Origin of the sequence: Trichlorobacter sp. (genome assembly GCF_034008105.1) — a bacterium.
Taxonomy (GTDB): domain Bacteria; phylum Desulfobacterota; class Desulfuromonadia; order Geobacterales; family Pseudopelobacteraceae; genus Trichlorobacter.
In genome coordinates, this window is record NZ_JAVEPN010000001.1 from 171,411 (window position 1) to 228,204 (window position 56,794).

Below are 56,794 nucleotides of genomic sequence, written 5' to 3' on the forward strand. Positions count from 1 at the left end.
TTTCGCCGGTAGAACGACATCAAGCACGGTTGAAAGGGAGGGCCCGCCAGGGCGTTCCCTTTCGCCATTTCTGGAGGCTCTATGATCACCGTCGCAATTGTTGGTGCAAGCGGTTACACCGGGCTTGAGCTTATCAGGCTGCTGGACCGGCACCCGGAGGTTACGATCACCAGTGTTACCTCGGAGCAGAGTGCCGGCAGGCCGATCTCGGACCTGTTTCCGACCTTGCGGGGGCGCTGCGATCTGTTGCTTGAACCGCTTGATCCGGCAACCATCGCCGCCAAAGCTGAGCTGATCTTTACAGCCCTGCCGCACCAGGCCGCCATGGCAGTGGTGCCGGCCTTTCTGGAGGCCGGTCGGAAGGTAATCGATCTGTCGGCCGACTATCGGCTGCATGATCCAGCCGTGTATGGCGCCTGGTACGAAGCTCATAAGAATCCTGAATTGTTGCAGGCTGCCGTGTACGGCCTGCCCGAGCTGCGGCGTGAAACGATCAGGCCTGCCTGCCTGGTGGCCAACCCCGGCTGTTACCCCACCAGCATCATCCTGGGTCTAAAACCACTGCTGGACGCCGGTCTGATCGATCCGGCCACCATCATCGCCGATTCCGGATCAGGTGTCAGTGGCGCCGGACGGGCGGCCAAGGTGGATTCGCTGTACTGCGAGGTCAACGAGGGCTTCAAGGCCTACGGCGTGGGCGGCCTGCACCGGCATACGCCTGAGATCGAGCAGGAGCTGTCTGAGCTGGCCGGGCAACCGGTGACCATAACCTTTACCCCGCATCTGGTGCCGATGGACCGCGGTATCCTGTCCACCATCTACGCTACGCCCACACGGGCGGTCACCACTGATGAGCTGGTGGCCCTGTATGCTGCTGCTTATCGGGACGAGCCGTTCGTACGGCCCTTGTCCAAGGGACAGTTGCCCTGCACCGCCTTCGTGCGGGGCTCCAATTTCTGCGACATCGGTGTAACTGTTGACAGCAGAACCAACCGGGTGATTGTGGTCTCAGCCATTGACAACCTGGTCAAGGGAGCCTCCGGTCAGGCGGTCCAGAACATGAACCTGCTCTGTGGTTTTCCGGAGACACAGGGCCTGGAAGGGCTGGCCCTTTACCCTTGAGCCACCATCTCCCCACAACCCTTGAAGAAGCCCGTCGCCGCGGCTGGGATACGTTGGACATCATTCTGGTCAGCGGCGATGCCTATATCGACCACCCGGCCTTTGGCGTGCCGCTATTGGGCCGCTGGCTGGAGGTCCACGGCTTTCGGGTCGGGATCATCCCTCAGCCGGATTGGCGTTCCAAGGAAGCGTTCATGGCCTTGGGGCGGCCGCGTCTGTTTTTCGGTGTCTCTGCCGGGGCCATGGATTCGATGGTGGCCCACTATACTCCGCAAAAAAAACTGCGTCACGACGATGCCTATACGCCAGGCAATCGCCACGGTGGCCGCCCTAATCGGGCCAGCATCATCTATACCTCGCGCCTGAAAGAGGCCTACAAGGATGTGCCGGTAGTGCTGGGTGGTATTGAGACCTCGCTGCGGCGCCTGGCGCACTATGATTTCTGGGAAGACAAGCTGCGACGTTCGATCCTGCTGGATGCCAAGGCCGATCTGCTAATCTACGGCATGGGGGAACGGTCGCTGCTGGAGCTGGCCAAACGCTTGCAGAGCGGTGAATCGTTTAGCGACATCCGTGATCTGCGGGGAAGCTGCTTTGTCGGCCGTGAGGTATGCGAAGACTGCCTGTCGCTTCCGTCGTGGGAGCAGCTGGCAGCAGACAAGGCAACCTTTGCCGATGCTCACCGGCTTATGGAGCAGGAACAGAACCCCTACTGTGGCCAGCAGCTGGTGCAGGCATGCGGTGATCGTCAGGTGGTCTGTAACCCGCCGTCCCTGCCGCTCAGCCCGAAGGAGCTGGATGCCCTCTATGCCCTGCCCTTCAGTCGGGAACCCCATCCCCGTTACAAAGAACAGATTCCCGCCTTTGAGCAGATCAAGTGTTCCATTACCACCCACCGCGGCTGCTTTGGCGGCTGCTCCTTCTGCGCCATCACCATGCACCAGGGCAAGGTTATCCAGTCTCGCAGCGCAACATCGGTGCAGCAGGAGGTGGTGCGGCTGGTTGCCAAAGGTTGGTTCAAGGGGCAGATCAGCGATCTGGGCGGGCCGACAGCCAACATGTACGGGCTTGTCTGCAAGGCGCCGGACAGAGGCCATAATTGTCGTCGTCCCAGTTGTATCTACCCTGCTATCTGCCCGAACCTACAGTGCAGCGACGCACCGGCAGTAGGCATGCTGCGGAAGATACGCAGCATGCCGGGTGTGCGCCAAGTCGTGGTTTCCTCAGGAATCCGCTATGATCTGCTGGAGCGGCAGCCTGACTACTTCAGGGAGTTGGTGGCGCACCATGTGGGCGGCTTGTTGAAGGTGGCGCCGGAACATCTGGCGCTCAAGGTGACCGCACTGATGCGCAAGCCCGATGCTGCGGTGTTTGAGCGTTTTCTGGCCAGGTTCCGCGACGAAAGTAGCAAGGTGGGAAAGCGCCAGGGTGTGGTGCCGTACCTGATGGCAGGGCATCCCGGCTGCACGGTCGACACGATGGTCGAGCTGGCATTGGCGTTACGGCGTTTACGGCTGCAGGTTGAGCAGGTGCAGGAATTTACGCCGACACCAGGTACTGCAGCCAGTTGTATGTACTATACCGGAATTGATCCGGCAAACGGCAAGGCGGTCTATGTGCCGCGGGGGGACCGGGAGCGGAGAATTCAAAAAGGGCTGCTGTTGTTGCATCTGCCGGAAGAACAAGCACGGGTTCGCAAGGGACTGCAGGAGATGGGGCGGTCTGATCTGCTGGATCGGCTGGATCTTTCGCACACGCCTGGTGGGACAGTGAGGCAGCAACACAGAAAGTACCAGCATAAAAGAACGCCCCGCTGATTACTCAGCGGGGCGTGTGTGGTCTGCGGCCAACAAAGGACTACTTTGTCTTGAGGACGTTGGCTGCCTGCAGGCCTTTGGGGCCCTGTACGATGTCGAAGCTAACGGTCTCACCCTCAGCCAGAGATTTGAAGCCTTCGCTCTGGATAGCGGAGAAGTGTACGAATACGTCTTCGCCACCCTCCTGCTCGATGAAGCCGAACCCCTTGGTGTCATTGAACCACTTGACCTTGCCTTGAGCCATCTTTACTTCCTCCTTCGTGGGTTACCGGTCGTGCCGGATACTGTCGATGCCTAAGTTTCCGGAACCGGTGCAGGAGATTCGCCAAGGCAGGCTACATCCAGCGGGTGCTACGTGAGAGTGCTGCATACACGTCCGAAACTTATTGCTGCGTCCCTGTAGCATAGCCGTTTTCCACTGTCAAGCACTATTGATGCACAGCTTACTGCATTTTAACTTCGTTGCTTTTGGTCTGCAGCTTGTTGACCAGCGTAGGGTAGCCGTTGGCCGAGATGATCTTGTTGAACTGGGTGCGGTAGTTGGATACCAGGCTGACCCCTTCAATCACCACATCGTAGACCATCCATTTGCCACCGGACTCCTTCAGCAGACGGTAGTCAACGGTAAACTCATCCTGTTTCTGATTGATGATCTTGGATTTGACCTCAGCATAGTCGCCGTCGATCAGCTCTTTGGTGTAGACCACCTTTTCGTTGTTATAGGATTCGATCTTGCTGGCGTAGGAATTCTCCAGCAACGAGGCGAACAGGTCAACAAACTGCTTGCGTTCGGCAGGGGTGCGCTGGTTCCAATGTTTGCCCAGCGAACGCTTGGCCATTTCTTCGTGGTTAAAGATGGTGCTGAGCGACTTTTTGATGGCGCTGCGCCGCTTTTGCTCACTGGATGCCTTCTTCATCTCCTTGTCGGAGACGATCCTGATGATCTCGTCAACGGTCTGTTGGACGTTGGCAGTTATGCTGGCTGTAGCGGTGCCCGCCAGTAGCAGGCAGGCGAGGGTGATTACAAAAAGACGTTTGAGCATGGTTTCGGTACCTCCAGAAAGGCCTGGTTAGTAGGACGCAGCCGGCTGTTCGCCGATAGCGTATTCAAGGTTGGCCTTGGCTAGTTTGTAGTTGTAAATTGCCTGATAGTGGTCAGCCTTCATCTTGCCGTAGACTTCGACTGCCTCAAAGACATCCTTGGGATTGCCGATACCGAAATCGAAGTTGGCCAAGGCGGCTGCCCCCCATTTTTTGGCACTGGTAAAGGCGTCTTTGGTGATGGTAACCACCTTTTCGGCTTCCTTCATCTCCAGCCAGGCCTTGCGGATCTGCAGTGGAATAAATGTCTCGGCATAGCTGTTGGTACTTTGCAGGCGGTTCAGCTGCGCCTGCTCGGCCGCAACCTTGGCGCCGATAATGCCGAAGTCGAGGTGCCACTTCATCCCTAAGGCCAGACCACCGTAGGCGTGCTGAAAACGGTCTGAAATGTAGGGGTTGTCGATCCGGTCGCGCTTGTCGGCATAGGCCCACGAGAGTACGCCGGCCAGAAAGAGGTCAGGATAGTAGTTGGCCTTTGCGGCATCCACCAGGGCAGTACGGGCGGCCAGGCCTTCTTTTAGCTGCTTGAATTCGGGACGTTGCAGCCGGGCCCGTTCGATGAAGGTTTCGATGTCGGCGTCCGGATCGTTGTCCATGGTGAGACGCTCAGTGGCGACATCGATCTCGACGTTGGCACCCAACCCCATGCGGGCCTTGAGCGCTGCCAGGGCCAGCCGCTCACCCTTGAGTGCTTCCTCCATGAATTTGTTGACCGCTCCGGCATAGGCGTCGATCTTGTAGAGATCCATCTCGTCGCCGGAGGGGACCTCGTGTTCGATCAGTTCGCGGACCTTCTTCTTGCCGGCTGTCATGTAGTCCTGCAGTTCCGACAGGACGCCTTTCATCTCGCGGGCCAACAGAACACCGTAGTAGTACTTCTTGACCTCAAGCGCTACTTCATGGGCCTTTTGTTGTTTTTTCGCCTTGTCGACCTCGATGCCGTGGGCTGCGGCCTTCATGTTCTCGCTGATCTTGCCAAAGGTCCAGAGTGGTTGGGTGATCAAGAGATCAGCGCTGGTAAACCAGGTCAGGTCCTGCATACTAAAAGAGGCATCCGTATTGACGACCGGCGAGATATCCTCGCGCTTGGCGCCGGGGGCCGGGCCAAACAGGGCCATCACATCGACCTGCGGATAGCGGTATGATTTTGCTTCCTGCTGCTTGGAGAGCGTCAACTCAAGGTCGGCCTGGGCCTCACCGATCTCGGGGGCTGTCTTGAGTGCGGTGCGAATGCATTCGTCCAGTTCGAGTACCAGCAACGTCTTGGAAGGGCTGCCAGCGGACGAGAGAGAGGCGGTGGCCAGGCATAGTGACAGTGCAAATGTAGCCGTTTTCAGATACCGTTTCATCTGCTGCTCCTAGTCAACGTTGCCGTGGATAAATTTGCTGACCAGCTCTTCAATGTCGATGGCTGATTCTGTCTCGCGGATCTTGCTGCCGTCCTTCAGCAGCCGATCAGAACCACCGGGCTTAAGCATGATGAACTTGTCGCCAATAATACCACTGGTTCGCACCGAGGCGATCACGTCGTCAGGAATGCTGACACCATCTTTTATCTTGAGCGTGACCTCCGCCCGGTCGTTCGACTCCTTGGCCAGGGCGATCCGCTCAACGGCCCCCACCTCCACACCGGCCACCTCGATCCGTGCCCCCTGCTTCAGGCCGGAGACCGAGTCGAATTGGGCTGCGACCCGGTAGTAGTTGCCGCCCATCAGCTCCATCTTGCCGAGCTTGATCGACAGATAGCCCAGGCAAAGGATGCCGATCAGCATAAAGATACCGACGGTGAGTTCTAGTTTTGTACTGTTCATGAGTTAAGCCGCTCCACTGTTGATCGGGCCGTCAAGACTGCCGCTGATGAACTGGCGCACCACCGGATGGTCGGAATGCTGTATCTCGTCAGGTGTGCCGAACTGCAATATTTCTCCCCGGTACAGCATGGCTATCTGGTGTGCCACATCAAAGATATCAGGTATGTCGTGGGAGACAATCACCGCCGTAAAGCCGAACTTGGCCTGGGTCTCCTTGATCAGTTGATGGATCGAACGGCGAATGACCGGGTCCAGACCGGTGGTGGGCTCATCGAACAGGACGATCTGTGGCTCAAGCAGCAGTGCCCGCGCCAGGCCGACCCGTTTTTTCATGCCGCCCGAAAGTTCATCTGGAAATTTACGGTTGATCTCTTTGAGGCCTACCTCGCGCAGGGCCGTGTCCACCCGCGTGTTGATTTCATCGCGGCTCAAGCTGGTCTTTTCCTCAAGCGGGAAGGCCATGTTTTCGTAGACGGTCATCGAATCGAACAGGGCGGCGTTTTGAAACACCATGGCAAACTTTTCGCGCACCTGGTTGAGTTGTGAATGCCGCAAACCCAGGATGCTTGAACCATCTATCAACACATCTCCCTGGTCAGGGGTCAGCAGGCCGATCATATGTTTAAGCAATACACTTTTGCCCTCGCCGCTGGGGCCGATCACGGCAGTGATCTGGCCGGCGGGGATCCGCAGGTTGAGGCCGTTCAGAACAACCTGGCTGCCAAAGGCCTTGTGGAGGTCGTGTAGTTCGATCATAGCAGTACCGAAGTCAGGAAGTAGTCCCACACCAGGATCAGGACCGAGGTCAGTACCACCGATTCGGTGGTGGCCTTGGAGACCCCTTCGGCACCATGGCCGGCGTAGTATCCCTTGTAGCAGCTTACCCAGGCGATGATGATGCCAAAGGAGTAGGACTTAACAAAACCGGACCAGACATCCTTCCACTCAACCGATCGATACATCTCGGTGAAGTAGGCCCCCGGGTTGACCCCCAGCAGCTTAACCCCCACCAGCCAGCCGCCGTAGATGCCGACCACGTCGAAGATGGCGCACAACAGTGGCATGGAGATCATGGCAGCGATAAATTTAGGGGAGATCAGGTATTTGTACGGATCAAGCGCCATGGTTTCAAGGGCATCAATCTGTTCGCTGATCCGCATGATGCCGATCTCGGCGGCAATAGCTGAACCGGCCCGGCCGGTGACCATCAGCGCGGACAATACCGGTCCCAGTTCACGGATCAGGGAGAGGGCCACAGCTGTTCCCAACATCCCCTCGGAGCCGAACTTGGCCAGGGTGTAGTAGCCTTGCAGGCCCAGTACCATGCCGGTAAAACCGGCAGTCAGGACGATCACGAACAGGGATCTGGCGCCGATAAATCGTATTTGTTTCAGGATATGCAACGGCCGTCCCGGCTGTCTGAGCATGGAATAAAAGGCATGCAGCAAAAACTGCCCCATGCGCCCCAATTCCTGGGTGAAGCTAAGCCCCTGACGTCCTATGGCCTGTACCAGTCCAGTCACAACCACCCCGTGCACTATACGAATAAAACGATCAACGGTAGACTATAGGTAGTATTGAATAAAAAGTAAAGGACGGCTTAGTCGAGGGGGCTCAGGCGACCGCCGGGTCGCACGATGAAGCGCTGGCCGCGCCACGAAACGCGATTGCCGAGAAAGGAAAACAGCCAGGTGGCGAAGGCCAGCAGATCGCGTAATGGTAGTAGCCAGCCCCAGGCTGGCAGGAGCCGGTCAGCCAGCCAGTAGCGGCTAAAACAGGTGGTTACCGACAAGCGGACGCTATAGAGCAGGACAATTGCCGCCAGTGCCTCCGGCAGGGGGCCGGTGAAGAGGGCCAGCAGGATCGCCAGGCCGGGGAGGGTAATGCCGGAGGCCAGGTAGCCGCCGGGTCGGCTGACCCGCATGGTGCGGGCCCAGCGCAGTTGTCGTTGCAGGATGCCGGCCATCGTTTCAGGTCTCAGTATGCTCTCCACCGGCTGCCGGTCCAGGGCCAGTTTCCAGCCAGCGCGGTTAACCTGGTGCCCCAGCTGGTAGTCATCGGCCAGATAGTCCACCAGGGCCGGCAGGCCGCCGATATCATCCAGCGCCCTGCGCCGGAAGGTCATGGCAGCACCCAGGGCAAAGGAGAGGCCTTCCAGCTGGCGGGCCACCAGCACGTTGGGGATCATCTCACTGGTGAAGGCCAGCGCCTCAAGGGCGGTGGCAACGCCAAAGACCTTGCTGGAGCGGTAGGGAGAGCTGACCAGGCCCATTTGGGGGTCGCCGAAGTGTGCGGTAACCGATCGCAGGAAGGTTGGTGTCACCCGGATATCGCTGTCGCAGACCATCAACAGGTCGTACTTGACCTGGGGGTAGGCGTTGATCAGATTGGATACCTTGCTGTTGGGCCCATGGATGGTGGCGTTAATCTGCAGGCTGATGTCCAGGTTGGGAAAGTCGGCCATCAGTTGCCGGATGATTGGAATCACCGGATCGCTGGCGGAGGTAACGGCGAAGATTACTTGTACCGGGGCATCATACTGCTGGCGGCAGAACGAAGCAAAATTTTCGTAACTGTCCTCCTCCAGTCCTTTGACCGGCTTGAGTATGCTGATTGCTACGTCCTGTCCCCTGCACTCTGACGCCTGCCCTCTGAAAAAACGCCAGCCGCACCACAGCGACAGCAGGCTGTAGACGGTGGCGGGCAACACCGCTCCAAAGGGGAGCAGGCTAAGCGGCATGGTGATGCGCCGCTTTCTGGATTACGAGGCAGAACGGGGCCTGCTCACGCACATTCTGCTGCCCCATGCGCCAGACATGAAAGTCTTTTGCATCGAGATCCCGTGACCAGGCCAGTACGGCATCGGTTTCAGTATCGCCGCCGGCGTGGCCCGGGTAGCAGGTGATCAGGAGCAGTCCGCCCGGTAGCAGCAGTTTCAGTGATGCATGCAGGGCTGGCAGAGTAGTGTCGGGTCTGGTGACGACGCTCCGGTCGCCACCCGGCAGCCAGCCCAGGTTGAAGACAATGGCGCTAACCGGTGCTGATACGAGGTCTGCCAACCGTTCGTGGCAGGTGGCTGAAAGGGTCACCCGAGATAGCAGGTCGACGTCAGCCAGGCGTTGGGCTGTCCGTTCGAGGGCCGCCTGCTGGATGTCAAAGGCCCACACCTGGCCGTTCGCGCCAACCAGTTCAGTCAGCAGCAGGGTGTCTTTGCCGTTGCCGCAGGTGGCATCGACCACCTGATCGCCACAACGGACGAACTGGCGCAATAGCAGATGCACCAGGGGTACAGGCCCGCGCAGGAGCGGTATGTCGGTGGTGGGGTGCGGCATGGGTCGTCAGGGTAGCAAATGCAGCCGGACTCTGCCAACCGCTTTGTTTACAATGGATAGATGCGCGTGGTAGGAAGGAGCCATGATTTTAAATCGCGCCATACCGGACAGCTTGGCGGGCAGGCGGTTGGATGATGTCTTGGCCGACCTGGCGAATATCAGCAAGGGTGAAGCTCGGCGGGTCATCGACCGGGGAGGTTGCGCCGTCAACCAGGCCATGGTGCGGGTTGCATCCCGAGCCGTAAAGGCTGGTGACCTGCTGAACGCCGGCCTGATGCAAGCCGGAGAATTTCGTGAGCTGCTGCTGGGGCCGGAGGCGATTATCTATCAGGACCGGGAGCTGCTTGCGGTCAATAAACCGTCCGGCGTGGCCAGCCAGCGAACCCCTTACCAACTGAAAGGCACCCTTGAATACTGGGTGGGTGAAGAGTTCAGCAGGCAAGGGGTCAGGGAACCGGTGCGGGTCATCCATCGGTTGGACCGCGGCACCTCGGGGGTGATGCTCTTCCCAAAGCATCGCCAGGCTGCGGCCTATCTTTCTGAGTTGTTTAAGCAAGGAACCATACAAAAACGTTATCTGGCCCTGGTGACCGGTACGCCTCCGGCAGAACAGTGGTGCGCCGACGGGTCCATCGGCAAGGTGGGTACCTCGCGCTACGGGGTCCTGGCCGAGGGACGGGCGGCCCGCACCCTGCTGCGCTGCCTGGCGACCGCTGGTGGCAGGTCGCTGATCGAGGCTCGGCCCCTGACCGGCAGGACCCACCAGATTCGGGTCCATCTGGCAGCCGCTGGACTGCCGATAGTGGGTGACACGACCTATGGCGGCGCAGCAGCTCCCCGGTTGTTGCTGCACTGTAGCGGGCTTGAGTTTGTCGGGCGCGATGGCCGACCGCTGCATCTTGCGGCGCCACCTGCAGCGGATTTTGTTGCATTATGTGGGGACTGCTGGCCGGTTGCGGATGATTCCTGAAAAGTTTGTTTGCACCAAGCCGGGCTTTATGGTAGCGTTTCTGCCTCGCAGCATACCCTTGTGTTTGACGTTTTCTCAGGTTAAACAATAACTTATGTCAAAGATCATCTGCATCGCCAATCAGAAAGGTGGGGTGGGCAAGACCACCACTGCCGTCAATCTGGCTGCGGCCCTGGCTGCCACCGAGCGTCCGACGTTGCTGGTGGATATTGACCCACAGGGAAACGCCACCAGTGGCGTTGGTGTGGATAAAGCCCGGCTGTCACACTCGATCTACGACCTTTTAATCAATGAGGTTGATCCGGCTGCCCTGGTGGTTGACACCGGCCACCCGTTTCTGCATATCCTACCGGCCACCTCCGATCTGGCTGGCGCCGAGCTGGAGCTGGCCACCGAAAGTGGCCGGGAACAACGGCTCAAATATGCCCTGGCGGCTCTGGCAGAGCGTTATCGCTATATTCTGATCGACTGTCCCCCCTCCTTGAATCTGCTGACTGTTAACGCCATGACCGCTGCCGACACGGTGTTGATCCCGTTGCAGTGTGAATTTTATGCCATGGAAGGCTTGTCTCAGATCTTGCATACGATCAGCCTGATTCAGAAAGGCTTGAATCCGTTGCTGAAGATCGAGGGGATCCTGCTGACCATGTACGATAGTCGCGGCAATCTGGGCAAGGATGTGGCATCCGAGATTCGTGAACACTTTCCGCGCGAGTTGTTCGAGACCGTGGTGCCGCGTAACATCCGGCTGGCTGAGGCGCCGAGCCACGGCAAGCCGGTTATCTACTATGATATTACCTCCAAAGGGGCCGCAGCATACCTGCAGCTGGCGCGGGAGATGATTCAGCGGGAGGAAACCCCTAGTGCTTAAGAAAAGTGGATTGGGTAAGGGGATGGCAGCCCTGTTGCCGGTGGTTTCAGTGGCAGAGGATAAGAATTACTTTCTTTGCCCGATTGAGAAGATCCGGCCTAACCCGAATCAACCCCGCAAGCAGTTTGCGCCAGAGAAGCTGGAAGAGCTGGCCGCCTCCATCAAGGAGAAGGGGATCATTCAGCCGCTGGTGGTCACCCAGAAGGACGGCTACTACGAGATCATCGCTGGTGAACGTCGTTGGCGGGCCTCGCAAAAGGCCGGTCTGCGTGAACTGCCGGTGGTTATCCGCGAGGCCAGCGAAGATGCGATCATGGAGCTGGCCCTGATCGAGAATATCCAGCGCGAGGACCTGAACGCCATCGAGGAGGCCCAGGCCTACAAGGCGCTGGTCGAGCATTTTGGCATCTCGCAGGACGAGGTGGCCAAGCGGGTCGGCAAGAACCGCACGACAGTCACCAATGCGCTGCGCCTGCTGAGGTTGCCGGATGAGATTCAGCAGGATGTGGTCGAAGAGCGGATGTCCATGGGGCATGCCCGGGCCCTGCTTGGGCTCGAGAGCGAAGAGTTGATCCACAAGGCCCGCCACGAGATCCTGCATCGTCTGCTGTCGGTCCGCGCAGCCGAAGAGCTGGTTAATCGGCTCAAGCGCGGGCCCCGGCCTGAAGCGGCCAAGCCGGCCCGTCAGCCAGACCTGCTGATGGTGGCCCTTGAGGAGCAGTTGCAAAAACAGTTTCAGACCCGGGTGGCCATTCGGCGGGGTGCGGCCGGCAAAGGGGCGCTCGAGATCCACTTCAACACCACCGAAGAGTTGACCAGAATCGTTGATCTGTTGCAATCGTAAGACGGTGTTACGGTACTCAGCTATCTTTTCCGTTGACAGATTGCGATTAATTATGATAGCTAACGAGCGTTTTACGCCTGGCTTTTAGCCAGGTTTCTGTTTGTGGGATACAGTATACAAATAAGCTGTCGCTGAAGGGGTAGGCCGTGATCAATCTTGATCTTGCGTTTTTCATCCAGATCATCAACTTCGGTATCCTGGTGCTGGTTCTTAATCTCTTTCTCTATAAGCCGCTCAGGGCTGTGCTGGCCAAGCGTCGCGAGGAGATTGAGTCGTCCCGTGAGCGGACCGGTGCCGTTGACCAGCAGGTGCAGGAGAAGGTGGCCCAGTATGAGGCCCGCCTGCGTGATGCCAAGGCAGAGGTTGGTGCCAAGCGGGCCGAGCTGGTGAAGGAAGCTCAGGCTGAAGAGGCCACCGTGCTGGATAAGGCCCGGGCCGAGGCCGCTGCCTCAGTGGCATCGATTCGTGAGCGGATCGCCAAGGAGTCTGCCGACGCACGGACCATGCTGCAGCAGCAGGCTCAAGTCTTGTCTGGCGATATCTGTGAAAAAATTCTGGGGAGGAGCCTCTAAGATGGTGGTGTTCAGTGAGCGTCGTTCCAAGCTGATCCTCTCCGCTCTTTCGCTGGTGGTTGTGCTGTTGCCTGCCGCCCTGGCGCTGGCTGCCGGCGGTGGTGGTGAGCATCATGCCGACAGTGGCGCAGTGATGAAGGATTTTGTCTGGCGGGTGGTGAACTTTGTCATCCTGGCGGGGATCGTCTTCTGGGCGCTGAAGAAGGCTAACTTGAAAGGTTCCCTGGCTGACCGTCAGGAGCAGATTGAAAAGAGTCTGCGCGAGGCCCGCGAGGCCCGCGAGGCTGCCGAGGCCAAGCTGAAGGAGTACACCGAGAAGCTGGCCAAGGCCAATCAGGAAGTAGATGAGCTGCGGGCCGCCATGCTGCAAGAGGCGGAAGCCGAAAAGCAGCGCATCATTGCCGAGGCCAAGCAGGCGGCTGAGAAGGTGGCCAAGCAGGCGGTACAGGCAGCTGATCAGGAGGTGCTGAAGGCACGGAGTGAGTTGCGCGCCGAGGCAGCCCGATTGGCGGTCGAACTGGCTGCCGGCAAGCTGTCCGGAGCCGTGCAGAAGGCTGACCATGATCGCTTGGTGCAAGATTATCTTGGGAAGGTGGGACAACTGTGATCAATAACGCCATTGCCAGACGGTATGCCAAGGCACTGGTCCAGCTTGGCTCGGAAAACGGACTGATTGAACGCTTCAGTCAGGAGTTGAAGGCGATCGATGGTCTGGTGGCCGGTAATGCCGAGTTGCGGGCTGCCTTTGGAAACCCGGCCTTTACGGCTGAACAGAAAAAGCAGATCATGCGTGATCTGATCGCCCGCTTGCAAACCTCGGAGTTGGTTGCCAACTTTGTGCTGTTGCTGGTGGATAAAAATCGGGTCGCCTTTCTGGGTCAGATCGTTGAAACCTATGAAAAGCTGGCTGATGAGCAGTCCGGTGTGATCCGTCCGGTTATTACGACGGCGTTTGCCCTGGATGATGCACAAATCGCCTCCATTAAGGGTGCGCTTGAACAAAGAACCGGCAAAAAAGTACTGCCGCAGGTGACGGTTGACCAGTCACTGATCGGCGGTGTAGTTACGCAAATTGGCGATATTGCCTACGACAGCAGTGTCAAATCACAGTTAGCACGGATTAACGATATACTACAGAAGGGGTAAACGCTTCTATGGAACTCAGAGCCGAAGAAATCAGCGAGATTATCAAGAAACAGATCAGTGGGTATGGCAAGGAGGTAGAGGTGTCGGAGACCGGCACAATTATCTCCATCGGTGACGGTATTGCCCGTATTCACGGTCTTTCCGGTGCCATGGCAGGCGAGTTGCTGGAGTTTCCCGGCGGCGTGTCGGGCATGGTGCTCAACCTCGAGGAAGATAACGTCGGAGCCGCCATCCTTGGTGAATTCGCCGAGATCAAAGAGGGCGACACCGTTAAGCGCACCGGTCGGATTACCGAGGTACCGGTTGGCGACGCCCTGATTGGCCGCGTGGTGAACGCCATTGGTCAGCCGATCGACGGCAAAGGTCCGATCACCACCAGCACCTTCAGCAAGGTGGAGATCAAGGCCCCTGGTATCGTTGCCCGTAAGTCGGTCCATCAGCCGATGGCCACCGGTCTCAAGGCGATCGACTCCATGGTTCCGATCGGGCGTGGTCAGCGTGAGCTGATCATTGGTGACCGTCAGACCGGCAAGACCGCCGTGGCGATCGATACGATCATCAACCAGAAGGGTGGCGATGTTGTCTGTATCTACGTCGCCATTGGCCAGAAGCGTTCCACCGTGGCCCAGGTCGTTTCCAAGCTGACCGAGCATGGTGCCATGGATTACACCATCGTGGTTGCCGCCACCGCTTCCGAGTCGGCCCCGCTGCAGTTCATCGCTCCCTACACCGGCGTTACCATGGGCGAGTACTTCCGCGACAACAAGAAGCACGCCCTGATCATCTATGATGACCTTTCCAAGCAAGCTGTTGCCTATCGCCAGCTTTCCCTGCTGCTGCGTCGTCCGCCAGGCCGCGAAGCGTACCCCGGCGACGTCTTCTATCTCCATAGCCGTCTGCTGGAGCGTGCCTGTAAGCTGTCCGATGAGTGCGGCGCCGGCTCTCTGACCGCCCTGCCGATCATCGAGACCCAGGCCGGTGACGTGTCGGCCTACATTCCGACTAACGTCATCTCGATTACCGACGGTCAGATTTACCTTGAGTCCGACCTGTTCTTCTCCGGCGTTCGTCCGGCGATCAACGTCGGTCTGTCGGTTTCCCGGGTCGGTGGTTCCGCTCAGACCAAGTCCATGAAACAGGTCGCCGGTACCCTGCGTCTTAACCTGGCCCAGTACCGTGAAATGGCAGCTTTTGCCCAGTTCGGTTCCGATCTGGACAAGGCCACTCAGATGCAGCTGGCACGTGGTGAGCGTCTGGTCGAGATCCTCAAGCAACCCCAGTATCGTCCGGTCGCAAACGAGAAGCAGGTGCTGGTGATCTTTGCCGCAAACAACGGCTTTGTGGACGACTATCCGGTTTCAGCCCTCAAGCGTTATGAAACCGAACTGTACGCCTTCTTTGACAACCGTCAGGCTGCTGTGCTGAGCGAGCTGCGTGACAAGCAGGCCATTGACGACGACCTGAAGGCCAAGCTGGTCAGCGCACTGGAGCAGTTCAAGAAGGAATTTACCGCTTAAACAAGGATGGTTTAAGACATGGCGAGCCTTAAAAGCATCAAAAAACGGATCGTATCCGTAAAAAATACGCGCCAGATCACCAAGGCCATGAAGATGGTCTCGGCTGCTAAGCTTCGTCGTGCGCAAGAAAACGTCGTAGCAGCACGTCCCTACGCCCAGAAGATGGGTGAAGTGCTCCAGTCTCTGGCAGGCAATCTTGAGGGCGATCTGCATCCGTTGCTTGAAAAGCGTGATGCTAAAAAACTTCTCTTGATTGTCGTTACCTCCGACCGTGGACTGTGTGGCGGTTTTAACTCCAACCTGTGCAAGGCTGGTGAGCGTTACCTTAAGGAACAGCAAGGCGCGTTCGAGCAGATCAGTGTGCTGACCGTCGGTCGCAAAGGTTATGAGTTCCTTAAAAATCGTCACACGATTTACAAAAACTTTTCCAACATCATCTCCAAGCCGAATTACCAGGCAGCAGCATTGCTGGCCCAGGATGTGGTCGAAGGCTACCTGGCCGGTGAGTATGACCAAGTCGTCATGCTGTACAATGCCTTCCGCACCGTGATGTCGCAGGACATCACCTTCCAGCAGCTGCTGCCGATTGTCCCTGACGATCAGGCTGCTGTGGAAGAGGCTGGTGTTGAATATATCTATGAGCCGTCGGTGGGTGATCTGTTGGCTGAGATCCTGCCGAAAAATATTGAGGTGCAGATCTTCAAGGCGATGCTCGAGTCGGTGGCAGGTGAGCACGGAGCTCGGATGACCGCCATGGACAGCGCCTCGAAGAACGCTTCCGAGATGATCGGCAAGCTGACCCTGCAGTACAACCGGGCACGGCAGGCTGCCATCACCACCGAGTTGATGGAGATTATCTCCGGCGCTGAATCAATTAAGGGATAACCGTTTAAACGAATCACTATATGAGGCCACCGGCCGCAGGAGGACATGGTTCCATGAGTCAGAATATCGGTAAAATTTCACAGGTTATCGGCGCAGTTGTTGACGTCGAATTCGAACCCGGTAAGTTGCCGGAGATCTATCACGCCCTCAGGGTGACAAACCCGGCCATTGATGATCGGGAAAACAACCTGGTGCTCGAGGTTGCTCAACACCTGGGTGAGAACTCCGTTCGTACGATCGCAATGGATTCTACCGATGGTCTGAAGCGTGGTCAGGAGGTCATCGATACCGGCAAGCAGATCTGTGCTCCGGTTGGCCGCAAGACCTTGGGCCGGATCATGAACGTTATCGGCGAGCCGGTGGATGAAATGGGCCCGATCGGTAACGAAAAAGAGTACGCCATTCACCGCGAAGCCCCTGCCTTTGAGGACCAGTCCACCAAGGTTGAGGCCTTCACCACCGGCATCAAGGTGGTTGACCTGCTGGCACCCTATGCCCGGGGCGGTAAAATCGGTCTGTTCGGTGGCGCCGGCGTCGGCAAGACCGTTCTGATCATGGAACTGATCAACAACATCGCCAAGCAGCATGGTGGTTTCTCGGTGTTCGCCGGCGTTGGCGAGCGGACCCGTGAAGGAAACGACCTCTGGATGGAGATGAAAGAGTCCGGCGTTCTTGACAAGGCTGCTCTGGTGTACGGTCAGATGAACGAGCCTCCTGGGGCCCGTGCCCGGGTTGCCTTGACCGCACTTTCCGTAGCCGAGTACTTCCGTGACGAAGAAAACCAGGACGTGTTGTTGTTCATCGACAACATCTTCCGCTTCACCCAGGCAGGTTCCGAGGTTTCGGCGCTGTTGGGCCGGATTCCTTCCGCCGTTGGTTATCAACCGACCCTGGCCACCGAAATGGGCGAGCTGCAGGAGCGGATCACCTCCACCAAGAAGGGTTCCATCACCTCGGTGCAGGCCATCTACGTACCTGCTGACGACTTGACTGACCCGGCTCCGGCCACCGCCTTTGCCCACCTGGATGCCACCACCGTGCTTTCCCGTCAGATCGCCGAGTTGGGTATCTACCCGGCAGTGGACCCGCTGGACTCCACCTCGCGGATCCTCGATCCCCAGGTGATCGGCGAAGAGCACTACGCCGTGGCCCGCTCCGTCCAGTACGTGCTGCAGAAGTACAAGGATCTGCAGGACATCATCGCCATCCTCGGTATGGACGAACTGTCCGAAGAGGACAAGCTGGTGGTTGCCCGTGCCCGCAAGATTCAGCGCTTCCTGTCCCAGCCGTTCCACGTGGCCGAGGCCTTCACCGGTTCTCCTGGCAAGTACGTTGAGCTGAAAGACACCATCAAGGGTTTCCAGGAAATCGTTGCCGGCAAGCATGACAGCCTTCCTGAGCAGGCCTTCTACATGGTCGGCTCAATTGAAGAAGCTATCGAGAAAGCCGCTAAACTGGCAGCTGTCTAACATTACCTGGCAGGTCAGAGTCTCTCTGCCCTAACGGAGCTCCATACAATGGCTGAAAAGATGAAGCTTGAAATAGTTACACCGTACAGCAAGGTCCTTGATCAGCTGGTAGATGAAGTGACTGCTACCGGCAAGCTGGGTGAATTTACCGTGTTGCCCGGTCACGCACCGTTCCTGACCTCGCTCAATATTGGTGAGCTCTGCTACAAAACAGATGGTGTCGCTGTCTGCATGGCCCTTAACTGGGGTTACTTCGAGGTACAGGAAGACAAGATCATTGTGCTGGTCGAAACTGCCGAGCGCTCTGACGAGATCGATCTTGAGCGTGCCAAGGCAGCACTGAGCCGGGCCGAAGATGCCTTGAAGAAATTGAATCCTGAAGACAAGCAGTTCAAGGTGTATGAAGCAGCGCTTGAGCGGGCCTTGATTCGGATGCAGGTTGCCGGTAAGGCAGCCCGCAAGTAAGGTTGAATCCAGACGTGAGGTATCAGGGAGCGGCAGCCATGCCGCTCCCTTTTTTATTGCTATGACAACCAAACGCTATACGACATTTACCGCAGAACTGCGCCAGCGTTTTGGCTGCCGTGTACAGCGCATTTCGCTGGATGCCGGGCTGACCTGTCCGAACCGGGATGGTAGCCTGGGGATCGGCGGCTGCAGTTTTTGTGGCGATCGTGGCGCTGCAGCGGTGGGGGTGCAGACTGAACTGCCGCTGGCGGAACAGTTGCAGCGCAGCAAGGAATATCTGCGCCGTAAATTCAAGGCCGATCAGTTCATTGGGTACTTCCAGGCCTACAGCAACACCTACGCCTCGGTGGGGGCGCTGCGTAACCTGTATCAGACCGCCCTGGCCGATCCGGAACTGGTGGGGATGATCATCGGCACCAGGCCGGATTGTCTGCCCGAACCGGTACTGGACCTGTTGACCGAGCTGCACGCCAAAACCTATCTGTGGCTGGAGCTGGGCATGCAGACCATGCATGACGGGACACTGGCCGCGATTAACCGAGGTCATGACCATGCCTGCCTGGTTGAGGCGGTTCAACGTTGCCAGGCCCGAGGACTGCGGGTCTGTGTGCATCTGATCCTGGGGCTGCCCGGTGAGACACGGGAGCAGATGCTGGCATCGGTGCGGGAACTGAACCGGTTGGGGGTGGATGGCGTCAAGCTGCACCATCTGCATGTCTTGAAGGGTAGTCGGCTGGTTGATGACTATCAACGGGGGGCGTTGCGTTTATTGGAGCGCGAAGAGTATGTGCAACTGGTCTGTGACGCACTTGAGCTGCTCGACCCAAGGATTGTGATTCATCGGCTGATGGGCGACGGTCGCAGCGAGCTGCTGGCACCTGACTGGTCGCGACGCAAGCTTGAGGTGCTCAACCTGATTGATGCCGAGCTGAAAAAAAGAGACAGCCGGCAGGGGTGCCGGCTGTCTGAATAGTCCTTGTACACAACGTCTGTGTCAGGCCTGTTTGTCGTCTTCCTTCTTGGGCTTGATCTCGATCTCGTCCTTACCCTCTGAGGCATTCTTGAAGTTCTTGATGCTCTTGCCAAAGGCGGCGCCGATCTCGGGCAGGCGTCCTGCGCCAAATACCACCAATACAATCACCAAGATTACGATAAGTTCCGGCATGCCAAATCCAAACATGTGACCTCCTCACGCAAATTCAGTGTCAGCAGTATCTATGGTGCGTAGTAAAAAATCAAGTGGCTACCTGCGTGACAGCCGTATACGTCAGTACTTGGTGTCAGCGTAATCCACCCAGCCGCCGGCCATCACCAGCGCCTTATCAAAGGGAGACAGCTCAAAGCTGAAGGTCTTCTGTTGGCCGCCACCGGACATGGTCAGGGTCTGGGCCTCGATGTCGATGGTCATGCTGGCATCGGCGTCGCCTGCATGGGAGAAGATCAGGTCCAGGTCGGCCTTGGGCAGCTCGATGGCGGCCATGCCGCAGTTGAACATGTTCTGGCGGAAGATGCGGGCGAAGGACTCAGCCACCACGGCGGTGATGTCGTTGACTTCGAAGACCCAGGGGGCATGTTCGCGGGATGAGCCGCAGCCGAAGTTGGCGCGGGAGACCACCACGCGCGCATTTTTTGTCTTGGGGCCTTTGGGGTCGAAGCCCTCCAGCTTCAGGTCCTCCAGTATGTACGGTTTCAGGTCCTGTTTGGTGATCTCGGTCAGGTACTTGGCCGGGATGATCTCGTCAGTATTGATGTCGGCACGATCCAGAAACAGGACCGGCCCGCCAAAGGTTTTCATGACGTGCTCCTTGTATGCGATCGAGTGTTAGAGGTATTTTCTGGGGTCAGCGATCTTACCTTCAATGGCAGTTGCCGCAGCAGTGGCCGGCGACATCAGATGCACCATGCCGCCCTTGCCCATACGCCCGTTGAAGTTGCGGTTGGTGGTGGAGGCGCAGACCTCGCCATCTGCCAGCACGCCGTTGCTCATCCCCAAGCAGGCGCCGCAGGTGGAGTTGGTAACGCAGAAACCGGCATCCAGGAAGATGTCGATCAGTCCTTCCTTCATGGCCTCACGGTAGATCTTGGGGGTGGCCGGCGAGAGGATGCCACGCACGTTTTCGGCCAGCTTGCGGCCTTTCAGCATCTGGGCAGCGATCCGCAGATCCTCAAGGCGACCGTTGGTGCAGGAGCCGAGGTAGATCTGGTCGACCTTGTTGTCGGTGAACTCGGTGACCGGCTTGACCTGGTCCGGCTTGTAGTTGTAAGTGGCCACCGGCACCAGGCTGGCGGCGTCGATCTCGATGGTCTGCTCGTAGCTAGCGTCGGCGTCGGAGCACCACTGTTGATAGTCAGCCAGAGCAGCCTCTTTGGAGGTGAACTCGCCCTGGATGAACGGCCAGAGGTACTCGACAGTGGTCATGTCCGGCATGCAGATGCCAGAGGTGCCGCCGGCCTCAATGGCCATGTTGCACAGCGTCATGCGGGACTCCATGGTCATGGCGTCGATGGTGGAGCCGCGGAATTCCAGTACCCGGTCGGTGGCACCGTTAACGCCGATTTGACCGATCAGGGTCAGCACCACATCCTTGGCATAGACCCCCTTCGGCAGAGCGCCGTTGACGTTGACCCGAATGGTTCTGGGCTCGCGGAAGGCGCAGACACCCTTCAAAATGCCAACCTCCAGGTCGGTGGTGCCGACGCCAGCGGCAAAGGCACCGAAGGCACCGTGGGTGCAGGTGTGGGAGTCGCCCATGATTACGGTGTTGCCGGGGCGGATGAAGCCTTTTTCGGGAAACAGGGCATGACAGACGCCGTTGGCGCCGACATCGAAGAAGTCCTTGATTCCCTGACGACGGGCCCAATCCCGCAGAATCTTGGCCTGAGTGGCGGTCTTGGAGTCCTTGGAAGGGGTGACGTGGTCGATGACGGCCTTGATCTTGGTGGCGTCAAAGACACGGTCCTTGCCGCGCACGATCAGGTCGTCGATGGCGATCGGAGTGGTGATTTCGTGGCACAGCACGACATCCAGACGCAGCACCTTAGTGCCGCTGAACGGTTCGTCCACCAAGTGGGCGGCGAAGATCTTCTCAGCAGTGGTCTTGCCCATACGAATAGCTTCCTTTCGGTGTCTCAGAATACCAGCCAGATGTAGCAGAATCAGTTGGGGAAGTCCACAGCTTTGGTCTGGTAACATGTTGTTTTCGTGCGGATAAACCTGTCTGCTCAACAGGGGTCTGGCTATTTGGCGAGCGCGTGGTATAAAGCGACCAAGGCATCGGCCATCAGGAGGCAGTGTGCAGGAGTCACAGATTCGCGCAATACTGGAGCAGATCGCCAGCGGCAGCATGAACAGCGACGAAGGACTGGAGCGGTTGCGGCATCTGCCCTACGAAGATATCGGCTTCGCCCAGGTTGATCATCATCGGGGGCTGCGCCAGGGGCAACCGGAGGTGATCTTTGGCCAGGGCAAGACCGTCGGACAGATCAGTACCATCATGCAGGCCATGGCTGAACGGGGCAGCAACCTGCTGGTTACGCGGCTTGAGTCCGAGAAGGCCCATGAGTTGCTGCGCACCTTTCCGGCAGCGCAGTATCACTGCGAGGCGCGTTGCCTGACCGTTGAAACCGCGCCCAGCAAACCGCAGGGGAAGGGTACGATCCTGGTGATCTCGGCCGGCACCTCCGACATCCCGGTGGCCAGCGAGGCGGTGATAACGGCCCGTTTTCTTGGCAACCAGGTCGAGCAGCTCTTTGATGTCGGGGTGGCCGGTATCCACCGTCTGCTGGCACGGGTGGAGCTGATCCGTTCTGCAACGGTCCTGATTGTGGTGGCCGGCATGGAGGGTGCCTTGCCGTCGGTGGTGGGGGGGCTGGTGGACCGACCGGTGATCGCGGTGCCGACCTCGGTGGGCTATGGCGCATCCTTCGGCGGTATCGCCGCCCTGTTGGGGATGCTGAATTCCTGCGCCAGCGGGGTGACAGTGGTCAATATCGATAATGGCTTCGGCGCCGCCTGTGCTGCCAGCCTGATGAACCGGGTGTAGGATGATAACAATCTATTTCGACGCAACCGCCGGCATCGCCGGCGACATGGCCGTGGCGGCCCTGCTTGATCTGGGGCTGCCCTTCGAGTATTTGCAGCAGGAACTGGCCAAACTGGGATTGCCCAAGGGGAGCTATGAGCTCGCTGAACAGCCGGTGATGCGCCAGGGGATGGCGGCGCGTCAGTTTATGGTGCAGCTGCCGGCTGATGAACACCATCACCATGACCATAACGGGCATCACCACCACCATCGTCGCTATGCCACAATCCGTGAGATGATTGCCACGAGCGGGATAACGGCACGTGTCAAGGAGTTGTCGCAGCGGATCTTTTTGCGGCTGGCCGAGGCCGAGGCGCTGGCCCATCAGGTGGCGGTGGATGAGGTGACTTTTCACGAAGTGGGGGCAGCGGACAGCATCGTTGATATCGTGGGTGTGGCCATTGGGCTGGACTGGCTTGGCGTTGAGCAGGTCTACACCTCGGCAGTGCCGTTGGGTGGAGGTTTTGTCGAGACCGCCCATGGACGGCTACCGGTGCCGGCGCCGGCCACGGCCGAGCTTTTAAAGGGGCTGGCGGTGCATGGCCAGTGTGGCAACGGTGAGCGGGTAACCCCCACCGGCGCTGCGGTACTGGCGGCATTGGCCCAGCCGCTGCGCGTCATGCCGGACATGATCGTCGAACGGATCGGTCACGGTGCCGGCACGAAGGATTTTGAGGACTGTCCCAACGTGCTGCGCGTCATGCTGGGAGTGCCGTTGGCCGGTGCTGAAGAGACCATTGTTGAGGCGGTCTGCAATCTGGACGATGTCACCGGCGAGGTGTTGGGCTATACCCTGCAGCGCCTGCTGGAACAGGGGGCGCTGGATGCCTGGCACACGCCGATCCAGATGAAGAAGCAGCGACCGGGCGTGCAACTGTCTTTTCTGTGCCGTCAGGAACACTACGGTTCTTTGGCCCGACTGGTCATGGCCGAGACCGGTACGCTGGGGGTCCGTCACCACCTGCTGCAGCGAACCGTCCAGCCGCGGCAGGTGGAACAGCGCATGAGCTGTTATGGGCCGGTGCGTTTCAAGATCGGCATGGCGGGCTGCAAGCCTGAATATGACGACTGTTGCCGGATTGCGCGAGAACAGGAAGTGCCCTTGCGCGAGGTACAGCGGCGCCTGCAGGAGGAACAGGGCCATGGGCATTGATCAGGAACTGGCCGGTTTGTTGCAGGCCACAGGGCAGACGTTGGCCCTGGCGGAATCCTGTACCGGCGGTCTGATTGCCGCCCGGATTACGGCTATGCCGGGCAGTTCGGCCTATTTTAACGGTGGCGTGGTGGCCTACAGCAATCAGGTTAAAGAGGATACCGTGCAGGTGCCGAAGGCGCTGCTGATCGAACATGGGGCGGTCAGTGAACCGGTGGCGCGGGCCATGGCGCAAGGGGTGCGGACACTGATGGGCAGCGATCTGGCCCTGTCGGTTACCGGTATTGCCGGCCCCGGCGGCGGAACGGATGAAAAACCGGTCGGCACCGTGTTTATGGCAGTGGCGGATCAGCACAGCTGCCAGGTGGAGCGGTTCTGGTTTGGTGGCGATCGTAGTCAAGTACGTCAACAAGCGGTTGATCAGGCCATTATCATGCTAAAAGAACAACTTGAGGGGCTGAAAAGAAGCTGATTTGCCCGCAAATTAGCTTGCCGCTGCCCGATTCTCTATGATACGTTTCACAACTCTCTTTCATCCCTTTTCGTACCAAGGAGGTACACGCCGTGAGCGATAAAAACAAGGCCATCGAGCTCGCCCTTTCCCAGATCGAGAAGCAGTTCGGCAAGGGGGCCATCATGCGGCTCGGCAATGACGAGGTGCTGCCCGGCGTGGAGGCGATCTCCACCGGTGCCATCTCGCTGGACCTGGCCCTGGGGGTGGGTGGCGTACCGCGCGGAAGGGTGATCGAGGTGTACGGTCCGGAATCCTCCGGCAAGACCACCCTGGCGCTGCATATCGTGGCCGAGGCCCAGAAGAGTGGCGGCATCGCCGCCTTCGTGGATGCCGAGCACGCCTTGGACATTAATTACGCCCGTAAACTGGGAGTCAAGACCGACGACCTGCTGGTTTCCCAGCCGGATACCGGCGAGCAGGCCCTGGAGATTGCTGAAACTCTGGTGCGCAGCGGTGCCATCGACGTGCTGGTGGTTGACTCGGTGGCGGCCCTGGTACCCAAGGCCGAGATCGAGGGCGAGATGGGTGATGCCCATGTGGGCCTGCAGGCCCGCCTGATGTCACAGGCCCTGCGCAAGCTGACCGGTATCATCTCCAAGTCAAACTGCTGCGTGATCTTTATCAACCAGATCCGGATGAAGATCGGTGTGATGTTCGGCAACCCCGAGACCACCACCGGCGGTAACGCGCTCAAGTTCTACGCCTCGGTGCGCTTGGATATCCGTAAGATTGCCACCCTCAAGCAGGGTGACCAGGTGATCGGTTCCCGCACCCGGGTCAAGGTGGTCAAGAACAAGGTGGCGCCGCCCTTTAAAGAGGCCGAGTTCGATATCCTCTATGGTGAAGGGATCTCTCGCACCGGCGATGTACTGGATTTGGCGGTGGATCGCAACATTATCGACAAGAGCGGTGCCTGGTTCTCCTACAACAAGGAGCGTATCGGTCAGGGCCGGGAAAATTCGCGCCAGTTCCTGAAGGAGAACCCGTCCATGCTGGCCGAGATTGAAGGCAAGCTGATGGAGCTGATCAAACCGGCAGCCAAGGCAGAGGACTAACAACCCGACAACACGGGAGGTAGCTCCATGGATCTGAACGAAATTCTTACCATTGCGGTCAAGGCGCGCGGCTCCGACGTCCATATCAAGACCGGTCTGCCGCCGATCGTCCGCATCGACGGCAAGCTGCACCAGATTCCCAACGCCCAGCGACTGGGGCCGGATGTGGTCAACGGCATGGCCACCTCGATGATGAATGACCGTCAGCGCAGAATATTTGAGGAAAACTCAGAGGTGGATCTGGCCTACGCTGTGCCGGGTCTGGGACGTTTCCGGGTGGCGGCCTACAAACAGCGCGGCACCATCGCCATGGTCTTCCGTTCCATCTCGGTCAAGATACCGACCATGGAGGAGCTGAACCTGCCGCCGGTGCTGAAGAAGCTCTGCATGGAGGAACGGGGGCTGATCCTGGTGACCGGCACCACCGGTTCCGGCAAGTCCTCCACCCTGGCGGCCATGATCGATCAGATCAACACTAACCGGACCTGCAACATCATTACCATCGAGGACCCGGTAGAGTTCCTGCATCGCGACAACAAGAGCATCATCAGCCAACGTGAGGTAGGCACTGATACCCCCACCTTTGCCAGTGCACTGAAAGGGGCCCTGCGGCAGGACCCGGACGTGATCCTGGTGGGCGAGATGCGGGACTACGAAACGGTGGAAACCGCCATGACCGCCGCCGAGACCGGTCACCTGGTGATGTCGACCCTGCACACCATGGATGCCCAGGAGACCATCAACCGGATCATCGGTGTCTTCCCGCCCTACCACCAGCGTCAGGTGCGGATCCAGCTGGCTGGTATTGTCAAGGGGATCATCTCCCAGCGATTGGTGCCCCGGGCCGACGGCAAAGGACGGGTACCGGCGGTGGAGGTGCTGCTGGGTACCGCCCGGGTCAGGGAGTGCATTGACGATAAGGACAAGACCAAGCAGCTGCACGACGCCATCTCCCAGGGCTTTGTCTCCTATGGTATGCAGACCTTTGACCAGTCGTTGATGAAGCTGTTTACCTCCAAGCTGATCACCTATGAAGAGGCGCTGCGCCAGAGCTCCAACCCGGACGACTTCGCCCTCAAGGTGTCCGGCATCTCGTCTACCTCCGATGCCACCTGGGATAACTTCGAGCATAAGGAAGAGCAGGTGGATGCGGTGCTGAAGGAAGACAAGATTGAGGTTGAGCGTTAGCGAACCCGCTGACCAGGCCTACCTGGCGGCCTTGCGGCTGCTGGCCGGTCGTGACTACACCGTTGCCTCCCTGGCTCGTAAGCTGGAACAACGGGGCCACGGGCCGGAGCAGGTGGCAGAGGCCGTGACCCGGCTGGTGGGGGAGCGTTTTCTGGATGACCATCGTTACGGGGAACGTCTGATTGCCCAGTGCCGTGCCAGCGGACGGTATGTCGGTTACCGCTTGCGACAAGAGCTGAAACGACGGGGCGTGCCTGCTGAAGTTGCTGCCGAACTGCTGGCCGACCCGCAAGAAGACGGCGAAGAGCTCGCTCTGGCCCGTCAACTGATCAGCCGGCGTTATGCCGGCTTTGATCCTGGTGCCAGCGATGACCGCGACCGTCGCCGGGTGATCGGCTTTCTGCAACGGCGCGGTTTTGGCGCTGGGGTGATCCGGCAACTGCTGGACCGCCGCCAACAGGTTGATTGAAATAGATAACTCGATTTTTTATAGGAGAGGGATGTAGCAGATGACCGGAACAGAGATTCGCGCGCGTTTTCTGAAGTACTTCGAAGAGCGGGGTCACACCGTGGTGCCCAGCTCGGGGCTGATCCCCCACAACGACCCGACCCTGATGTTTACCAACGCCGGCATGAACCAGTTCAAGGACTGCTTTCTGGGCATGGAGGACCGGGGTTACTACCGGGCCGCCTCGTCGCAGAAGTGCGTACGGGCCGGCGGCAAGCACAACGATCTGGAAAATGTGGGCCGTACTGCCCGTCACCACACCTTTTTCGAGATGCTGGGTAACTTTTCCTTTGGCGACTACTTCAAAAAAGAGGCCATCGCCTTTGCCTGGGAGTTCCTGACCAAGGACCTGCAGCTGGACAAGGGGCGGTTGTACGTCACGGTCTTTACCGACGACGACGAGGCGGCCGACATCTGGCATCAGCAGGAAGGGGTGCCCCGCGAGCGGATTTACCGTTTTGGCGAGAAGGACAACTTCTGGTCCATGGGTGATACCGGCCCCTGCGGCCCCTGCACCGAGATCTTCTGGGACAACGGCCCCGAGGTGGGCTGCGGCTCGCCGGACTGTGCTGTGGGGTGCGACTGCGACCGTTACATGGAGATATGGAATAACGTCTTCATGCAGTTTAACCGCACTGCCGACGGTGTGCTGCACCCGCTGCCCAAACCGGCCGTGGACACCGGCATGGGGCTGGAGCGGATCACCACCGTCATGCAGGGGGTCCGTTCTAACTACGACACCGACCTGCTGCAAGGGATCATCCGTCATATCGAACGCCACAGTGGCAAAAAATACGGTGCCAACGAAAAGGACAGCGTCTCGATGCGGGTCATTGCCGACCATTGCCGAGCCGTGACCTTCCTGATTTGTGATGGCGCCCTGCCCAGCAACGAGGGCCGCGGCTACGTGTTGCGTCGGATCATGCGTCGGGCCGCCCGCCATGCCAAGATGCTCGGCGTTGCTGAGCCGCTCCTGTGCCGGATGGTGGATGCGGTGCGGGAGATGATGGGCGAGGCCTATCCGGAGCTGGCCGAGCGTGAGACCTATATCCGCAAGGTGATCCTGGCCGAGGAAGAGCGCTTTAACGAGACCCTCGACCGTGGCCTGGCAATCCTGAACGAAGAGGTGGCCAGCCTGAGGGCACAAGGCCAGTCGGTAATCCCCGGCGAGACCCTCTTCAAGTTGTACGACACCTTCGGGTTTCCCGTTGATCTGACCGAAGATATCGTGCGGGCTGAAGGATTCGGCGTGGATGAACCCGGTTTCGAGGCCTGCATGGCCCGCCAGCGGGAACTGGGGCGTGAGAACTGGAAAGGCTCCGGCGTGGCCGGTATTGCCGATGTCTATAAGGAGCTGCACAACCGTGGCCTGCGGTCCAGCTTTGTTGGTTATGGCGCACTGACCGCCTTTGCGCCGGTCACGGCCCTGCTACGGGATGGCGTCGAGGTGCAATCGGCCGCCGCCGGCGACCGGGTAGATCTGACCTGCGAGACCACCCCCTTCTACGGTGAGTCCGGCGGCCAGGCGGGCGATACCGGCAGTATCTCCTCCGGCAGTGCGCACCTTGACGTGGTTGCCACATCACGTCCCTTCACCGATCTGGTGGTGCATCACTGCCAGGTTAAGGAAGGGGCCATCAAGGTCGGCGATGCGATCAATCTGACGGTGGCGGTGGATGAACGCCGTGCCACGGCCCGCAACCATACCGCCACCCACCTGCTGCAGGCCGCCCTACGTCAGGTGCTGGGGGAGCATGTCAAGCAGGCCGGTTCGCTGGTGGAGCCGGAGCGTCTACGCTTTGACTTTACCCACTTCACCGCCGTGACCGCTGAGGAACTGCAACAGATCGAGAATCTGGTCAATGGCTGGATTATGGACAACGCTGAGCTGAACGTGCGTGAAATGGCGATGCAGGAGGCAGTGGACAGCGGTGCAACCGCCCTGTTTGACGAGAAATACGGCGATACGGTGCGGGTGGTACGGGTGGGCGAGATCAGTGCCGAGCTGTGCGGCGGCACCCATGTGCGGGCCGCCGGCGATATCGGTCTGTTCAAGATCCTTTCCGAGGGCGGTATCGCTGCCGGTGTGCGGCGGATCGAAGGGGCCACCGGTTTCAACGCCCTGCAGTTCGTCCGTCGTCTGGAGGATGAGCGCCGCTCGGTGGCCGACCTGCTCAAGGCCGACAGCAGCAAGCTGATCGAGCGGGTTGAAAAGCTGGTGGAGCGTCAGCGTGAACTACAGCGGGAGCTTGACGCGTTGCAGGGCAAGCTGAACGCCGCCCAGTCAGGGGATCTGCTGTCCCAGCTGCAGGAGGTGGCCGGCGTCAAGCTGCTGGCAACCAAGGTGCAGGTGGCCGACATTAAGGCGCTCCGTGACCTGGCCGATCAGCTGCGGGACAAGTTGGGCTCAGGCGTGCTGGTACTGGGGGCCGAGCTGGACGGCAAGGCCAATCTGTTGGTGGCGGTGACCAGCGACCTGACCGACCGGATCAAGGCCGGCGAGCTGGTGGCCAAGCTGGCGCCGGTGGTTGGTGGGCGCGGTGGCGGCAAGCCGGAACTGGCCCAGGCAGGCGGGCCCCAGCCGGAAAAACTGAGCGAGGCACTGGCGGCCGTAGCAGGCCTGTTGTCCTAGAAAGCGAACGGTCCCGTGGCAGCAGCAGAGCAACAGCTTACCGTGCTGGTGGTGGATGACGAACAGGTCATCCGTGATCTGTGCGGTCACGCCCTCAAGGAGTACCGTGTCCTGCAGGCAGGTTCGATGCGTGAGGCACTAGATCTCTACCAGTCAGAGCGGATCGACCTGGTGCTGACCGATGTGATGATGCCCGGCGGCAGTGGTCTTGAGTTGCTGAGGCAGCTCAAGCAGCTGGACCCTGGGGCGCTGGTGATCGTCATGACCGGCTTCGGCGATAAAGAGGTCATTCTCAGCGCGCTCAAGGAGGATGCGGACGATTTCATTAACAAGCCGCTGCAGATTCTTCAGCTGCGGACAACGGTGCAGAAGGCGTTGGGCAAAAAGGCGCTGAAAGATGAGATCGCCACGCTCAAACGTCTGGATAGCCTGAAAGGCTCGTTTCTCGCACTGATTTCTCATAAGCTGAAGACGCCGATTACCTCATTATCGCTAGCCCTTGAGGAGTTGCAACGTTATGCCGCGCAGTTCAGTCCTGAGGCGGAGTGTCATGAGCGGCTGCGTTCCATGCGCGAAGACCTGCAGTTCTTGTCGCGGCTCGTGGCGAGTCTGTTGCGCTTTAATCAGGTCATGCTGCCAACCACACCTGTTGCACTGAGCAGCTGCGATCTGGCTGAATTGGTGCGAGCTGCCGCCGAGGCGGTTCAGTGGAGTGCCGGCAGGTCTGATGTGAAATTGAGTATTGATTTGTCGGCGGCATCACGGGTTGCCTGCGACCGTGAACGCCTGCTGTTCGCATTGCAGCAGGTGATCGACAATGCCTTCAAGTTTGCTGAGAGGAACGGCACCGTAACGATTACGCTGCTGCGGCGACCGGACCATGCCGAGATCGTGGTGCAGGATACCGGTTGCGGCATTCCGCCGGAAGAGATGCCCAAGGTGTTCGAACGGTTCTATCAGGTGGACCCTGACGCCACCGGCCAAGTGCCTGGCTTCGGGCTGGGCCTGTTCTGTGCCCGCGAGATCATCCGGCAATACGGTGGCAGCATCAGTATCAGCAGTGAACAGGGGCAAGGCACAACCGTCACCATCAGTCTCAAGACGGAAGAGGAGTGAACCAATCGTGAAACAGCTGATCGATAAAGCCAACACACTGATGGAGGCCTTGCCCTACATCAGGCGTTTCGCCGGCAAGACCTTTGTGATCAAGTACGGCGGCCACGCCATGTCGGACGAGCGCCTGAAAGAGTCCTTTGCCCTGGACGTGATCATGCTTAAGTCGTTGGGGATCAACGCCGTGATCGTGCATGGTGGCGGCCCCCAGATCAATCAGACCCTCAAACGGTACGGGATCGTCTCCGAGTTTGTGCGCGGTATGCGGGTGACTGACAGTGAGACCATGGGCGTGGTTGAGATGGTGCTGGTGGGCCAGGTCAACAAAGAGGTGGTCGGCTATCTGAACCAGCATGGCGGCAAGGCGGTGGGACTGTGTGGCAAGGACGGCAGCCTGCTGCTGGCCAAAAAACTGCTGCAGGAGGTGCCGGCAGACAACGGCACCGTTGAACAGGTGGATATCGGCTATGTGGGCGATGTGATCAAGGTTAACACCGATCTGATCCGCGTACTTGAGCAGGGCGGTTATCTGCCGGTGATCGCTCCGGTCGGCGTGGGCCCGGAAGGTGAGAGCTACAACATTAACGCCGATGTGGTGGCTGGCAGGGTGGCGGCTGCCCTGAATGCCGAAAAACTGATCCTGCTGACTGACACCCCCGGTGTGCTGGACAAGGACAAAAAGCTGATCCAGAAGATCAGCGTGGCCCAGATGCATCGCCTGATAGACGATGAATCGATCACCGGCGGCATGATCCCCAAGGTGGTCTGCTGTGCTGAGGCGCTGAACGATGGCATCAAGAAAGCCCACATCATTGATGGACGGATGGAACATTCCATTTTGCTGGAGATATTTACCGACGTCGGCATCGGTACGGAGATAACCGCGTGACCAACCAACAATGGGTTGAAAAATCAGACAGCTACATCATGAAGACCTATGGCCGCTACCCGATTGCACCGGTACGGGGCGAAGGCTGCCGGCTGTGGGATGCCGATGGCAAGGAATACCTGGATTTTCTGGCCGGAGTGGCGGTCAACAACCTGGGACACTGCCACCCCAAGGTGGTCAAGGCGTTGCAGGAACAGGCCGCCAGCCTGATCCACTGCTCCAACTACTACCAGATCCCCCAGCAGATTGAGTTGGCCGAGCTGCTCTGTAACCACTGCTTTGCCGACAAGGCCTTCTTCTGCAACAGCGGGGCCGAGGCCAATGAGGCGGCCATCAAACTGGCCCGCAAATACAGTCGTGAGACCTTCGACAACCCTGAACGCTACGGGATCATCACTGCGGCTGATTCGTTCCATGGCCGCACCATGGCCACCGTCTCGGCCACCGGCCAGGAGAAGGTGCAGCGCTTCTTTGATCCGCTTTTGCACGGCTTTGCCCATGTGCCGTTCAATGACCTGGCTGCCCTGGAGGCCGCCATTACACCGCTGACCTGTGCCGTCATGCTGGAGCCGATCCAGGGCGAGGGCGGCATCAACATCCCGACGGTCGAGTATATGCAAGGGGTGCGCGAGCTGTGTGATCGCCACCGGCTGCTCTTGATCCTGGACGAGGTGCAGGTGGGGATGGGCCGCACCGGCAAACTGTTCGCCCATGAACATTTCGGCATCACGCCGGACATCATGACCCTGGCCAAGGCCCTGGCTGGCGGCGCACCGATCGGCACCATGCTGGCGACAGATCAGGTGGCCGCTTCCTTCTCCCCCGGCACCCACGGCTCCACCTTTGGCGGTAATCCGCTGGTGACGGCCGCAGCGATAGCGACGGTACGTGCCATTCTGGAAGAGGGGCTTCTGAACCGGGCCGAAGAGATGGGTGAGTATCTGCATGGTGAGCTGGAGACCCTGGGGGCGCGGTACCCCTTTGTCAGGGAGGTGCGCGGCATCGGCCTGATGATCGGTATGTCGCTCAGCATTACCGGCGCTGATATCGTCAAAAAGGGCCATCAACAGGGCCTGCTGCTGAATGTGACCCACGATACGGTGCTGCGCTTTGTGCCTGCGTTGATCGTAACCAAGCAGGAGGTTAACCGGATGATCGAGATTCTGGATGGCATATTCAAGGAGATTGAGGCATGACCCGGCACTTCCTGCGACTGCGGGATTACACGAAACAGGAGTTGGACGGCCTGCTGATGTTGGCGGCAGAGCTGAAGCAGAAGCAACAAAACGGCATCGAGCATCAGCTGCTGAAGGGCAAGACCCTGGCGATGATCTTCGAGAAGGCCTCTACCCGCACCCGTATCTCATTTGAAGTGGGGATGTTCCAGCTGGGCGGGCATGGCCTGTTCATCTCGTCGGCCAACTCCCAGATGGGGCGGGGCGAACCGATTAAGGACAGCGCCCGGGTGATGTCCCGCTACTGCGACGGGGTGATGATCCGTACCTTCGGCCAGGAGATCGTGGATGAGTTCGCCCGCTACTCCAGCGTACCGGTGATCAACGGCCTGACCGACCTCTACCACCCCTGCCAGATCCTGTCCGATCTGCAGACCGTGATCGAGCACAAGGGCGGCTATCAGGGGCTGAGGTTTGCCTGGGTCGGTGACGGCAACAACATGGCCAACACCTGGATCGAGGCGGCCGCCATCCTGGGCTTCGATCTGGCACTGGCCTGCCCCCAGGGCTATCAGCCAGACCAAGAGGTGCTGCAATGGGCCCAGGCCCAAGGCACCGGCAGCATTACCATCACAGAAGACCCGCACGAGGCGGTACGGGGTGCCCATGTCATCAATACCGATGTTTGGGCCAGCATGGGCCAGGAGGCTGAGCAGAAACAGCGTGAACTCGCCTTTCAGGGGTACTGCGTGGATGACCGGCTGATGGCGTTGGCCCACCCTGAGAGTGTTGTGCTGCACTGTCTGCCTGCCCACCGTGGCGAGGAGATCAGTGACAGCGTGATCGAAGGTCCCCGTTCTGTTGTCTGGGACGAGGCGGAAAACAGACTGCATATACAAAAGGCCATCATGGCCACGCTGATGTAACTCCGCTTCCATTTCAAGGTGCTCTCTTCGTTGGCTTGTCTTCGGCTCCTCAACGTACTTCGTGTACGCCTCGTCGCCGAATTCCTCGCCGCCTTGAGATCATCCTTGAACTGAAACCGGATAACGACAGGAATTTTTAAGGAGACACACCATGGCAAAACCGAAGCTCGATGCAAAAAAAATTGTGCTGGCCTACTCCGGCGGCCTGGATACCTCGATTATCCTTAAGTGGCTCAAGAACGAGTACGGCGCCGAGATCGTCACCTTCTCCGCCGACTTGGGGCAAGGGGACGAATTGGATCCGGTCCGTGAGAAGGCCCTCAAAACCGGTGCCAGCACGGTCTATATCGATGACTTGAAGGAAGAGTTTGTCAAAGACTTTGTCTACCCGATGTTCCGGGCCAATGCTATCTATGAGGGGCACTACCTGCTGGGTACTTCCATCGCCCGGCCGCTGATCGCCAAGCGCCAGATGGAGATTGCAAAGCTTGAGGGCTGTGACGCCGTTTCCCACGGCGCCACCGGTAAGGGCAACGACCAGGTCCGCTTTGAGCTGGCCTACTACCATTTCGACCCTGCCATCAAGGTGATCGCCCCCTGGCGGGAGTGGAAGCTCAACAGCCGCAAGGCCCTGATTGCCTACGCCAAGAAGAACGACATCCCGATTCCGATCACCAAGAAGCGCCCCTGGTCCTCAGACCGTAACCTGCTGCATATTTCGTTTGAAGGCGGCATCCTGGAGGATACCTGGGCAGAGGCGCCGGAAGAGATGTACGTGCTGACCAAGAAGCCGGAAAAGGCCCCCAACAAGCCGCAGTACGTGGAGATCGAGTTCAGGAACGGCAATGCCGTTGCCGTTGACGGCGTCAAGATGTCGCCGGCCCAGCTGCTGGCCCACCTGAATTTCATCGGCGGCGAACATGGTATCGGCCGGGTGGACCTGCTGGAGAACCGTTCGGTGGGCATGAAGTCCCGCGGCGTGTATGAGACCCCTGGTGGCACCATTCTGCGCGAGGCTCACATGGCGGTGGAGCAGATCACCATGGACCGTGAGGTGATGCGGATTCGCGATTCACTGATCCCCGAATACGCCCGTCTGGTCTATGCCGGCTACTGGTTCTCGCCGGAACGGGAGATGCTGCAGACCCTGATCGACGATTCCCAGAAGACCGTCAACGGGGTGGCCCGGATCAAGCTGTACAAGGGACATTGTCGTACCGTGGGTCGCAAATCCGAGACCAACTCGCTGTTCAATCTGGATTTTGCCACCTTTGAGAAGGATCAGGTCTACAACCAGGCCGATGCCGAAGGGTTCATCAAGATCAACTCGCTGCGGCTGCGGATCCGCTCCCTGATGCAGGGCAAGAAGTAGGGTGTGACCCAGCAGCGGTTCCGGAAGGAACATATCGTCACCTCGGTGGTGGCGGTGATCATTGACGACCAGGAACGGGTGCTCCTCACCAGGAGGAGCATCCCCCCCTTTAAGGGGATGTGGGTCATGCCTGGCGGTAAGATCGACCTGGGCGAACCGATTGCGGTGGCACTCAGGCGCGAGGTGGATGAAGAGGTCGGTCTGGCGGTTGAGGTCGGCGATCTGATCGATGTCTTTGAGCATGTCACCCCGGGTGAGGAAAACTGCCACTACATCATCCTGTTTTACCGCTGCTGGCCGATGCATACGGTTGTGAACCATAATCAGGATGAGGTGGACGAAGCACAGTGGGTGCCGCGTCATGAGCTGGCCCGTTACCCGATGCCGGACGGCACGCGTCACATCCTGACCAAGGTGTTTCCTGATCTCAACTGTCCTGTTGGACCGTGAGCTGACCATGCCGGAGATCATTGAAAAAAAGGTCAACCTGCAGTTCCCATTGGGGCACCACCTGCACTGTCTGATCGCGCAGCTTCCCAACCACCTACACACCGGTGGCGGGCGCCTGCCGGTTGAGCAGGAGCAGCAGTGGCGGGATGTCCGCTCGGTGCTGGAGCTGGTGGCCCAGGGGGAGGGAAATCTCAAGAAGCTGCACTTCTTGCTGTTTCCTGAGTCTTGTCTGCCGGTCAACCGCTTTGACGACTTCCTGCAGCAGGTGCAGCAGACCTTTCGCCCCAACACCGTCACCATGATCGGCCTCGAACATGTGGCGTTGGAAGAGTATCGGACCCTGCTTGAGCGGTTTCGTGACGACAATGCCGAGGCGATCGAGCTGGTGGAGCGTGACATCGACGCCGGTGATGTGCTGGCGATGCCGGTAAACTGGTGTGCCATTGTGATCAAGGAGGCTGACGGCAGGCTGCGGGTCTTTCTGGAGGCCAAGAGCCACCCGTTTCATGGCGAGGAGTTCATCGACAAGCATCGCGACCTGTACCGTGGCCGCCATTTCTACTTGTTGCGTAGTCGGCCGTCCTGCTTCAACTTTATGGCGATCATCTGCCTTGATTACCTGTATCGCAACCTGTACCAGTCCAATATCAAGCAGATCATCGATCACGCCAATCAGCTTTACTTCAACACTCGCCAGGGGCTGGACGCGCTGTTTGTGATCCAATGTACACCCAAGCCTGACCATTCTGCCTACCGTGATGTGGTCTGCGGATTTTACGGTGAGTATCTGGAGGATCTGCCCGGTGTGCGTGAAACGGTGACGGTCTTCGGCAACACCTCCGGCGAGACCATGATTGACGGCACAACCGTGCCGCAGGGGTTTGGTCACGCTGCGGTGGTGATCAACCGACGCCACCGGTTGGCACAGGTCCAGTTCAGCGAATTCCGCACGGACACCTTTGACCATGCGCCGGTCTGCCGACTCAGGTTTGGCAGTGCCACCCGATTACTGTATTTTAACCTGCCGCTGCACCATGAGCTTGACCCGCGCAGCTCGCGGGTGCCGCTCAAGGTGCACAGTATCATGGCGCGCAGTGCAGACGGCGGCTGGGAAAAGATTCCCGCCGCAGAGCCGACCGAAGGTTACTGGCTGGCTGAAGAACCTCAAGCATTCAGAGAAGGAGTAGAGGGTCATGTCCCACGATAAACTTTGGGGAGGGCGGTTTACTCAGCCCACCGACAAGTTCGTAGAAGAGTTCACCGCGTCGATCGAGTTCGATAAACGCCTCTATCATCAGGATATACGTGGTTCGATGGCCCATGCCCGGATGTTGGGCCGTCAGGGAATCATCCCGCAGCAGGATGTGGAGTCGATCGTCCAGGGGCTGAAGGATATCCTGGAGCAGATTGAGGCCGGCACGTTCGATTTTTCGATCGGACTGGAAGATATTCATATGAATATCGAGGCCCGTTTGTCGCAACGGATCGGTGAGGCCGGCAAACGGCTGCACACCGGCCGTTCCCGCAATGATCAGGTGGCACTGGATATCCGGCTCTATCTGCGGGATGAGATCGTGGAGATCACCGCCTACCTGGATATGCTGATCGACGCACTGCTGGAGCAGGCCTCGGCCAACCTGGATGTGGTCATGCCCGGTTTCACCCACCTGCAGTCTGCCCAGCCGATTCTGTTTTCACACCATCTGCTGGCCTACGTCGAGATGTTCAAGCGTGACAAGGCGCGCATGGAAGACTGCTTCAAGCGGGTCAATGTCATGCCGTTGGGGGCCGGTGCGCTGGCAGGCACCACCTTTCTGATCGACCGTGAGTATGTTGCCGAACAGCTGGATTTCCCGTCCGTGACCCGCAATTCGCTCGATTCAGTTTCTGATCGCGACTTTGCCATCGAATTCCTGGCTGCGTCTTCGATTTTGATGATGCACCTGTCCCGCTTTTCCGAAGAACTGATCCTCTGGTCCACCAGCGCCTTTCGTTTTGTGGAGCTGTCTGACGGTTTCTGCACCGGCTCCTCCATCATGCCTCAGAAGAAAAATCCTGACGTGCCTGAACTGGTGCGGGGCAAAACCGGACGGGTCTACGGTAACCTGATGGCGCTACTGACGGTGATGAAGGCGCTGCCACTGGCCTACAACAAGGATATGCAGGAAGATAAAGAGCCGCTGTTCGACACCATCGATACCGTCAAGGGCAGCCTGAAGATCTTCGGTGACATGGTTAGGGAGATGCGGGTCAATGCCACTGCCATGGCCAAGGCGGCAGGCCAGGGGTTCTCCACCGCCACCGACGTTGCTGACTATCTGGTGCGCAAAGGACTGCCGTTCCGCGATGCCCACGAAGCGGTGGGCAAGGCCGTGGCCTACTGTGTCGAAAACGAGATGGATATTACCGATCTCTCATTGGCGGAGTGGCAGCTGTTTTCTCCCCATTTCAGTGACGACATCTTCAGTGTCATTACGGTCGAGGCCAGCGTAAATGCACGCGACGTAATCGGTGGCACCGCCCGCAGACGGGTTGAGGCAGAGATTCGCTGCAGCCGTGAGGGGAAATAGCATGCAACCAGTGTTACGACTCCCGGTCGGCCTCGCCGTGGCCGGTCTGTTGACCTTGAGCGGATGCGGCAAAAAGGGGCCGTTGGTCTATCCGGACCTGTTGGTGCCCGAGGCGCCGCAGGCGGTGCAGCTGGAGCAGCGTGGCAGCAGCCTGCAGCTCTCTTTTAATCTGCCCGGCCGCGACCTGCGTGGACGCGGTCTGCAGTCGCCGTTCGTCATTGAGATACAGCGTCGTGAACTGAAGCCTGATGAGATCGGCGAGTGCGGGAGGTGCCCCCGGGATTATCAGCCGCCGCTGCGGATTGACCCCGCATTTCCTGACCCGGCGCGAACGTTTGGTAAGCGGTTGGTGCTGCTGGATAGCGACGTGCAGCAGGGTAAGCGCTATCAGTACCGAATGGTGGCGGTCGGTGCCGATGGAGAGGCCGGAGCAGCCGTTGAAACGGTGCGGGCCCAGGTTTGCGCGGCACCGCCTACGCCATCGGTCAATGCCACGATTCAGCACGGTGGGGTGGTTGAGTTGGAGATGCAGGGAACGGTGCCTGACAACGCCGAGTTGGTAGGCTATGCGATCTACCGTGCCGCCGGCGATGAGGAACTGCCCTTCCAGCCGCTGGCAACCACCCTGGGTGCAAGCCGGTATCTCGATCAAAACGTACAGCCGGGCACCCGCTATCGTTATGTAGTGCGGATGCTGGTCAGACGTTGGGATGAACTGCTGCTCTCCAGTGAGCCATCTGCAGTGGTAGTGACCTCCCTGGATGAAGCGTCAAAGTGAGTTGATGTGGCGTGTGGTTGAGACAATAAAAAAGGCGACCGTAAATCGGTCGCCTTTTTTATTGCTTAGCTACTAAAGCGGGTGCTTACTTGACCACCAGCTTCAGGGCCTCTTCGGCAACCTTTGCATAGGGGTTGGCAAACAGGATGATCAGGCAGACAACCAGAACGTAGATTGCCAGGGACTCGATCATGGCCAGACCGATCAGCATGATGGTCATGATTTTACCGGAAGCGCCGGGGTTGCGGGAAACGCCTTCTACGGCGCGGCTAACAGCCAGTCCTTGACCGATGCCGGTACCGAATGCACCGATTGCCATACCAAAACCTGCTGCCAGCATACACATAGTGAAAAATTCCATCGTACTACCTCCGTGTGGTGTGTGCTCCTAAACAGTATAGGAGTGATAAATTAGTGAGCTTCCTCGAGGGAGCCTTGAATGTAGATCATGGCCAGCAGCATGAAGACAAAGGCCTGGATAAAGGAAACCAGGATACCCATCAGCATCATAGGCAGCGGGGCCAGGGGCAGATAGTACTTGGCGCCCAGGGTAAAGAAGATCATCAGCACCAGTTCGTGGCCCTGCATGTTGCCGAACAGACGCAGGGTCAGCGACAGCACACGGGACAGGTGGCCGATCACTTCGATGAAAAACATCAGCGGAGCCAGCCAGATGATCGGACCCATGAAATGATGCACATAGTGGAAGCCGTGGTTACGCACACCGACCACATGGGTGGCAACAAATACCACCACGGCACAGGCTGCGGTGGTGTTAATGTTGGCGGTCGGCGGGAAAAAGCCGGGGATCAGGCCGATCAGGTTGGAGACCAAGATGAACAGGGCCAGGGTAGCGATCAACGGGAAGAAGGGGCGACCCTTTTCTCCCATCGACTCGGTGATCATGTTTTCGATGCCGTCCACAATGATCTCCATGAAGTTCTGGAGTCCCTTGGGTACCTCGCGAATGGCGCGGGTTGCCAGCAGCGAAACGATCAGCAGGGCGATGATGATCAGCCAGGTGTAGGCGATGGCATAGACCGCAGCATCACCAATATGCAGAGGCTCGAGGAGCTTGCGGAAGAAATCAAGGAAGATCAAGGGGTGGATCATGACTCATTCTCCTTCGTCTGTATGGCAACGTATAACGTAAGACCGAATAGACAGAACACCGTCACCGACAGCCCGGCCAGTAACCCCCAGACTGAGAACCAGCGGGAGGTGATGATCAGGTAGAGGGCCAGGGCCGTCAACGATATTCTGATCAGGAAGCGGACCATGGCCGACGCTACGGGGCGTTCGGCTGGGGTCAAGGTCAGCAGGCTTCCCAGGGTGCGTCGCTGCCAGAGCAGATTGATGATGGCGATAACGCCGCCTGCCGTGGCGCTGACCGCAACAGCGGTGCTGAATGCAAAGAAACTGATGCCTGCCAGGAGCACCAGCAGGACAAAGCTGCCACCAATTAACAGCGCGGCCAGATTATCCGTTTTCATCGTCTCGGCTCTTGCGCAGTTCACGGCTGGCGATCAGGTGGATGTTCCTGAAGCCGGCAGCGATGCCGATGAACATGAAAATATAGAAGAACCAAGGGGCGGTACCCCACCAGCGATCCAGGGTCAGGCCGAACCAGACGCCAATGGCAATGGCGATGACCACCGACAGGCCCATGCTGGAAACCAATCCCGCGCTACGGAAAAGGTCACGAAATTCACCCACGTTGACCTCCTCCTCGGCAGGATTGCATACAAAACCTGTGCTTAATACCACACCGCAGCGACAGCTGTCAATCACTTCATGGATCAGGCGAGCAGCTTGAAGCATTTGGCCGCGGCGGCAATAGTGGTGTCAATCTCTGCCTGGCTGTGGCTGATTGATATGAAGGCGGTTTCAAATTGCGAGGGGGCCAGGTAGACCCCTTCGTTGAGCATTGCTTTGAAGTAGGTGGCAAAGGCGGCAGTGTCGCAGGCCGATGCCGTCGGCCAGTCAAAGACCTCGCCTTTGGTGAAGAAGGCGCAGAACATGCTGCCGACCCGGGTGCTAAAGAGCGGGTAGCCGGCGGCTTTGGCTGCCTGGCTGATGCCTTCAGACAGAGCCGCGCTCTTCTCTTCAAGTTGCTGGTAGAAGCCGGGCTGTTGCAGCAGTTTGAGGGTCTCGATACCGGCGGTCATGGCCAGTGGGTTGCCGGACAGGGTGCCGGCCTGGTAGATGCCGCCGGAGGGGGAGAGCTTTTCCATGATTTCGCGCTTGCCGCCAAAGGCGCCCACCGGCAGGCCGCCGCCGATGATCTTGCCCAGGGTGGTCATGTCAGGTGTTACGCCGTACAGTGATTGGGCGCCGCCGTAGGCTACCCGGAAGCCGGACATCACCTCATCAAAGATTAGCACGATCCCTTGATTGGTGCACAGCTCCCGCAGCCCTTCCAGAAAACCGGGGCGGGGAGGAACGGTGCCCATGTTGCCTGCCACCGGTTCAAGGATGATGCAGGCCACTTGATCTGGGTTCTCGGTCAGCAACTGCTTGACCGAGTCGAGGCTGTTGTACTCTGCGGTAAGGGTGTGTTTGGCAAAATCGGCCGGCACGCCGGGTGAGTCGGGCACGCCGAAGGTGGCGGCGCCGGAGCCTGCCTTGACCAGCAGCGCGTCGGCATGGCCATGGTAGCAGCCGGAGAATTTGAGGATCTTATCGCGACCGGTATAGCCACGTGCCACGCGGATGGCACTCATGGTGGCTTCGGTGCCGGAGCTGACCATGCGTACCATCTCAATGGAGGGAACGGCATCGATCACCATCTGAGCCAAGGTGATCTCTAGTTCGGTGGGGGCGCCGAAGCTGGAGCCGTTTTCCATGCATTGCTTGACCGCCGCCACAACCTGGGGATGGCAGTGCCCCAGGATCATCGGTCCCCAAGAGCCGACGTAATCGATATAGCTGTTGCCGTCTTCGTCAAAAATGTGACTGCCTGATGCCCTTTTGATGAACAGCGGGTCGGCGCCCACCGATTTAAAGGCTCGCACCGGGCTGTTGACGCCGCCCGGAATGATCTGCTTGGCGCGATTGAAAAGGGAGCTGGAGCGGGTGTGGAGCATGGGAGACGACCTCCTGGTAAGTGTCAAGGCGTTACGTTTGTAGCGGTGTGCGAGCGCTTTGTCAATTGCTTCTCTGTCGTGTTGCACGCCAACCTGACTGAAGAATATCAGTGGGGTCAGCCACACATAAGGCGGGTGGCAAAACCGATTTTAAGCCAGTGTCAATAGTGAAAAAAAGAGGGAAAAAGTGCTTGACAATTGAGAGTCAAATGAAATAGGTTTGGGTCGTTTTGTATACAGTATACTTTGTAACTACTTGATTTATCAGATTGGGGAGGTTGTAACGCATGCTTGGAATCTATCTACCCATCCTCGTTCTGCTGGGCGTGGCGATTGCCTTTGGTCTCGGCTCAGTGGTGTTTTCCTCCTTGATTGGCGAGAAAAAGATTACGCCGGTCAAGGTTGCGCCCTACGAGTGCGGTTGTGAGCCGATCGGCACAGCGCGTGAGCGGTTTTCGATCAAGTTTTATCTGATCGCCATGCTGTTTATCCTGTTCGATATTGAAGCGGTCTTCCTCTACCCTTGGGCTATTCTCTACAAGAAGCTCGGTCTGTTCGGTCTGATGGAGATGGGTCTGTTTATTGTGATTCTCTTTGTCGGTTATATCTATGTCTGGAAAAAAGGAGCACTGGAATGGGAGTAAATCAGTCGCTCGGTGGTAACGTCACCGTTACGTCCCTTGACAAGTTGGTCAACTGGACCCGCAAGTCGTCCATCTGGCCGATGACCTTTGGTCTGGCCTGCTGTGCCATTGAAATGATGGCAACTGGCGCGTCTCATAACGACCTTGACCGTTTCGGTATTATTTTCCGGGCTTCGCCGCGCCAGGCCGACTGTATCATCATTGCCGGCACAGTCACCAAGAAGATGCTGCCGGTTATCAAGACGGTTTACGAGCAGATGCCGGAGCCGAAGTGGGTTGTTGCCATGGGTGCCTGCGCCTGTTCGGGCGGCGTTTTTGATACCTATAGCGTGGTGCAGGGTATCGATGAGGCGCTGCCGGTTGATGTCTATATCCCTGGTTGTCCCCCGCGTCCCGAGGCTTTGCTGTTTGGTCTGACAAAGCTGCAAGACAAGATCATGCAGGAAGCCAACTCGTTTGGTTCGGCGTTTGGCCTGGGTGACCGGGTCTCTACGGTCTAACAGATTCGGTTGCTACTAATTCACAACTACTGAAAAGGTTTCGACGCTATGGCAGACACAAATCGCGCCGTTGAAAAGCTGCAAGGCAAGTTCGCTGCCTCCATTCTGGAGGTCAAGGAAGACCGCGGTGACTGGATCGTCACGGTCAAGAAGGAAGAGATCATCGCGGTGTTGGCCTTCCTGAAAACGGAGTGCGCCTTCTCCATGTTGACCGATGTGACGGCGATTGACTATCTGGGTAAGTTTGAAGAACGCTTTATGATGGTCTATCAGCTGACGTCGGTGGCCCACAAGGATCGTATCCGGATCAAGGCCCCGGTCAGTGAATCGGATTGCCGTATCGAGAGCGCAACGCAGGCCTTTGCCTCGGCCAACTGGCTCGAGCGCGAGGTGTTCGATCTGTTCGGTATCACCTTTGACAAGCACCCTGATCTGCGACGTATCCTGATGACCCCTGACTGGGTCGGGCATCCGTTGCGTAAGGACTATCCGCTGCAAGGGCCTGATCGTGAGCCGTACAAGGGTCGCCTTTCCTGATAACAACGTAACGAACTTTACGAGCAGACGAGGCTATACATGGCTAATGAAATAATGACAATTAACATGGGGCCGCAACACCCCAGTACCCACGGCGTTTTGCGTATGCTGATCGAGCTGGATGGTGAAACCATCCTGAAGATTGATCCGGATATCGGTTATCTGCACCGCGGGGTGGAAAAGCTGTCCGAGTACCGCACCTACCATCAAACCTTGCCGTTGACCGACCGTCTGGACTACCTGGCCCCGATGAGCAACAATCTGGGCTATATTCTAGCTGTTGAAAAACTGCTGGGAATTGATGTTCCAGAGCGTGCCCAGACAGTCAGAATCATTATGGCTGAACTGACCCGCCTGCAGTCGCATTTGGTCTGGCTGGCTTGTCATGCCTTGGATATTGGCGCCATGACGGTCTTTATCTATGCCTTCCGTGAGCGTGAAACAATAATGGAGATTTACGAGCTGATCTCCGGCGCTCGTATGACCTCCAACTTCTTCAGAGCTGGCGGTCTCAGCCAGGATGTACCGGCTGAGTTTGAGAAAAAGGTCCGCGATTTCATGGCAGTGATGCCCGGTTATCTGGATACCTATGAGGGGCTGCTGACCAACAACCCGATCTGGCGTAAGCGTACCATTGGTAATGGCGTCATCTCTGCAGAGGATGCCACTGATATCGGTATTACCGGTCCGGCACTGCGCGGTTCCGGGGTGGATTTTGACCTGCGTCGTGACATCCCCTACGCCGGTTATGAAACCTACCAGTTCCAGGTTCCGACTGGTGAGAATTGTGATACCTACGACCGCTACAAGGTTCGCTTGGTTGAGATGCGTGAAGCCTGCAAAATCGTTAATCAGGCTCTTGAGCGGCTCAAGCCCGGTCCGGTGCTGGCCGATGCCCCGCAGGTCTGCTATCCCCCCAAGGATTCGGTCTACAACTCGATTGAAGGGCTGATCCATCACTTCAAGATCGCCAGCGAAGGGTATCCGGTTCCTGAGGGCGAGGTCTATATGGGCATCGAGGCTCCCAAGGGTGAACTGGGCTACTACATCGTTAGCGATGGTAGTTCCAAGCCCTACCGGATGAGAGTGCGTCCGCCTTCATTCGTCAACCTGCAGGCCATTGAGAAGATGTCCAAAGGCAGTATGATTGCCGACTTGGTTGCTGTGATCGGAACCTTGGATATCGTGCTGGGCGAGATCGACCGCTAACCCGAGACCGGAAAAGGAGACGCCGCCGATGAGTGAAGCGGTTGCTGTCGCACAAGAAGCTGAAATGGAAGAGACGGTTTTTGAACCAGCTCTTGCTGAAGAGGTCATCGAGAAATATAAGGACATTCCTGGCAACCTGATGCCCGTACTACAGGGTATTCAAGATGCGTATGGCTATGTGCCCAAGGATGCCGTCGCTTTGGTGGCCGAACGGTTGAATGTCTATCCCAGCCAGATTTATGGCGTATTGACTTTTTATGCACAGTTCCACCTGAAGCCCCGCGGTAAGTACATCATCCGGGTCTGTATGGGGACAGCCTGTCACGTTCTGGGAGCCGAGCGAATTCGCGAGACCTTCTATGAACGTCTCGGTATCGGTCATGCTGAAACGAGCCCGGACCGTCGCTTTACCTTTGAACTGGTCGCTTGTCTTGGTGCCTGTGGTATGGCGCCGTTGGCCATGGTCAACGATGATACCTATGGAAAGATGACCGTTCAGAAGGTTGATGAGATCATCAAGGACTATTCTTCGCTCCCGCTCTAACTACGGGACGTTCGTCAGGGGACAGAACACATGGCTGAAGCTATCAAGATATTGATCTGCCAGGGAACAGGTGGCATCTCCGCCGGAGCCAAGAAGGTGGAGGCCGAGTTCAATCGGGTGATTGCCGAAAAGGGGATTGCCGCTACGGTCGGCAAACGCTGCGATATCGTCAAGACCGGTTGCCGTGGTCTCTGTGCCAACGACGTGCTGGTTGACATCGTTGACGACAAGGGCTGCATCACCTATGACTTTGTCCAGCCTGAAGAGGTTGCTCAACTGGTTGAGGAGCATATACTTAAGGGTGAGCCGCTGGAGAAGCGTAAGGCCAAGCCCTACTACAACCAGTTCGTCGATGCTCAGCGCCGTGTGTGTATGTCCGGTTGCGGTCACATCGACGCCGAATCGCTCGATGCCTATCTGGCAACCGATGGTTTCAAGGCCATTGAGAAGTGTATCAAGACCATGAAGCCGGCCGAGGTGATCGAAGAGGTCAAAAAGTCCGGCCTGCGTGGCCGCGGCGGCGGCGGTTTCCCTACGGGCCTGAAATGGTCTTTCTGCGCCGCCTCACCAGGAGACCACAAGTATATCATTTGTAACGCCGACGAGGGTGACCCGGGTGCCTTTATGGACCGTTCGATCCTGGAAGGCGACCCCTACTGCATCATTGAAGGGATGATGATCGCAGGGTACGCCATCGGCGCCCAGTTCGGTTATGTGTATGTGCGGGCCGAGTATCCGCTGGCCATCGAGCGGCTTCAAAAGGCGATCGATACCTGCTACGAAAAGGGCTACCTGGGCAAGAACTGCATGGGACTCGGCTTCGAGTATGATATGCGGATCAAAAAAGGCGCCGGTGCCTTCGTCTGTGGTGAGGAAACCGCCCTGATGGCCTCCATTGAGGGTGAGCGCGGCATGCCGCGGCCCCGTCCGCCGTTCCCGGCTGTCAAGGGCCTTTGGCAGAACCCTTCAAACATCAACAACGTCGAAACCTTCGGCAACGTCCGCCACATCATCAACAACGGTGCCGACTGGTACGCCGGCATCGGCACCGACACCACCAAAGGCACCAAGATCTTTGCCGTGACCGGCAAGGTCAAGCACACCGGCCTGGTGGAAGTGCCGGCCGGTATGACGGTACGCTCGGTTATCTACGACGTCTGCGGCGGTATCCTCAACAACCGTAAGTTCAAGGCCGTACAGGCCGGCGGCCCCTCAGGCGGTTGTATCCCGGCTGAGATCCTGGATACACCGGTAGACTACGACTCGTTGATCAAGGCCGGCGCCATGATGGGCTCCGGCGGCCTGGTAGTCATGGACGAAACCACCTGCATGGTCGACGTCTCCAAATTTTTCTTGAACTTTACCCGGATGGAGTCCTGCGGTAAATGCGTGCCCTGCCGGATCGGCCTCAAAGCGATGCTGGATATTCTGATCCGGATCACTGAAGGTAATGGTCGTGAAGGCGATATCGAGATGCTCCTCGACCTGGGCAGCACCATCAAGCAGGCCTCGCTGTGCGGTCTGGGGCAGACTGCCCCTAACCCGGTGCTCTCCACTATCCGTTACTTCCGCGACGAATATGAGGCCCACATCGATAATAAACGGTGTCCCTCCAACTGCTGCAAGGAGTTGTTGCTGTGGCAGGTGGTGGAGGACAAGTGTGTCAAGTGCGGCGCTTGTAAGAAGGTCTGTCCGGTAGATGCCATCGTCTGGGAAAAAGGACAGATCGCCTACCTGGACAAGGAAAAGTGCACCAAGTGTAAGTCCTGTTATGACGCCTGTCGTTTCATGGCGATTGAGTAATCACGGTACCCACGTAAACTCCAGCAATCGAGGTCTTTGATGGTCACTCTGACGATAGACGACAAGCAGGTTCAGGTTGCAAAAGATGCAACCATTTACGAGGCCGCCAAGGCTGCCGGTATCAACATCCCGATCCTCTGCCATGACAAGAAGCTAAAACCGTTCGGCGCCTGCCGGATGTGTCTGGTCGAGGTGGAGCAGATGAAGGGCCGTCTGATTCCGGCCTGTACCACCCCGGTCACCGAAGGGATGATCGTGCGCAGCAGCACCCCGCCGGTCGAGAAGGCCCGTAAACTGGTGCTGGAACTGCTGATGCTCAATCACCCGCTTGACTGTCCGGTCTGCGACAAGGGTGGCGACTGCGAACTGCAGAACTTGGCCTATGATCACAAGGTCAATGTCAACCGCCTCAGTGATGAAAAATTCCATCATGAGATCGACTACAACAACCCGCTGATTGAGCGCGATCAGAACCGTTGCGTGTTGTGCGGCAAGTGTGTGCGGATCTGTGATGAAATTGTCTCCCGCGGTGCATTGACGTTTATCAGCCGCGGCATTGAAACCAAGATCGGCACCGAGTTCGACGGGCCGCTCTCCTGCGAGTTCTGTGGTTCCTGTATCTCGGTCTGCCCGGTTGGTGCTCTGTTGGCCCGTCCCTTTAAATTCAAATCCCGTTTTTGGGCCCTGCAGAAGAAACAATCCGTCTGCGGTTATTGCGGAACCGGCTGCAGCGTGACACTGGGGGTCAAGGACAACAAGGTCCTGACCACGGTTTACGACGAGAACCAGGGCTTCCACAACGGTCAACTCTGTGTCCGTGGTCGCTTTGGCTATCAGTTCATCTCTTCAGAAAAGCGTCTGACCTCGCCCCTGATCCGTAAAAACGGCCAGCTGGTTGCTGCCGGTTGGGATGAGGCGCTGTCGCTGGTGGCCTCCAAGTTGAAAGGCGCTGGCAATACCGCCGCTGCTTTGGCCACCCCGCGTATGACCAACGAGGAGTTGTCGCTGCTCAAGCAGCTGATGACGCAACAGGTTGGTAGCGACAACATCGACCATTCGGCCGGTTATGGCCACGCTGCCCTGACAGAAGGTCTGGCCAAGAGCTTTGGCGTAGCTGCCGCTCCTGCTACAATCCTTGACATCCAGAAAAGCGACCTGCTGCTGGTCATCAAGAGTGATGCCTATGAAACCCACCCGGTGGTTGGTTTCGAGATCAATATGGCCGTCAAGAACAAAGGCGCCAGCCTGCAGATTATCTCTGACAAGCGCGGCAAGCTGGGCAAGCTGCCTAAGGCAAGTACCCTGCTGCATAAGCCTGGCACTGAAGTGGCCCTGTTGAATGCCATTGCCAAGGTGTTGATCGACGAAAACCTGGCTGGCGCAGCAGCATCGGTTGCCGGTTATGCTGAACTGGTTGCCGGCCTGACTGCCTTTGCGCCTGAGCAGGTGGCGGCACAGTGTGGTGTCAGTGCTGAGTCGATCAGGGAGCTGGCTCGCAGTTACGCTGCAGCTGAAAAGGCCCTGGTCATTCTTCCTGCCGGCCTTGCTTACCCAGCACACGATGCCCAACTAGCCCACGCCGCGGCTAACCTGGCCATATTGGCCGGCAAGCTGGGTAAGGAAGGGTCAGGCCTGCTGGTGCTGCAGGAGAAGAACAATAGCCAGGGTGCGGTTGATACCGGCTTTGTACCGGCTGCTGGCGGTAAGAACGCCATGCAAATCCTGGCTGGTTGTGCCGATGGCAGCATCAAGACCCTGCTGATTGCCGGTGAGAACCCGGTTGTTTCCTATCCTGATCAGTCTAAGGTCAAGACCGCACTGGACAAGGCCGAGTTCCTGGTGGTGGCCGACCTGTTCCTGACTGAGACGGCTCAAATGGCTGATGTTGTCCTGCCGGTCTGCTCCTACGCCGAAAAAGAGGGTACCTTTACCGCCACCGACCGTCGTGTGCAGAAGGTGATGCCGGCTATACCTGCCGTTGGCCAGAGCCGTGCCGAGTTCGCTGTCTATGGTGAACTGATTCGTATACTCGGTGGCCAGGCTCCGGCGATACCCGCTGAGGTGTTTGCCCAGATTCCGGCTTATGCTGGCATCGATTATGCCGCACTTGCTGCCGACGGTGTCTTTGCCCCGGTTGCAGTGAAGCCTGCTCTGGTGCTGCCAGTGGCTGCTGCCGTACAGGTAGAGTCGGATAAGATTGCCCTGCTGACCGGCGCTGCTCTCTATCACTGCGGTACCATGTCGCTGTATGGCGAGGGCACGGTAGCTGCCTGCCCTGAGGGCTACATCGAGCTGTCCAATGCCGATGCTAATCGGATGAAGATTGCAGATGGTGACGAAGTGAATGTCACTTCCGCCAATGGTTCCGTCAAGCTGAAGGCGCGACTCAGCCTACGGATGGCTGAAGGTGTTGCCTTCGCTCCCTACCACTTTGCGATCAATCAAGTGTGGTCAGGCTCGACAGTGACCGGCGTAACTGTTTCGAAGTAACGAGATACTGGACTCTTAACGCTACCAGAGAAGGAAAGAGGAACCGATGGACATCGTAATTCTTGGACTGCCGCTGTACTATTACATCGCCATGGTTGCGAAGGTGCTGGTTGCATTTTTGTTCGTGCTGCTGACCGTAGCTTACGCGACCTACGCTGAGCGCAAGATTATCGGTTTCATGCAGGTGCGTATCGGACCGAACCGCACTGGTCCCAAGGGTCTTTTGCAGCCGATTGCTGACGGTTTGAAGCTTTTCTTCAAAGAAGAGATCATTCCTGCAGAAGCGAATAAATTCGCCTTTTTATTGGCGCCGCTGATCGCCTTGGTACCTGCCTTTATTACTTTTGCCGTCATCCCGTTCGGCACCACGATCACGGTCTTCGGTTATGACGTTCCCTTGCAGATCGTTGGTTACTATGATGCCGGTGTTGGCAAGGTCGTAGATATCAATGTCGGTATGCTCTATGTTCTGGCCATGTCGTCACTGGGTGTGTACGGCATCGTGCTGGCCGGCTGGGCTTCCAACAGCAAGTACTCACTGATGGGCGGCCTCCGGGCTTCCGCTCAGATGGTTTCCTATGAACTGGCTGCCGGCCTGGCTATTATTCCGGTCTTCATGCTGGTGGGCTCGCTCTCGCTGCAGGAGATCGTGAACGCACAGGTCGGCATGAAGTGGTTCATCTGGAACAGCCCGATGACCTTTGTTGCCGGCATGATCTTCTATGTGGCAACCCTGGCTGAAATCAACCGGGTTCCGTTTGACCTTCCTGAGGCAGAGACAGAGCTTGTCTCTGGTTTCTGTACCGAGTACTCATCAATGAAGTACGCCATGTTTTTCATGGCCGAGTACGCCAACATGGTTACGGTAAGTGCCTTGATGGTAACGATGTTCCTTGGTGGCTGGGACGGTCCGTTTGTTTCTACCTTCCCGCTGCTTTCTCCAGTGTACTTTGTTGCTAAGGTGTACTTCCTGATGTTTATGGCCATGTGGATTCGCGCCACGCTGCCGCGCTATCGTTATGACCAGCTGATGGCGCTGGGCTGGAAGGTCATGCTGCCGACAACCCTGGCCATCATCGCAATCACGGCCATTGCCGGATACTTCGGGTTCTACACGTTTAGTGACTTCTTCGGGATGTAGACTGTCCAGAAAATTCAGACTTAACAAAGAACGACAGGAACAATAAAGGAATACGTTATGCCGAATCCGTTTACGCCGATCATCCAAGGAATGAAGATCACCTTTGGGCATCTGTTCAAAAAACCGGTTACGCTCATGTATCCCGATGAGCGTCCCAAGGTTGCCGAACGGTTCCGCGGTCTGCACGCCCTTAAGGTGTCCCATAATAAGGCCAAGTGCGTTGCATGCTATCTCTGCCCCACGGTCTGTCCTGCCAAGTGCATTACCGTTGAGGCGGGTGAGGATGCCAATCACGACAAGTTTGCGGCAAAGTATGAGATCGATATGCTGCGTTGTATCTTCTGCGGTTACTGTGTGGAAGCCTGCCCGGTGGATGCACTGAAGATGACTGGCGAGTTTGAGCTGGCCAACTATCACCGCGAAGATTTTGTCTTCACCAAGGAACGACTTTTAGAAAAGAAATAAAGGAGCGCAGTACATGGATATCACATCTGTCTTCTTCGCCATTGTCACCATCGTGGCCATTGTGTCGGCCCTGCTGGTCGTCACCTGCAAGAACCCGATCAACAGTGCGCTCTCCCTGGTGCTGACCTTCTTCTGCCTGGCGACCTACTATGCCATGCTGGACGCTCCGTTCATGGCTGCCATCCAGATCATTGTCTATGCCGGCGCTATCATGGTTCTGATCGTGTTCACCATCATGCTGCTCAATATCCGGGTGGATGCCAACAAAAAGCATACTCACCAGATCGTACTGGGCAGTGTCATCGGCATTGTCACCCTGTTGCTGGCCGGTCTGTTCATCATCAAGGGTAATGTTGCTGCGCCGACTGGCCCGATCACCCCTGAGATGATTGCGCAGTATGGCCACACCGAGCTGATCGGTACGGTGATGTTCACCGAGTTCCTGTTGCCGTTCGAGGTCACCTCGATCCTTCTGCTGGCTGCCATGGTGGGCGCTGTCGTACTCGCCAAGAAAAAACTTTCCTAGAGGTGGCATGATAATGGATAACCTGAACAATTACCTGCTTGTCAGTGCAGTGCTGTTTTCCATCGGCACCATCGGGGTTCTGACCCGCAAAAACGCTATCGTGGTGTTCATGTGCATTGAAATGATGCTCAACGCGGTAAACCTCTCCTTTGTCGCCCTTTCACGTCACCTGGGCAACCTTGATGGACAGGTGTTCGTGTTCTTCATCATGACGGTGGCGGCCGCTGAGGCAGCTGTTGGTCTGGCGTTGTTCATCTCGTTCTTCAACAATCGCGAATCGATTGATATTGACGATGCCAACCTGATGAAGTGGTAGTGACGGCTGCTCGCTGCAGCGATTGAACCGATACTTGATAAGACGAATTGAATAAAGGAGTAGCTCAATGTTCGACAACGTGTGGCTGATACCCCTGTTTCCCCTGATCGGGTTTCTGATCAACGGTTTGCTGGGTAAGAAGATCAAGAATGAGACAGTCATTGGCTCGATTGGCGCCTTTGCGGTACTCTGCTCGTTCATAGTATCCGTCATGACCTTCCTCAAGTTGATCGGTCTCCCTGCAGAGGAGCGGGTGGTCAACGTCAAGATCTTTACCTGGATGACTGCCGGCACCTTCAATGCCGACATCGCCTTCCTAATTGATCCGCTGTCCTGCTTGATGCTGCTGGTGGTCACCGGTATCGGTTTCCTGATCCATGTGTACTCCATCGGCTACATGCACGGTGAAGAAGGCTTCTACCGGTTCTTTGCCTACCTGAACCTGTTCGTCTTCTCCATGCTGCTGCTGGTCATGGGTAACAACCTGCTGCTGATGTTCGTCGGCTGGGAAGGTGTGGGTCTCTGCTCCTACCTGCTGATCGGCTACTACTTCCATAAGAAGTCCGCCGGTGACGCCGGCAAGAAGGCTTTCGTGATGAACCGGGTTGGTGACTTCGGTTTCCTGCTGGGTACCTTCACCCTGTTCTGGTTCATGGGCCAGACCCACAACGTCTGGACCATCCAGTTTACCGAAATGGCTGCCAATGCCCATCTGCTGCCTACCGGCGGCATTGTAACGGTGATTACCCTCTGCTTCTTCCTGGGTGCCACTGGTAAATCAGCCCAGATTCCGCTGTACACTTGGTTGCCCGACGCCATGGAAGGCCCGACACCAGTCTCCGCCCTGATCCACGCTGCCACCATGGTTACCGCTGGTGTTTACATGATTGGCCGGATGAGCTATCTGTTCATCCGCTCCCCTGAGACCATGATGGTGGTTGCCGTGGTCGGTGGCTGTACTGCCCTGTTTGCCGCCACCATCGGTACTGCCCAGAACGACATCAAGCGCGTGCTGGCCTACTCCACCGTTTCTCAACTGGGCTACATGTTCCTGGCCATGGGGGTTGGCGCCTTTACCGCTGGTGTGTTTCACCTGATGACCCACGCCTTCTTCAAGGCCTGTCTGTTCCTTGGTTCCGGTGCCGTTATCCACTCCATGCACGGTGCCCTGCATCACATCCACTCCCATGACGATGCCCAGGATATGCGTAACATGGGCGGCCTCAAGAAGCATATGCCGCTGACCTTTATGACCTTCCTGATCGCAACCATCGCCATTGCGGGTATCCCTGGCTTCGCAGGCTTCTTCTCTAAAGACGAGATCCTGTGGTACGCCTTTGCCAACCCGCTGCATGGCGATCTGAACAAGCTTTTGTGGGGCTTGGGTGCCTGTGCCGCCCTGCTGACCGCCTTCTACATGTTCCGTCTGGTCTTCATGACCTTCTTCGGCAAGTGCCGCATCAAGGAAGGTGCTGAGAAGCACCTGCACGAGTCGCCGATGGTGATCGTGATCCCGCTGATCGTGCTGGCCCTGCTGTCCATCGTGGGTGGTTACATCGGCATGCCCAAGCTGATCGGCGACGTGCTGGGCGGTATGCCCAACTATCTGGAGCATTACCTGGAGCCGGTCTTTGCCAATGCCAATGAGTACATGAAGGCTCATGCGCATGCCGAGCATCACAGTCATGCCCTTGAGTGGGGCCTAATGGGTATCTCCGTGGTGATCGCCCTGATCGGTATCTCGATTGCTGCCGTACTGTACCTGGTGAACCCCGAGCTGCCCAAAAAGTTCACCAGCGCCTTCCCGGCACTGCACCGCGCTGTGTACAACAAGTGGTACATCGACGAACTGTACGACTTTATGATTGTCAATCCCTGCAAGTCGCTGGGTAACTTCCTCTGGAAAGGGTTTGACGTGTTGGTGGTGGATGGCCTGGTGAATGGCGTTGCCCACGTAGTGATGGCCTTTGGCGGCGTCACCCGTTACCTGCAGACCGGCCAGATTTACAACTATGCTTGGACCATGGCCTTCGGCGTGGTCGTGATCGTCGGTTACTATCTGTTTAAGTAACGTTCCGTTTCGCATTCTGTATAAAGGAGCAGATTCGATGAGTAACATTCTGAGCGTAATGACCTTTCTGCCGATCCTGGGGGTGCTCCTGCTGCTCTTCATCCCCAAGGAGAGCAAAGGTGTCCTGCGCGGCGTCGCGATGTTGACGACGATCGCCACCTTTGTGGTCTCGCTGCCGATCTTGACCGGCTTCCAGACCATCGCCGACTATCAGTTCGTGGAGAACGTACCCTGGATCGCTGCCGGTCCGTTCGCCATGCGCTATAACATCGGTATTGACGGCATCAGCCTCTGGCTGGTGATCCTGACCACCTTCATCATGCCGATTGCGGTGCTGTCAACCTACACCGCAGTCGAAGAGAAGGTGAAGGAGTACATGATCTGCCTGCTGCTGCTTGAGACCGGTATGCTGGGCGCGTTCATCTCGCTCGACCTGTTCCTGTTCTATATCTTCTGGGAAGTTATGCTGATCCCGATGTACTTCATGATCGGTATCTGGGGTGGCAAGAACCGGATCTATGCTGCGGTCAAGTTCTTCGTCTACACCATGGTTGGTTCATTGCTGATGCTGGTTGCCTTGATCTACCTGTACTTCCTGGGTACCAAGGCTGGCATTACCGATTTCAGCCTGCTGCACTTCTTTGATCTGAAGGTTGATCCGGCAACTCAGACCTGGCTGTTCTTGGCCTTTGCCTTCGCCTTTGCCATCAAGGTGCCGATGTTCCCGCTGCACACCTGGTTGCCCGATGCCCACACCGAAGCGCCGACTGCCGGTTCTGTGATCCTGGCCGCCATCCTGCTGAAGATGGGTACCTACGGTTATGTTCGTTTTGCCATGCCGCTCTTCCCTGAGGCGACCCACCAGTTCACCCCGCTGATCGCCACTCTGGCAGTGATCGGCATTATCTACGCTGCACTGGTGGCCATGGTGCAAGAGGATGTCAAGAAGCTGGTGGCCTACTCCTCGGTGGCCCACTTGGGCTTTGTTATGCTGGGCGTGTTCGCCCTTAACGAGCAGGGCGTCACTGGCGGTATGCTGCAGATGCTGAACCACGGCGTCTCCACCGGCGCACTGTTCCTTATCGTCGGCTTCATCTACGAGCGTCGTCACACCCGTCTGATCACTGACTTTGGTGGCCTTTCCAAGCAGATGCCGATCTTTGCAACCATTTTCATGATCGTGACCCTGTCGTCGGTTGGTCTGCCTGGTACCAACGGGTTTGTTGGTGAATTCCTGATCCTGGTGGGCGCCTTCGAAAGCTCCCTGCGCTGGTGGGCGGTGATCGCCTCCAGTGGTGTTATCTTTGCTGCTGTCTACATGCTCTGGATGTTCCAGCGCGTCATGTTCGGCGAACTGGATAATCCCAAGAACCAGGTACTGGAAGACCTGAACCTGCGTGAAATTGCCATCATGGTGCCGCTGATCGTGCTGATCTTCGTGATGGGTGTGTACCCGAACCCGTTCATTGAAAAGATGACCCCGTCCGTCAAAAAGGTAATTGCCAAGGCCCGCATTGAGCCGGTGGCAACTGCCAAGGTTGAAGCCCCTGTAGCAGTGCAGCCTGAAGCTGCTCCGGTTCAGCCTGCTGCTGATAAGCCGGCCGGTCACTAGCCAACTGAGTCAACGTTCCTGGAGGACTGTTCAATGGAAATCAATGTAGCCCAACTATTTCAGACGATTAACCTCGCCACCATCATGCCGGAGGTCATCCTTTCGGTGGTCGGTATGGCGCTGCTGCTGGTTAACGTCTTCGTGCCCTCCAAGTCCAAGGGATACCTGGCCTGGCTCAGTCTGGCAGGCCTTGTGGCTGCCGGCTGTGCTGCCGCCAGCGGCTGGGGACAAACCATCGAGAGTTTCAGCGGCTCGGTGGTGCTGGACAACTTTGCGATCTTCTTCAAGATCATCTTTGTGGTTGCCGCTGGCTTGGCAGTCCTGATCAGCGACCAGTACATGGAGCGTGAAGGCTGCAACCACGGTGAGTTGTATCCGCTGGTGCTGTTCACCACCGTTGGTATGATGCTGATGGCCTCCGGCACCGACATGATGACCATCTTCCTCGGCCTTGAGCTGATGTCGATCTCACTGTATGTGCTGGCCGGTTTCAATCGCGCCAGTGTTAAATCCAACGAATCCGGCATGAAATACTTCTTGCTGGGTGCCTTCTCCACCGGCTTTCTGCTGTACGGCATGGCACTGGTCTATGGCGCCACCGGCACGACCCGGATCGCCAAGATCGCCGCTGCAGCCGCCCAGATGCAAGCACCGAGCACCATGTTCCTGATCGGTGCCTTGTTGATCCTGACCGGCTTCGCCTTCAAGATCGCCGCCGCTCCGTTCCATATGTGGACTCCGGACGTCTACGAAGGTGCCCCGACGCCGATCACGGCCCTGATGTCTGCTGGCCCCAAAGCAGCAGGTTTTGCCGCCTTCCTGCGTATGTTCCTGGTGGCCTTCCCCACACTGCAGGCCGATTGGTCCGACCTGCTCTGGATTTTGGCCGTATTGACCATGACGGTCGGTAACATCACCGCCCTGCGTCAGGACAACATCAAGCGGATGCTGGCCTATTCTTCCATCGCTCATGCCGGCTATGCCCTGGTTGGCTTTACCGCCGCTAATTCAACCGGTACTGCTGGTATTCTGTTCTACATGCTGTCCTACGCCTTCATGAACATTGGTGCCTTTGCCATCGTGGTACTGGTAGCCAAGCAAGGCGAGACCAACGGCAATGTCCAGGACTTTGCCGGTCTGGGCCATAAGCGGCCGGCCTTGGCTGCTGTCATGACCCTGTTCCTGTTCTCCCTGGCCGGCATGCCGCCTACCGCCGGCTTCATCGGCAAGTTCTACCTGTTCTCCGGCGCCGTAGAGGCCGGGTATGTCTGGCTGGCTGTGATCGGTGTGCTGAACAGCGCCGCTTCGGTTTACTACTACCTGCGGGTGATGGTATTCATGTACATGAAGCCGGCAGAAGAGGAGTTTAGTTGGGTTTCAGTTTCCGCTCCGATTACCCTGGCCCTGGTCATTTCTGGTCTTGGCTCCTTGGTGCCGGGCATCGTGCCTTCCTATCTGCTGCAGTTTGCAGAGGCGGCGGTAAAGCTGATCTAAGGCCTTTGTATTTATATTCAGTTACC

The 56,794-nt window shown here is 57.8% G+C and carries 58 protein-coding genes and 1 pseudogene; 43 read left to right on the plus strand and 16 right to left on the minus strand.

All coding sequences use genetic code 11. The features are described 5' to 3' along the window. Window positions 1-81 precede the first annotated feature (81 nt). Window positions 82-1,122 (plus strand): N-acetyl-gamma-glutamyl-phosphate reductase, encoded by a 1,041-nt coding sequence (gene argC, locus RBQ93_RS00800; protein WP_320370093.1) that lies wholly within the window; start codon window positions 82-84, stop codon window positions 1,120-1,122. After that, window positions 1,119-2,939 (plus strand): YgiQ family radical SAM protein, encoded by a 1,821-nt coding sequence (locus RBQ93_RS00805; protein ID WP_320370094.1) that lies wholly within the window; start codon window positions 1,119-1,121, stop codon window positions 2,937-2,939. Before argC ends, RBQ93_RS00805 begins: the two co-directional genes overlap by 4 nt. Window positions 2,940-2,979: 40 nt before the next feature. Here the strand turns inward: RBQ93_RS00805 and RBQ93_RS00810 are convergent, their stop codons facing one another. The 8 genes from RBQ93_RS00810 to RBQ93_RS00845 all read right to left on the minus strand — a co-directional run bounded on the left by RBQ93_RS00810 (window position 2,980) and on the right by RBQ93_RS00845 (window position 9,183). Beyond that, a complete protein-coding gene (locus RBQ93_RS00810; protein WP_320370095.1) occupies window positions 2,980-3,183 on the minus strand; it encodes a cold-shock protein in 204 nt (67 codons plus the stop codon). Window positions 3,184-3,382: 199 nt separating this feature from the next. Beyond that, window positions 3,383-3,982 (minus strand): ABC transporter substrate-binding protein, encoded by a 600-nt coding sequence (locus RBQ93_RS00815; RefSeq protein WP_320370096.1) that lies wholly within the window; start codon window positions 3,980-3,982, stop codon window positions 3,383-3,385. 27 nt (window positions 3,983-4,009) lie between these two features. After that, window positions 4,010-5,389 (minus strand): TolC family protein, encoded by a 1,380-nt coding sequence (locus tag RBQ93_RS00820; RefSeq protein WP_320370097.1) that lies wholly within the window; start codon window positions 5,387-5,389, stop codon window positions 4,010-4,012. Between the two features lie 9 nt (window positions 5,390-5,398). Continuing rightward, window positions 5,399-5,851 carry an outer membrane lipid asymmetry maintenance protein MlaD gene (gene mlaD, locus RBQ93_RS00825; RefSeq protein WP_320370098.1) on the minus strand — a complete coding sequence of 151 codons (453 nt, stop codon included), beginning with the start codon at window positions 5,849-5,851 and terminating at the stop codon, window positions 5,399-5,401. A 3-nt stretch (window positions 5,852-5,854) separates the two neighbouring features. Continuing rightward, window positions 5,855-6,607, minus strand: coding sequence for an ABC transporter ATP-binding protein (locus RBQ93_RS00830; protein WP_320370099.1), 753 nt, complete (start codon window positions 6,605-6,607; stop codon window positions 5,855-5,857). After that, the gene (locus tag RBQ93_RS00835) at window positions 6,604-7,374 is read right to left on the minus strand and encodes an MlaE family lipid ABC transporter permease subunit (RefSeq protein ID WP_320370100.1); all 771 of its coding nucleotides are present in this window, start codon (window positions 7,372-7,374) and stop codon (window positions 6,604-6,606) included. Before RBQ93_RS00835 ends, RBQ93_RS00830 begins: the two co-directional genes overlap by 4 nt. A 77-nt stretch (window positions 7,375-7,451) precedes the next feature. Then, window positions 7,452-8,591: a bacteriohopanetetrol glucosamine biosynthesis glycosyltransferase HpnI gene (gene hpnI / locus RBQ93_RS00840; RefSeq protein WP_320370101.1), complete on the minus strand. Its 1,140-nt coding sequence runs from the start codon at window positions 8,589-8,591 to the stop codon at window positions 7,452-7,454. After that, the gene (locus RBQ93_RS00845; RefSeq protein WP_320370102.1) at window positions 8,581-9,183 is read right to left on the minus strand and encodes a class I SAM-dependent methyltransferase; all 603 of its coding nucleotides are present in this window, start codon (window positions 9,181-9,183) and stop codon (window positions 8,581-8,583) included. Before RBQ93_RS00845 ends, hpnI begins: the two co-directional genes overlap by 11 nt. Window positions 9,184-9,265: 82 nt before the next feature. Between RBQ93_RS00845 and RBQ93_RS00850 the strand changes: the two genes are divergently transcribed. From RBQ93_RS00850 to RBQ93_RS00900, 11 genes are all read left to right on the plus strand, one after another. Further along, window positions 9,266-10,153: an RluA family pseudouridine synthase gene (locus RBQ93_RS00850; RefSeq protein WP_320370103.1), complete on the plus strand. Its 888-nt coding sequence runs from the start codon at window positions 9,266-9,268 to the stop codon at window positions 10,151-10,153. 94 nt (window positions 10,154-10,247) lie between these two features. Beyond that, complete coding sequence (locus tag RBQ93_RS00855) at window positions 10,248-11,024, plus strand: AAA family ATPase (RefSeq protein ID WP_320370104.1); 777 nt, start codon at window positions 10,248-10,250, stop codon at window positions 11,022-11,024. Next, the gene (locus tag RBQ93_RS00860; protein ID WP_320370105.1) at window positions 11,017-11,868 is read left to right on the plus strand and encodes a ParB/RepB/Spo0J family partition protein; all 852 of its coding nucleotides are present in this window, start codon (window positions 11,017-11,019) and stop codon (window positions 11,866-11,868) included. Before RBQ93_RS00855 ends, RBQ93_RS00860 begins: the two co-directional genes overlap by 8 nt. Window positions 11,869-12,014: 146 nt before the next feature. After that, a complete protein-coding gene (locus tag RBQ93_RS00865; protein WP_320370106.1) occupies window positions 12,015-12,440 on the plus strand; it encodes an ATP synthase F0 subunit B in 426 nt (141 codons plus the stop codon). A 1-nt stretch (window position 12,441) separates the two neighbouring features. Then, window positions 12,442-13,047 carry an ATP synthase F0 subunit B gene (locus tag RBQ93_RS00870; RefSeq protein WP_320370107.1) on the plus strand — a complete coding sequence of 202 codons (606 nt, stop codon included), beginning with the start codon at window positions 12,442-12,444 and terminating at the stop codon, window positions 13,045-13,047. Then, on the plus strand, window positions 13,044-13,586 hold the full coding sequence (gene atpH, locus RBQ93_RS00875) for an ATP synthase F1 subunit delta (RefSeq protein ID WP_320370108.1): 543 nt from the start codon (window positions 13,044-13,046) through the stop codon (window positions 13,584-13,586). The genes RBQ93_RS00870 and atpH overlap by 4 nt, the downstream gene beginning before the upstream one ends. 8 nt (window positions 13,587-13,594) lie before the next feature. Then, on the plus strand, window positions 13,595-15,103 hold the full coding sequence (gene atpA, locus RBQ93_RS00880) for a F0F1 ATP synthase subunit alpha (RefSeq protein WP_320370109.1): 1,509 nt from the start codon (window positions 13,595-13,597) through the stop codon (window positions 15,101-15,103). Between the two features lie 18 nt (window positions 15,104-15,121). Further along, the gene (atpG, locus tag RBQ93_RS00885; protein ID WP_320370110.1) at window positions 15,122-15,988 is read left to right on the plus strand and encodes an ATP synthase F1 subunit gamma; all 867 of its coding nucleotides are present in this window, start codon (window positions 15,122-15,124) and stop codon (window positions 15,986-15,988) included. A 53-nt stretch (window positions 15,989-16,041) separates the two neighbouring features. Beyond that, the gene (gene atpD, locus RBQ93_RS00890) at window positions 16,042-17,457 is read left to right on the plus strand and encodes a F0F1 ATP synthase subunit beta (protein ID WP_320370111.1); all 1,416 of its coding nucleotides are present in this window, start codon (window positions 16,042-16,044) and stop codon (window positions 17,455-17,457) included. Between the two features lie 48 nt (window positions 17,458-17,505). Further along, a complete protein-coding gene (locus RBQ93_RS00895) occupies window positions 17,506-17,922 on the plus strand; it encodes a F0F1 ATP synthase subunit epsilon (protein ID WP_320370112.1) in 417 nt (138 codons plus the stop codon). Window positions 17,923-17,983: 61 nt separating this feature from the next. After that, complete coding sequence (locus tag RBQ93_RS00900; protein ID WP_320370113.1) at window positions 17,984-18,898, plus strand: TIGR01212 family radical SAM protein; 915 nt, start codon at window positions 17,984-17,986, stop codon at window positions 18,896-18,898. A 21-nt stretch (window positions 18,899-18,919) separates the two neighbouring features. On the opposite strand, the gene RBQ93_RS00905 is transcribed toward RBQ93_RS00900, so the two are convergent. The 3 genes from RBQ93_RS00905 to RBQ93_RS00915 all read right to left on the minus strand — a co-directional run bounded on the left by RBQ93_RS00905 (window position 18,920) and on the right by RBQ93_RS00915 (window position 21,031). Beyond that, a complete protein-coding gene (locus RBQ93_RS00905; RefSeq protein WP_320370114.1) occupies window positions 18,920-19,105 on the minus strand; it encodes a twin-arginine translocase TatA/TatE family subunit in 186 nt (61 codons plus the stop codon). An 87-nt stretch (window positions 19,106-19,192) separates the two neighbouring features. Continuing rightward, a complete protein-coding gene (locus tag RBQ93_RS00910) occupies window positions 19,193-19,720 on the minus strand; it encodes a 3-isopropylmalate dehydratase small subunit (RefSeq protein WP_320370115.1) in 528 nt (175 codons plus the stop codon). 27 nt (window positions 19,721-19,747) lie between these two features. Then, on the minus strand, window positions 19,748-21,031 hold the full coding sequence (locus RBQ93_RS00915; protein ID WP_320370116.1) for a 3-isopropylmalate dehydratase large subunit: 1,284 nt from the start codon (window positions 21,029-21,031) through the stop codon (window positions 19,748-19,750). 187 nt (window positions 21,032-21,218) lie between these two features. On the opposite strand from RBQ93_RS00915, the gene larB reads away from it, so the two are divergent. From larB to RBQ93_RS00995, 16 genes and pseudogenes are all read left to right on the plus strand, one after another. Further along, on the plus strand, window positions 21,219-21,968 hold the full coding sequence (larB, locus tag RBQ93_RS00920; protein ID WP_320370117.1) for a nickel pincer cofactor biosynthesis protein LarB: 750 nt from the start codon (window positions 21,219-21,221) through the stop codon (window positions 21,966-21,968). A 1-nt stretch (window position 21,969) separates the two neighbouring features. After that, a complete protein-coding gene (larC, locus tag RBQ93_RS00925; protein WP_320370118.1) occupies window positions 21,970-23,160 on the plus strand; it encodes a nickel pincer cofactor biosynthesis protein LarC in 1,191 nt (396 codons plus the stop codon). After that, window positions 23,156-23,632 (plus strand): annotated as a pseudogene (locus RBQ93_RS00930) (CinA family protein); the annotation flags it as partial. The gene larC and the pseudogene RBQ93_RS00930, both read left to right, overlap by 5 nt. Before the next feature lie 92 nt (window positions 23,633-23,724). After that, complete coding sequence (gene recA, locus RBQ93_RS00935; RefSeq protein WP_320370119.1) at window positions 23,725-24,729, plus strand: recombinase RecA; 1,005 nt, start codon at window positions 23,725-23,727, stop codon at window positions 24,727-24,729. Window positions 24,730-24,756: 27 nt separating this feature from the next. After that, window positions 24,757-25,917, plus strand: a complete 1,161-nt coding sequence (locus RBQ93_RS00940) for a type IV pilus twitching motility protein PilT (RefSeq protein ID WP_320370120.1) — start codon at window positions 24,757-24,759, stop codon at window positions 25,915-25,917. Then, on the plus strand, window positions 25,907-26,386 hold the full coding sequence (locus RBQ93_RS00945) for a regulatory protein RecX (RefSeq protein WP_320370121.1): 480 nt from the start codon (window positions 25,907-25,909) through the stop codon (window positions 26,384-26,386). The genes RBQ93_RS00940 and RBQ93_RS00945 overlap by 11 nt, the downstream gene beginning before the upstream one ends. Window positions 26,387-26,426: 40 nt before the next feature. Then, the gene (alaS, locus tag RBQ93_RS00950) at window positions 26,427-29,057 is read left to right on the plus strand and encodes an alanine--tRNA ligase (protein WP_320370122.1); all 2,631 of its coding nucleotides are present in this window, start codon (window positions 26,427-26,429) and stop codon (window positions 29,055-29,057) included. A gap of 15 nt (window positions 29,058-29,072) precedes the next feature. Next, window positions 29,073-30,173 (plus strand): sensor histidine kinase, encoded by a 1,101-nt coding sequence (locus RBQ93_RS00955; RefSeq protein WP_320370123.1) that lies wholly within the window; start codon window positions 29,073-29,075, stop codon window positions 30,171-30,173. A 7-nt stretch (window positions 30,174-30,180) separates the two neighbouring features. After that, window positions 30,181-31,059, plus strand: coding sequence for an acetylglutamate kinase (gene argB / locus RBQ93_RS00960; RefSeq protein WP_320370124.1), 879 nt, complete (start codon window positions 30,181-30,183; stop codon window positions 31,057-31,059). Window positions 31,060-31,097: 38 nt separating this feature from the next. Continuing rightward, window positions 31,098-32,255: an acetylornithine transaminase gene (locus tag RBQ93_RS00965; RefSeq protein WP_413818345.1), complete on the plus strand. Its 1,158-nt coding sequence runs from the start codon at window positions 31,098-31,100 to the stop codon at window positions 32,253-32,255. Then, window positions 32,252-33,160 (plus strand): ornithine carbamoyltransferase, encoded by a 909-nt coding sequence (gene argF / locus RBQ93_RS00970; protein WP_320370126.1) that lies wholly within the window; start codon window positions 32,252-32,254, stop codon window positions 33,158-33,160. The genes RBQ93_RS00965 and argF overlap by 4 nt, the downstream gene beginning before the upstream one ends. A gap of 151 nt (window positions 33,161-33,311) precedes the next feature. After that, window positions 33,312-34,532: an argininosuccinate synthase gene (locus RBQ93_RS00975; RefSeq protein WP_320370127.1), complete on the plus strand. Its 1,221-nt coding sequence runs from the start codon at window positions 33,312-33,314 to the stop codon at window positions 34,530-34,532. A gap of 3 nt (window positions 34,533-34,535) precedes the next feature. Then, complete coding sequence (locus tag RBQ93_RS00980; protein WP_320370128.1) at window positions 34,536-34,982, plus strand: NUDIX hydrolase; 447 nt, start codon at window positions 34,536-34,538, stop codon at window positions 34,980-34,982. Between the two features lie 7 nt (window positions 34,983-34,989). After that, window positions 34,990-36,189 (plus strand): hypothetical protein, encoded by a 1,200-nt coding sequence (locus RBQ93_RS00985; protein ID WP_320370129.1) that lies wholly within the window; start codon window positions 34,990-34,992, stop codon window positions 36,187-36,189. After that, window positions 36,176-37,552, plus strand: coding sequence for an argininosuccinate lyase (gene argH, locus RBQ93_RS00990; protein ID WP_320370130.1), 1,377 nt, complete (start codon window positions 36,176-36,178; stop codon window positions 37,550-37,552). Before RBQ93_RS00985 ends, argH begins: the two co-directional genes overlap by 14 nt. 1 nt (window position 37,553) lies before the next feature. Continuing rightward, complete coding sequence (locus RBQ93_RS00995) at window positions 37,554-38,330, plus strand: hypothetical protein (RefSeq protein ID WP_320370131.1); 777 nt, start codon at window positions 37,554-37,556, stop codon at window positions 38,328-38,330. Between the two features lie 85 nt (window positions 38,331-38,415). Here RBQ93_RS00995 and atpE read toward each other — a convergent pair whose 3' ends face one another. The 5 genes from atpE to hemL form a co-directional block, all read right to left on the minus strand. Continuing rightward, a complete protein-coding gene (gene atpE / locus RBQ93_RS01000) occupies window positions 38,416-38,691 on the minus strand; it encodes an ATP synthase F0 subunit C (protein WP_320370132.1) in 276 nt (91 codons plus the stop codon). 50 nt (window positions 38,692-38,741) lie between these two features. Further along, window positions 38,742-39,443, minus strand: coding sequence for a F0F1 ATP synthase subunit A (gene atpB / locus RBQ93_RS01005; RefSeq protein WP_320370133.1), 702 nt, complete (start codon window positions 39,441-39,443; stop codon window positions 38,742-38,744). Then, on the minus strand, window positions 39,440-39,823 hold the full coding sequence (locus RBQ93_RS01010) for an ATP synthase subunit I (RefSeq protein ID WP_320370134.1): 384 nt from the start codon (window positions 39,821-39,823) through the stop codon (window positions 39,440-39,442). The genes atpB and RBQ93_RS01010 overlap by 4 nt, the downstream gene beginning before the upstream one ends. Further along, entirely contained in the window at window positions 39,810-40,046 is a 237-nt protein-coding gene (locus RBQ93_RS01015; protein ID WP_320370135.1) for an AtpZ/AtpI family protein, read from the minus strand. Before RBQ93_RS01015 ends, RBQ93_RS01010 begins: the two co-directional genes overlap by 14 nt. A gap of 83 nt (window positions 40,047-40,129) precedes the next feature. Next, window positions 40,130-41,416, minus strand: a complete 1,287-nt coding sequence (gene hemL / locus RBQ93_RS01020; protein ID WP_320370136.1) for a glutamate-1-semialdehyde 2,1-aminomutase — start codon at window positions 41,414-41,416, stop codon at window positions 40,130-40,132. Window positions 41,417-41,703: 287 nt separating this feature from the next. On the opposite strand from hemL, the gene RBQ93_RS01025 reads away from it, so the two are divergent. The 14 genes from RBQ93_RS01025 (at window position 41,704) to RBQ93_RS01090 (ending at window position 56,768) form a co-directional block, all read left to right on the plus strand. Beyond that, window positions 41,704-42,060 (plus strand): NADH-quinone oxidoreductase subunit A, encoded by a 357-nt coding sequence (locus RBQ93_RS01025; protein WP_320370137.1) that lies wholly within the window; start codon window positions 41,704-41,706, stop codon window positions 42,058-42,060. Then, window positions 42,051-42,560 (plus strand): NADH-quinone oxidoreductase subunit B family protein, encoded by a 510-nt coding sequence (locus RBQ93_RS01030; RefSeq protein ID WP_320370138.1) that lies wholly within the window; start codon window positions 42,051-42,053, stop codon window positions 42,558-42,560. Before RBQ93_RS01025 ends, RBQ93_RS01030 begins: the two co-directional genes overlap by 10 nt. Window positions 42,561-42,608: 48 nt before the next feature. Continuing rightward, the gene (locus RBQ93_RS01035; RefSeq protein WP_320370139.1) at window positions 42,609-43,097 is read left to right on the plus strand and encodes an NADH-quinone oxidoreductase subunit C; all 489 of its coding nucleotides are present in this window, start codon (window positions 42,609-42,611) and stop codon (window positions 43,095-43,097) included. A 39-nt stretch (window positions 43,098-43,136) separates the two neighbouring features. Next, window positions 43,137-44,306, plus strand: a complete 1,170-nt coding sequence (gene nuoD, locus RBQ93_RS01040; protein WP_320370140.1) for an NADH dehydrogenase (quinone) subunit D — start codon at window positions 43,137-43,139, stop codon at window positions 44,304-44,306. A 28-nt stretch (window positions 44,307-44,334) separates the two neighbouring features. Beyond that, the gene (nuoE, locus tag RBQ93_RS01045; protein ID WP_320370141.1) at window positions 44,335-44,850 is read left to right on the plus strand and encodes an NADH-quinone oxidoreductase subunit NuoE; all 516 of its coding nucleotides are present in this window, start codon (window positions 44,335-44,337) and stop codon (window positions 44,848-44,850) included. A 30-nt stretch (window positions 44,851-44,880) separates the two neighbouring features. Further along, window positions 44,881-46,653: an NADH-quinone oxidoreductase subunit NuoF gene (gene nuoF / locus RBQ93_RS01050; RefSeq protein WP_320370142.1), complete on the plus strand. Its 1,773-nt coding sequence runs from the start codon at window positions 44,881-44,883 to the stop codon at window positions 46,651-46,653. Window positions 46,654-46,692: 39 nt separating this feature from the next. After that, window positions 46,693-49,143, plus strand: coding sequence for an NADH-quinone oxidoreductase subunit NuoG (gene nuoG / locus RBQ93_RS01055; protein WP_320370143.1), 2,451 nt, complete (start codon window positions 46,693-46,695; stop codon window positions 49,141-49,143). Window positions 49,144-49,189: 46 nt separating this feature from the next. Beyond that, window positions 49,190-50,284 carry an NADH-quinone oxidoreductase subunit NuoH gene (gene nuoH / locus RBQ93_RS01060; protein WP_320370144.1) on the plus strand — a complete coding sequence of 365 codons (1,095 nt, stop codon included), beginning with the start codon at window positions 49,190-49,192 and terminating at the stop codon, window positions 50,282-50,284. A gap of 42 nt (window positions 50,285-50,326) precedes the next feature. After that, the gene (gene nuoI / locus RBQ93_RS01065) at window positions 50,327-50,749 is read left to right on the plus strand and encodes an NADH-quinone oxidoreductase subunit NuoI (protein ID WP_320370242.1); all 423 of its coding nucleotides are present in this window, start codon (window positions 50,327-50,329) and stop codon (window positions 50,747-50,749) included. A 13-nt stretch (window positions 50,750-50,762) separates the two neighbouring features. Continuing rightward, window positions 50,763-51,275 carry an NADH-quinone oxidoreductase subunit J gene (locus RBQ93_RS01070; RefSeq protein ID WP_320370145.1) on the plus strand — a complete coding sequence of 171 codons (513 nt, stop codon included), beginning with the start codon at window positions 50,763-50,765 and terminating at the stop codon, window positions 51,273-51,275. A 13-nt stretch (window positions 51,276-51,288) separates the two neighbouring features. Further along, window positions 51,289-51,591 carry an NADH-quinone oxidoreductase subunit NuoK gene (gene nuoK / locus RBQ93_RS01075; RefSeq protein ID WP_320370146.1) on the plus strand — a complete coding sequence of 101 codons (303 nt, stop codon included), beginning with the start codon at window positions 51,289-51,291 and terminating at the stop codon, window positions 51,589-51,591. A gap of 67 nt (window positions 51,592-51,658) precedes the next feature. Then, the gene (gene nuoL / locus RBQ93_RS01080; protein WP_320370147.1) at window positions 51,659-53,662 is read left to right on the plus strand and encodes an NADH-quinone oxidoreductase subunit L; all 2,004 of its coding nucleotides are present in this window, start codon (window positions 51,659-51,661) and stop codon (window positions 53,660-53,662) included. A 37-nt stretch (window positions 53,663-53,699) separates the two neighbouring features. Then, window positions 53,700-55,274, plus strand: coding sequence for an NADH-quinone oxidoreductase subunit M (locus RBQ93_RS01085; protein WP_320370148.1), 1,575 nt, complete (start codon window positions 53,700-53,702; stop codon window positions 55,272-55,274). A gap of 33 nt (window positions 55,275-55,307) precedes the next feature. Then, on the plus strand, window positions 55,308-56,768 hold the full coding sequence (locus tag RBQ93_RS01090) for an NADH-quinone oxidoreductase subunit N (RefSeq protein WP_320370149.1): 1,461 nt from the start codon (window positions 55,308-55,310) through the stop codon (window positions 56,766-56,768). The last annotated feature ends 26 nt before the right edge of the window (window positions 56,769-56,794 follow it).

Coding starts and splice junctions, on each gene's coding strand:
- argC (WP_320370093.1), top strand. CDS start 82: ATGATCACCGTCGCAATTGTTGGTGCAAGCGGTTACACCGGGCTTGAG.
- RBQ93_RS00810 (WP_320370095.1), bottom strand. CDS start 3,183: ATGGCTCAAGGCAAGGTCAAGTGGTTCAATGACACCAAGGGGTTCGGC.
- RBQ93_RS00815 (WP_320370096.1), bottom strand. CDS start 3,982: ATGCTCAAACGTCTTTTTGTAATCACCCTCGCCTGCCTGCTACTGGCG.
- RBQ93_RS00820 (WP_320370097.1), bottom strand. CDS start 5,389: ATGAAACGGTATCTGAAAACGGCTACATTTGCACTGTCACTATGCCTG.
- mlaD (WP_320370098.1), bottom strand. CDS start 5,851: ATGAACAGTACAAAACTAGAACTCACCGTCGGTATCTTTATGCTGATC.
- RBQ93_RS00830 (WP_320370099.1), bottom strand. CDS start 6,607: ATGATCGAACTACACGACCTCCACAAGGCCTTTGGCAGCCAGGTTGTT.
- hpnI (WP_320370101.1), bottom strand. CDS start 8,591: ATGCCGCTTAGCCTGCTCCCCTTTGGAGCGGTGTTGCCCGCCACCGTC.
- RBQ93_RS00845 (WP_320370102.1), bottom strand. CDS start 9,183: ATGCCGCACCCCACCACCGACATACCGCTCCTGCGCGGGCCTGTACCC.
- RBQ93_RS00850 (WP_320370103.1), top strand. CDS start 9,266: ATGATTTTAAATCGCGCCATACCGGACAGCTTGGCGGGCAGGCGGTTG.
- RBQ93_RS00855 (WP_320370104.1), top strand. CDS start 10,248: ATGTCAAAGATCATCTGCATCGCCAATCAGAAAGGTGGGGTGGGCAAG.
- RBQ93_RS00870 (WP_320370107.1), top strand. CDS start 12,442: ATGGTGGTGTTCAGTGAGCGTCGTTCCAAGCTGATCCTCTCCGCTCTT.
- atpA (WP_320370109.1), top strand. CDS start 13,595: ATGGAACTCAGAGCCGAAGAAATCAGCGAGATTATCAAGAAACAGATC.
- atpG (WP_320370110.1), top strand. CDS start 15,122: ATGGCGAGCCTTAAAAGCATCAAAAAACGGATCGTATCCGTAAAAAAT.
- atpD (WP_320370111.1), top strand. CDS start 16,042: ATGAGTCAGAATATCGGTAAAATTTCACAGGTTATCGGCGCAGTTGTT.
- RBQ93_RS00895 (WP_320370112.1), top strand. CDS start 17,506: ATGGCTGAAAAGATGAAGCTTGAAATAGTTACACCGTACAGCAAGGTC.
- RBQ93_RS00900 (WP_320370113.1), top strand. CDS start 17,984: ATGACAACCAAACGCTATACGACATTTACCGCAGAACTGCGCCAGCGT.
- RBQ93_RS00905 (WP_320370114.1), bottom strand. CDS start 19,105: ATGTTTGGATTTGGCATGCCGGAACTTATCGTAATCTTGGTGATTGTA.
- RBQ93_RS00910 (WP_320370115.1), bottom strand. CDS start 19,720: ATGAAAACCTTTGGCGGGCCGGTCCTGTTTCTGGATCGTGCCGACATC.
- RBQ93_RS00915 (WP_320370116.1), bottom strand. CDS start 21,031: ATGGGCAAGACCACTGCTGAGAAGATCTTCGCCGCCCACTTGGTGGAC.
- larC (WP_320370118.1), top strand. CDS start 21,970: ATGATAACAATCTATTTCGACGCAACCGCCGGCATCGCCGGCGACATG.
- RBQ93_RS00940 (WP_320370120.1), top strand. CDS start 24,757: ATGGATCTGAACGAAATTCTTACCATTGCGGTCAAGGCGCGCGGCTCC.
- alaS (WP_320370122.1), top strand. CDS start 26,427: ATGACCGGAACAGAGATTCGCGCGCGTTTTCTGAAGTACTTCGAAGAG.
- RBQ93_RS00965 (WP_413818345.1), top strand. CDS start 31,098: ATGAAGACCTATGGCCGCTACCCGATTGCACCGGTACGGGGCGAAGGC.
- argF (WP_320370126.1), top strand. CDS start 32,252: ATGACCCGGCACTTCCTGCGACTGCGGGATTACACGAAACAGGAGTTG.
- RBQ93_RS00975 (WP_320370127.1), top strand. CDS start 33,312: ATGGCAAAACCGAAGCTCGATGCAAAAAAAATTGTGCTGGCCTACTCC.
- RBQ93_RS00985 (WP_320370129.1), top strand. CDS start 34,990: ATGCCGGAGATCATTGAAAAAAAGGTCAACCTGCAGTTCCCATTGGGG.
- argH (WP_320370130.1), top strand. CDS start 36,176: ATGTCCCACGATAAACTTTGGGGAGGGCGGTTTACTCAGCCCACCGAC.
- RBQ93_RS00995 (WP_320370131.1), top strand. CDS start 37,554: ATGCAACCAGTGTTACGACTCCCGGTCGGCCTCGCCGTGGCCGGTCTG.
- atpE (WP_320370132.1), bottom strand. CDS start 38,691: ATGGAATTTTTCACTATGTGTATGCTGGCAGCAGGTTTTGGTATGGCA.
- atpB (WP_320370133.1), bottom strand. CDS start 39,443: ATGATCCACCCCTTGATCTTCCTTGATTTCTTCCGCAAGCTCCTCGAG.
- RBQ93_RS01010 (WP_320370134.1), bottom strand. CDS start 39,823: ATGAAAACGGATAATCTGGCCGCGCTGTTAATTGGTGGCAGCTTTGTC.
- hemL (WP_320370136.1), bottom strand. CDS start 41,416: ATGCTCCACACCCGCTCCAGCTCCCTTTTCAATCGCGCCAAGCAGATC.
- RBQ93_RS01025 (WP_320370137.1), top strand. CDS start 41,704: ATGCTTGGAATCTATCTACCCATCCTCGTTCTGCTGGGCGTGGCGATT.
- RBQ93_RS01030 (WP_320370138.1), top strand. CDS start 42,051: ATGGGAGTAAATCAGTCGCTCGGTGGTAACGTCACCGTTACGTCCCTT.
- RBQ93_RS01035 (WP_320370139.1), top strand. CDS start 42,609: ATGGCAGACACAAATCGCGCCGTTGAAAAGCTGCAAGGCAAGTTCGCT.
- nuoD (WP_320370140.1), top strand. CDS start 43,137: ATGGCTAATGAAATAATGACAATTAACATGGGGCCGCAACACCCCAGT.
- nuoE (WP_320370141.1), top strand. CDS start 44,335: ATGAGTGAAGCGGTTGCTGTCGCACAAGAAGCTGAAATGGAAGAGACG.
- nuoF (WP_320370142.1), top strand. CDS start 44,881: ATGGCTGAAGCTATCAAGATATTGATCTGCCAGGGAACAGGTGGCATC.
- nuoG (WP_320370143.1), top strand. CDS start 46,693: ATGGTCACTCTGACGATAGACGACAAGCAGGTTCAGGTTGCAAAAGAT.
- nuoH (WP_320370144.1), top strand. CDS start 49,190: ATGGACATCGTAATTCTTGGACTGCCGCTGTACTATTACATCGCCATG.
- RBQ93_RS01070 (WP_320370145.1), top strand. CDS start 50,763: ATGGATATCACATCTGTCTTCTTCGCCATTGTCACCATCGTGGCCATT.
- nuoK (WP_320370146.1), top strand. CDS start 51,289: ATGGATAACCTGAACAATTACCTGCTTGTCAGTGCAGTGCTGTTTTCC.
- nuoL (WP_320370147.1), top strand. CDS start 51,659: ATGTTCGACAACGTGTGGCTGATACCCCTGTTTCCCCTGATCGGGTTT.
- RBQ93_RS01085 (WP_320370148.1), top strand. CDS start 53,700: ATGAGTAACATTCTGAGCGTAATGACCTTTCTGCCGATCCTGGGGGTG.
- RBQ93_RS01090 (WP_320370149.1), top strand. CDS start 55,308: ATGGAAATCAATGTAGCCCAACTATTTCAGACGATTAACCTCGCCACC.